The 53,022-nt window shown below is 60.4% G+C and carries 65 protein-coding genes (1 of these 65 only partly in view); 36 read left to right on the top strand and 29 right to left on the bottom strand.

Annotated features, from left to right (window positions below; all coding sequences use genetic code 11):
- Both ACR0FG_RS18155 and ACR0FG_RS18150 read left to right on the top strand, forming a co-directional pair.
- Positions 1–3,331, top strand: the 3' portion of a protein-coding gene (locus tag ACR0FG_RS18155) for a chromosome segregation SMC family protein (RefSeq protein WP_480894505.1). The gene continues 125 nt to the left of window position 1, outside the view; 3,331 of the gene's 3,456 nt are visible here — the last part of the coding sequence; its start codon lies off the left edge, out of view; it ends in the stop codon at positions 3,329–3,331.
- Positions 3,332–3,385: 54 nt separating this feature from the next.
- On the top strand, positions 3,386–3,736 hold the full coding sequence (locus ACR0FG_RS18150) for a hypothetical protein (RefSeq protein WP_480894503.1): 351 nt from the start codon (positions 3,386–3,388) through the stop codon (positions 3,734–3,736).
- Between the two features lie 6 nt (positions 3,737–3,742).
- Here the strand turns inward: ACR0FG_RS18150 and ACR0FG_RS18145 are convergent, their stop codons facing one another.
- Genes ACR0FG_RS18145 through cobD form a run of 4 tightly spaced genes read right to left on the bottom strand, consistent with a single transcriptional unit; the run spans position 3,743 to position 7,472 of the window.
- Positions 3,743–4,390, bottom strand: a complete 648-nt coding sequence (locus ACR0FG_RS18145; protein WP_480894501.1) for a hypothetical protein — start codon at positions 4,388–4,390, stop codon at positions 3,743–3,745.
- A gap of 25 nt (positions 4,391–4,415) precedes the next feature.
- Positions 4,416–5,579 (bottom strand): lytic murein transglycosylase, encoded by a 1,164-nt coding sequence (locus tag ACR0FG_RS18140; protein ID WP_480894499.1) that lies wholly within the window; start codon positions 5,577–5,579, stop codon positions 4,416–4,418.
- A gap of 10 nt (positions 5,580–5,589) precedes the next feature.
- Positions 5,590–6,510 (bottom strand): adenosylcobinamide-phosphate synthase CbiB, encoded by a 921-nt coding sequence (cbiB, locus tag ACR0FG_RS18135; RefSeq protein ID WP_480894497.1) that lies wholly within the window; start codon positions 6,508–6,510, stop codon positions 5,590–5,592.
- Complete coding sequence (gene cobD / locus ACR0FG_RS18130) at positions 6,507–7,472, bottom strand: threonine-phosphate decarboxylase CobD (protein ID WP_480894495.1); 966 nt, start codon at positions 7,470–7,472, stop codon at positions 6,507–6,509. Before cobD ends, cbiB begins: the two co-directional genes overlap by 4 nt.
- Before the next feature lie 183 nt (positions 7,473–7,655).
- Here cobD and ACR0FG_RS18125 point away from each other — a divergent pair, with 183 nt between their 5' ends.
- Positions 7,656–8,018, top strand: coding sequence for a response regulator (locus ACR0FG_RS18125; RefSeq protein WP_170715652.1), 363 nt, complete (start codon positions 7,656–7,658; stop codon positions 8,016–8,018).
- Here the strand turns inward: ACR0FG_RS18125 and ACR0FG_RS18120 are convergent.
- A complete protein-coding gene (locus tag ACR0FG_RS18120) occupies positions 8,000–8,989 on the bottom strand; it encodes a glutathione S-transferase family protein (RefSeq protein ID WP_480894493.1) in 990 nt (329 codons plus the stop codon). The two genes, ACR0FG_RS18125 and ACR0FG_RS18120, sit on opposite strands and share 19 nt — an antisense overlap.
- Before the next feature lie 228 nt (positions 8,990–9,217).
- Between ACR0FG_RS18120 and ACR0FG_RS18115 the strand changes: the two genes are divergently transcribed.
- Positions 9,218–9,571, top strand: a complete 354-nt coding sequence (locus ACR0FG_RS18115) for a hypothetical protein (RefSeq protein ID WP_170715656.1) — start codon at positions 9,218–9,220, stop codon at positions 9,569–9,571.
- A gap of 31 nt (positions 9,572–9,602) precedes the next feature.
- Here the strand turns inward: ACR0FG_RS18115 and ACR0FG_RS18110 are convergent, their stop codons facing one another.
- Positions 9,603–10,130: a L,D-transpeptidase family protein gene (locus ACR0FG_RS18110; RefSeq protein WP_480894491.1), complete on the bottom strand. Its 528-nt coding sequence runs from the start codon at positions 10,128–10,130 to the stop codon at positions 9,603–9,605.
- Positions 10,131–10,133: 3 nt separating this feature from the next.
- On the bottom strand, positions 10,134–11,306 hold the full coding sequence (locus ACR0FG_RS18105) for a MalY/PatB family protein (protein WP_480894489.1): 1,173 nt from the start codon (positions 11,304–11,306) through the stop codon (positions 10,134–10,136).
- 94 nt (positions 11,307–11,400) lie between these two features.
- On the opposite strand from ACR0FG_RS18105, the gene def (ACR0FG_RS18100) reads away from it, so the two are divergent.
- Genes def (ACR0FG_RS18100) through ACR0FG_RS18080 form a run of 5 tightly spaced genes read left to right on the top strand, consistent with a single transcriptional unit; the run spans position 11,401 to position 13,827 of the window.
- Positions 11,401–11,919 carry a peptide deformylase gene (gene def / locus ACR0FG_RS18100; protein ID WP_480894487.1) on the top strand — a complete coding sequence of 173 codons (519 nt, stop codon included), beginning with the start codon at positions 11,401–11,403 and terminating at the stop codon, positions 11,917–11,919.
- Entirely contained in the window at positions 11,916–12,410 is a 495-nt protein-coding gene (gene def, locus ACR0FG_RS18095; protein ID WP_480894485.1) for a peptide deformylase, read from the top strand. Before def (ACR0FG_RS18100) ends, def (ACR0FG_RS18095) begins: the two co-directional genes overlap by 4 nt.
- Positions 12,411–12,433: 23 nt before the next feature.
- Positions 12,434–13,348, top strand: coding sequence for a methionyl-tRNA formyltransferase (gene fmt, locus ACR0FG_RS18090; protein ID WP_480894483.1), 915 nt, complete (start codon positions 12,434–12,436; stop codon positions 13,346–13,348).
- Between the two features lie 4 nt (positions 13,349–13,352).
- Positions 13,353–13,589, top strand: coding sequence for a hypothetical protein (locus ACR0FG_RS18085; protein WP_170715670.1), 237 nt, complete (start codon positions 13,353–13,355; stop codon positions 13,587–13,589).
- A 1-nt stretch (position 13,590) separates the two neighbouring features.
- Entirely contained in the window at positions 13,591–13,827 is a 237-nt protein-coding gene (locus ACR0FG_RS18080) for a GlsB/YeaQ/YmgE family stress response membrane protein (protein ID WP_170715672.1), read from the top strand.
- A 3-nt stretch (positions 13,828–13,830) separates the two neighbouring features.
- Here ACR0FG_RS18080 and ACR0FG_RS18075 read toward each other — a convergent pair whose 3' ends face one another.
- The 6 genes from ACR0FG_RS18075 to ACR0FG_RS18050 all read right to left on the bottom strand — a co-directional run bounded on the left by ACR0FG_RS18075 (position 13,831) and on the right by ACR0FG_RS18050 (position 17,878).
- Complete coding sequence (locus tag ACR0FG_RS18075; RefSeq protein WP_480894480.1) at positions 13,831–14,433, bottom strand: COG3904 family protein; 603 nt, start codon at positions 14,431–14,433, stop codon at positions 13,831–13,833.
- 55 nt (positions 14,434–14,488) lie between these two features.
- Positions 14,489–15,112: a trimeric intracellular cation channel family protein gene (locus ACR0FG_RS18070; RefSeq protein ID WP_480894478.1), complete on the bottom strand. Its 624-nt coding sequence runs from the start codon at positions 15,110–15,112 to the stop codon at positions 14,489–14,491.
- On the bottom strand, positions 15,109–15,576 hold the full coding sequence (rnhA, locus tag ACR0FG_RS18065) for a ribonuclease HI (RefSeq protein WP_480894476.1): 468 nt from the start codon (positions 15,574–15,576) through the stop codon (positions 15,109–15,111). The genes ACR0FG_RS18070 and rnhA overlap by 4 nt, the downstream gene beginning before the upstream one ends.
- Positions 15,569–16,159, bottom strand: a complete 591-nt coding sequence (locus ACR0FG_RS18060) for a class I SAM-dependent methyltransferase (protein WP_170715681.1) — start codon at positions 16,157–16,159, stop codon at positions 15,569–15,571. The genes rnhA and ACR0FG_RS18060 overlap by 8 nt, the downstream gene beginning before the upstream one ends.
- The gene (gene ispH, locus ACR0FG_RS18055) at positions 16,156–17,106 is read right to left on the bottom strand and encodes a 4-hydroxy-3-methylbut-2-enyl diphosphate reductase (protein ID WP_480894474.1); all 951 of its coding nucleotides are present in this window, start codon (positions 17,104–17,106) and stop codon (positions 16,156–16,158) included. The genes ACR0FG_RS18060 and ispH overlap by 4 nt, the downstream gene beginning before the upstream one ends.
- A gap of 199 nt (positions 17,107–17,305) precedes the next feature.
- The gene (locus ACR0FG_RS18050; protein ID WP_170673703.1) at positions 17,306–17,878 is read right to left on the bottom strand and encodes a LabA-like NYN domain-containing protein; all 573 of its coding nucleotides are present in this window, start codon (positions 17,876–17,878) and stop codon (positions 17,306–17,308) included.
- A gap of 125 nt (positions 17,879–18,003) precedes the next feature.
- Here ACR0FG_RS18050 and folK point away from each other — a divergent pair, with 125 nt between their 5' ends.
- From folK to ACR0FG_RS18010, 8 genes are all read left to right on the top strand, one after another.
- Positions 18,004–18,585, top strand: coding sequence for a 2-amino-4-hydroxy-6-hydroxymethyldihydropteridine diphosphokinase (gene folK, locus ACR0FG_RS18045; protein WP_480894472.1), 582 nt, complete (start codon positions 18,004–18,006; stop codon positions 18,583–18,585).
- A 94-nt stretch (positions 18,586–18,679) separates the two neighbouring features.
- Positions 18,680–19,033, top strand: a complete 354-nt coding sequence (rpoZ, locus tag ACR0FG_RS18040; RefSeq protein ID WP_008758344.1) for a DNA-directed RNA polymerase subunit omega — start codon at positions 18,680–18,682, stop codon at positions 19,031–19,033.
- Between the two features lie 26 nt (positions 19,034–19,059).
- Positions 19,060–21,192 (top strand): RelA/SpoT family protein, encoded by a 2,133-nt coding sequence (locus ACR0FG_RS18035; RefSeq protein ID WP_170715687.1) that lies wholly within the window; start codon positions 19,060–19,062, stop codon positions 21,190–21,192.
- A gap of 16 nt (positions 21,193–21,208) precedes the next feature.
- Complete coding sequence (locus ACR0FG_RS18030; protein WP_170715689.1) at positions 21,209–21,907, top strand: DUF2062 domain-containing protein; 699 nt, start codon at positions 21,209–21,211, stop codon at positions 21,905–21,907.
- The gene (locus ACR0FG_RS18025) at positions 21,900–22,646 is read left to right on the top strand and encodes a pyridoxine 5'-phosphate synthase (RefSeq protein WP_480894470.1); all 747 of its coding nucleotides are present in this window, start codon (positions 21,900–21,902) and stop codon (positions 22,644–22,646) included. The genes ACR0FG_RS18030 and ACR0FG_RS18025 overlap by 8 nt, the downstream gene beginning before the upstream one ends.
- A 44-nt stretch (positions 22,647–22,690) precedes the next feature.
- Positions 22,691–23,146 (top strand): ABZJ_00895 family protein, encoded by a 456-nt coding sequence (locus ACR0FG_RS18020; protein WP_480894468.1) that lies wholly within the window; start codon positions 22,691–22,693, stop codon positions 23,144–23,146.
- A gap of 72 nt (positions 23,147–23,218) precedes the next feature.
- Positions 23,219–23,842 carry a LysE family translocator gene (locus tag ACR0FG_RS18015; RefSeq protein ID WP_170715695.1) on the top strand — a complete coding sequence of 208 codons (624 nt, stop codon included), beginning with the start codon at positions 23,219–23,221 and terminating at the stop codon, positions 23,840–23,842.
- Complete coding sequence (locus ACR0FG_RS18010) at positions 23,839–24,816, top strand: NADPH:quinone reductase (RefSeq protein WP_480894466.1); 978 nt, start codon at positions 23,839–23,841, stop codon at positions 24,814–24,816. The genes ACR0FG_RS18015 and ACR0FG_RS18010 overlap by 4 nt, the downstream gene beginning before the upstream one ends.
- 2 nt (positions 24,817–24,818) lie before the next feature.
- Here ACR0FG_RS18010 and ACR0FG_RS18005 read toward each other — a convergent pair whose 3' ends face one another.
- A complete protein-coding gene (locus ACR0FG_RS18005) occupies positions 24,819–25,667 on the bottom strand; it encodes an alpha/beta hydrolase family protein (RefSeq protein ID WP_480894464.1) in 849 nt (282 codons plus the stop codon).
- 114 nt (positions 25,668–25,781) lie between these two features.
- On the opposite strand from ACR0FG_RS18005, the gene acpS reads away from it, so the two are divergent.
- The 4 genes from acpS to ACR0FG_RS17985 are packed head-to-tail and all read left to right on the top strand — an operon-like array spanning position 25,782 to position 28,318.
- Complete coding sequence (gene acpS / locus ACR0FG_RS18000; protein WP_480894462.1) at positions 25,782–26,201, top strand: holo-ACP synthase; 420 nt, start codon at positions 25,782–25,784, stop codon at positions 26,199–26,201.
- Positions 26,202–26,260: 59 nt separating this feature from the next.
- Positions 26,261–27,100, top strand: a complete 840-nt coding sequence (lepB, locus tag ACR0FG_RS17995) for a signal peptidase I (RefSeq protein WP_480894460.1) — start codon at positions 26,261–26,263, stop codon at positions 27,098–27,100.
- Complete coding sequence (gene rnc / locus ACR0FG_RS17990; protein WP_170715706.1) at positions 27,097–27,774, top strand: ribonuclease III; 678 nt, start codon at positions 27,097–27,099, stop codon at positions 27,772–27,774. The genes lepB and rnc overlap by 4 nt, the downstream gene beginning before the upstream one ends.
- Positions 27,775–27,802: 28 nt before the next feature.
- A complete protein-coding gene (locus ACR0FG_RS17985) occupies positions 27,803–28,318 on the top strand; it encodes an N-acetyltransferase family protein (protein WP_480894457.1) in 516 nt (171 codons plus the stop codon).
- Between the two features lie 157 nt (positions 28,319–28,475).
- Here ACR0FG_RS17985 and ACR0FG_RS17980 read toward each other — a convergent pair whose 3' ends face one another.
- Positions 28,476–28,607 carry a multicopper oxidase domain-containing protein gene (locus ACR0FG_RS17980; protein ID WP_480894456.1) on the bottom strand — a complete coding sequence of 44 codons (132 nt, stop codon included), beginning with the start codon at positions 28,605–28,607 and terminating at the stop codon, positions 28,476–28,478.
- 155 nt (positions 28,608–28,762) lie between these two features.
- On the opposite strand from ACR0FG_RS17980, the gene era reads away from it, so the two are divergent.
- Together era and ACR0FG_RS17970 are read left to right on the top strand one after the other, a co-directional pair.
- Positions 28,763–29,671, top strand: a complete 909-nt coding sequence (gene era / locus ACR0FG_RS17975; protein WP_480894453.1) for a GTPase Era — start codon at positions 28,763–28,765, stop codon at positions 29,669–29,671.
- A 55-nt stretch (positions 29,672–29,726) separates the two neighbouring features.
- Positions 29,727–30,056: a DUF1491 family protein gene (locus ACR0FG_RS17970; RefSeq protein WP_480894451.1), complete on the top strand. Its 330-nt coding sequence runs from the start codon at positions 29,727–29,729 to the stop codon at positions 30,054–30,056.
- A gap of 2 nt (positions 30,057–30,058) precedes the next feature.
- Here the strand turns inward: ACR0FG_RS17970 and ACR0FG_RS17965 are convergent, their stop codons facing one another.
- Positions 30,059–30,364, bottom strand: coding sequence for a hypothetical protein (locus ACR0FG_RS17965; protein WP_170715714.1), 306 nt, complete (start codon positions 30,362–30,364; stop codon positions 30,059–30,061).
- A gap of 132 nt (positions 30,365–30,496) precedes the next feature.
- Between ACR0FG_RS17965 and recO the strand changes: the two genes are divergently transcribed.
- Positions 30,497–31,222 carry a DNA repair protein RecO gene (gene recO, locus ACR0FG_RS17960; protein ID WP_480894448.1) on the top strand — a complete coding sequence of 242 codons (726 nt, stop codon included), beginning with the start codon at positions 30,497–30,499 and terminating at the stop codon, positions 31,220–31,222.
- Here the strand turns inward: recO and ACR0FG_RS17955 are convergent.
- From ACR0FG_RS17955 to ACR0FG_RS17930, 6 genes are all read right to left on the bottom strand, one after another.
- Positions 31,206–31,598 carry an META domain-containing protein gene (locus ACR0FG_RS17955; protein ID WP_170715718.1) on the bottom strand — a complete coding sequence of 131 codons (393 nt, stop codon included), beginning with the start codon at positions 31,596–31,598 and terminating at the stop codon, positions 31,206–31,208. The genes recO and ACR0FG_RS17955 overlap by 17 nt on opposite strands.
- 41 nt (positions 31,599–31,639) lie before the next feature.
- On the bottom strand, positions 31,640–32,182 hold the full coding sequence (locus tag ACR0FG_RS17950; protein WP_480894445.1) for a putative periplasmic lipoprotein: 543 nt from the start codon (positions 32,180–32,182) through the stop codon (positions 31,640–31,642).
- 216 nt (positions 32,183–32,398) lie between these two features.
- Positions 32,399–34,090: an acyl-CoA dehydrogenase family protein gene (locus ACR0FG_RS17945; RefSeq protein ID WP_480894443.1), complete on the bottom strand. Its 1,692-nt coding sequence runs from the start codon at positions 34,088–34,090 to the stop codon at positions 32,399–32,401.
- A gap of 157 nt (positions 34,091–34,247) precedes the next feature.
- On the bottom strand, positions 34,248–34,712 hold the full coding sequence (locus tag ACR0FG_RS17940; protein ID WP_480894441.1) for a hypothetical protein: 465 nt from the start codon (positions 34,710–34,712) through the stop codon (positions 34,248–34,250).
- A 106-nt stretch (positions 34,713–34,818) separates the two neighbouring features.
- Positions 34,819–35,109: a hypothetical protein gene (locus ACR0FG_RS17935; RefSeq protein WP_170715724.1), complete on the bottom strand. Its 291-nt coding sequence runs from the start codon at positions 35,107–35,109 to the stop codon at positions 34,819–34,821.
- A 371-nt stretch (positions 35,110–35,480) separates the two neighbouring features.
- The gene (locus ACR0FG_RS17930) at positions 35,481–37,079 is read right to left on the bottom strand and encodes a phosphoenolpyruvate carboxykinase (RefSeq protein ID WP_170715726.1); all 1,599 of its coding nucleotides are present in this window, start codon (positions 37,077–37,079) and stop codon (positions 35,481–35,483) included.
- A 332-nt stretch (positions 37,080–37,411) separates the two neighbouring features.
- On the opposite strand from ACR0FG_RS17930, the gene ACR0FG_RS17925 reads away from it, so the two are divergent.
- From ACR0FG_RS17925 to ACR0FG_RS17895, 7 genes are all read left to right on the top strand, one after another.
- Positions 37,412–38,116 (top strand): response regulator transcription factor, encoded by a 705-nt coding sequence (locus tag ACR0FG_RS17925; RefSeq protein WP_170715728.1) that lies wholly within the window; start codon positions 37,412–37,414, stop codon positions 38,114–38,116.
- Positions 38,117–38,149: 33 nt separating this feature from the next.
- Positions 38,150–39,859 carry an ATP-binding protein gene (locus tag ACR0FG_RS17920; RefSeq protein WP_480894439.1) on the top strand — a complete coding sequence of 570 codons (1,710 nt, stop codon included), beginning with the start codon at positions 38,150–38,152 and terminating at the stop codon, positions 39,857–39,859.
- A gap of 4 nt (positions 39,860–39,863) precedes the next feature.
- Positions 39,864–40,334, top strand: a complete 471-nt coding sequence (locus ACR0FG_RS17915) for an HPr kinase/phosphorylase (protein WP_480894437.1) — start codon at positions 39,864–39,866, stop codon at positions 40,332–40,334.
- On the top strand, positions 40,331–41,212 hold the full coding sequence (rapZ, locus tag ACR0FG_RS17910) for an RNase adapter RapZ (protein WP_480894435.1): 882 nt from the start codon (positions 40,331–40,333) through the stop codon (positions 41,210–41,212). Before ACR0FG_RS17915 ends, rapZ begins: the two co-directional genes overlap by 4 nt.
- Positions 41,209–41,601: a PTS sugar transporter subunit IIA domain-containing protein gene (locus ACR0FG_RS17905; protein ID WP_170715736.1), complete on the top strand. Its 393-nt coding sequence runs from the start codon at positions 41,209–41,211 to the stop codon at positions 41,599–41,601. The genes rapZ and ACR0FG_RS17905 overlap by 4 nt, the downstream gene beginning before the upstream one ends.
- 17 nt (positions 41,602–41,618) lie before the next feature.
- A complete protein-coding gene (locus ACR0FG_RS17900; RefSeq protein ID WP_170715738.1) occupies positions 41,619–41,888 on the top strand; it encodes an HPr family phosphocarrier protein in 270 nt (89 codons plus the stop codon).
- A 79-nt stretch (positions 41,889–41,967) separates the two neighbouring features.
- On the top strand, positions 41,968–42,819 hold the full coding sequence (locus tag ACR0FG_RS17895) for a lysophospholipid acyltransferase family protein (RefSeq protein ID WP_480894432.1): 852 nt from the start codon (positions 41,968–41,970) through the stop codon (positions 42,817–42,819).
- A gap of 92 nt (positions 42,820–42,911) precedes the next feature.
- Here ACR0FG_RS17895 and ACR0FG_RS17890 read toward each other — a convergent pair whose 3' ends face one another.
- On the bottom strand, positions 42,912–43,787 hold the full coding sequence (locus ACR0FG_RS17890; protein WP_480894430.1) for a 3-hydroxybutyryl-CoA dehydrogenase: 876 nt from the start codon (positions 43,785–43,787) through the stop codon (positions 42,912–42,914).
- 162 nt (positions 43,788–43,949) lie between these two features.
- Here ACR0FG_RS17890 and ACR0FG_RS17885 point away from each other — a divergent pair, with 162 nt between their 5' ends.
- A complete protein-coding gene (locus ACR0FG_RS17885) occupies positions 43,950–44,753 on the top strand; it encodes a DUF6473 family protein (protein WP_480894429.1) in 804 nt (267 codons plus the stop codon).
- 60 nt (positions 44,754–44,813) lie between these two features.
- On the opposite strand, the gene ACR0FG_RS17880 is transcribed toward ACR0FG_RS17885, so the two are convergent.
- Together ACR0FG_RS17880 and ACR0FG_RS17875 are read right to left on the bottom strand one after the other, a co-directional pair.
- Complete coding sequence (locus ACR0FG_RS17880) at positions 44,814–45,743, bottom strand: FAD-binding protein (RefSeq protein WP_170715744.1); 930 nt, start codon at positions 45,741–45,743, stop codon at positions 44,814–44,816.
- The gene (locus ACR0FG_RS17875; RefSeq protein WP_480518609.1) at positions 45,743–46,501 is read right to left on the bottom strand and encodes an electron transfer flavoprotein subunit beta/FixA family protein; all 759 of its coding nucleotides are present in this window, start codon (positions 46,499–46,501) and stop codon (positions 45,743–45,745) included. The genes ACR0FG_RS17880 and ACR0FG_RS17875 overlap by 1 nt, the downstream gene beginning before the upstream one ends.
- 206 nt (positions 46,502–46,707) lie before the next feature.
- On the opposite strand from ACR0FG_RS17875, the gene ACR0FG_RS17870 reads away from it, so the two are divergent.
- A complete protein-coding gene (locus ACR0FG_RS17870) occupies positions 46,708–47,073 on the top strand; it encodes a VOC family protein (RefSeq protein WP_480894426.1) in 366 nt (121 codons plus the stop codon).
- 90 nt (positions 47,074–47,163) lie between these two features.
- Here the strand turns inward: ACR0FG_RS17870 and ACR0FG_RS17865 are convergent, their stop codons facing one another.
- The 4 genes from ACR0FG_RS17865 to ACR0FG_RS17850 form a co-directional block, all read right to left on the bottom strand.
- Positions 47,164–47,736, bottom strand: coding sequence for a cob(I)yrinic acid a,c-diamide adenosyltransferase (locus tag ACR0FG_RS17865; protein WP_170715750.1), 573 nt, complete (start codon positions 47,734–47,736; stop codon positions 47,164–47,166).
- 2 nt (positions 47,737–47,738) lie between these two features.
- Positions 47,739–47,939, bottom strand: coding sequence for a twin transmembrane helix small protein (locus ACR0FG_RS17860; protein ID WP_170715766.1), 201 nt, complete (start codon positions 47,937–47,939; stop codon positions 47,739–47,741).
- A 76-nt stretch (positions 47,940–48,015) separates the two neighbouring features.
- Complete coding sequence (locus ACR0FG_RS17855; RefSeq protein WP_480894424.1) at positions 48,016–48,843, bottom strand: SDR family NAD(P)-dependent oxidoreductase; 828 nt, start codon at positions 48,841–48,843, stop codon at positions 48,016–48,018.
- Positions 48,844–48,913: 70 nt separating this feature from the next.
- Positions 48,914–49,534, bottom strand: a complete 621-nt coding sequence (locus ACR0FG_RS17850) for an SH3 domain-containing protein (RefSeq protein ID WP_480894422.1) — start codon at positions 49,532–49,534, stop codon at positions 48,914–48,916.
- A 203-nt stretch (positions 49,535–49,737) separates the two neighbouring features.
- On the opposite strand from ACR0FG_RS17850, the gene parC reads away from it, so the two are divergent.
- The 3 genes from parC to ACR0FG_RS17835 all read left to right on the top strand — a co-directional run.
- Positions 49,738–52,086, top strand: a complete 2,349-nt coding sequence (gene parC / locus ACR0FG_RS17845; RefSeq protein WP_480894420.1) for a DNA topoisomerase IV subunit A — start codon at positions 49,738–49,740, stop codon at positions 52,084–52,086.
- A gap of 98 nt (positions 52,087–52,184) precedes the next feature.
- Positions 52,185–52,778, top strand: coding sequence for a hypothetical protein (locus ACR0FG_RS17840; protein ID WP_170715756.1), 594 nt, complete (start codon positions 52,185–52,187; stop codon positions 52,776–52,778).
- 114 nt (positions 52,779–52,892) lie between these two features.
- Positions 52,893–53,022, top strand: a 130-nt coding sequence (locus ACR0FG_RS17835; protein ID WP_480893869.1) for a GTP-binding protein, incomplete at its 3' end; no start/stop codon positions are given.

Below are 53,022 nucleotides of genomic sequence, written 5' to 3'. Positions count from 1 at the left end.
GGCTCTGCGCTGGGTGATGGGCGAAAACCGCCCCAAATCCATGCGCGGCGGCGCGATGGAGGATGTTATCTTCGCCGGTGCTGCCACAAGGCCTGCCCGCAACTTTGCCGAGGTGGTCCTGACCATGGACAACTCGGAACGTCTGGCGCCTTCCGGTTTCAACGACAACGATCAGCTTGAAATCGTGCGCCGCATCACCCGCGACGTGGGCAGCGCCTACAAGACCAACGGTAAGGACGTCCGCGCCCGTGACGTGCAGATGCTGTTCGCCGACGCCTCGACCGGCGCGCATTCGCCCGCGCTGGTGGGGCAGAACCGCATCGCCGAGCTGATCAACGCCAAACCCCGCGCCCGCCGCCGTATTCTGGAAGAGGCGGCTGGTATTTCCGGCCTCTATCAACGGCGGCACGAGGCCGAGTTGAAGCTGAAAGGCACCGAGTCCAACCTGACCCGCGTCGATGACGTGCTGGAACAGTTGGGCGGTCAGCTTGCGCAACTCGCTCGTCAGGCCCGTCAGGCCGCGCGATACCGCGAGATTGGCGAGCAGTTGCGGCAGGCCGAAGGGATGCTGCTGTATCGTCGTTGGAAAGAGGCCGACATGGCCCGCCAACAGGCCGAGGAAAAGCTGCGCGAGCGCCTCACCGAAGCGTCACGTGCCGAAGCTGCCGCCCGCGAAGCCGCCGCCAAACGCGCCCAGATCGAAGAAACCCTGCCGCCCCTGCGCGAAGAAGAGGCCATCGCCGCCGCCGTCCTGCAACGCCAGCAGGTACAGCGCGACCAGCTTTCGGATCAGGAAACCCGCGCCCGGCAGACCATCGAAACCCTGACCAACCGCATCCAGCAGCTTGGTAAGGATATCGAACGCGAATCCGGCCTGAACCGCGATGCGGGCGAAATGATCGAACGGTTGGAGTGGGAGGCCCGCGAGCTTGCCAAAGCCGCCGAGGGTTATGACGAAAAGGTCGCTGAGGCTGCCGAGATCGCCCGCGAGGCCGCGTCGGTCCTGCAGGACCGCGAAGATCACCTCTCGCAGCAGACCGAAGACATGGCCCGCCTGGTCGCCCGTCACCAATCGGCGCAGCGGCTGGTTGAAGACAGCCGCAAGACTCTGGCCCGGTCCGAGGGCGAAGAGGAAAAAGCCCGCGCTGCCGTGGATGACGCCAAAACCGCCCTGATCCGCGCCAATGAGGCGTTCGAGGCCGCGCAAGAGGGCGAAGAGGAAGCCCGCGAAGCCGCCGAGGCTGCCGAAGAAGCGCTCGCCGCCGCTGACGAGTTGCGCAATGATACGCAGGCGCGTGAGGCCGAGGCCCGTGCCAAGCGGTCAGAGGCCGAAGGTGAGTTGGGCGCGATCCGGGCCGAAACCACCGCGCTGGCCAAACTGGTTGAACGCGACACCGCCGAAGGCGGGCAAGTGCTGGATCTGCTGCGGGTGGCACCGGGATACGAAAAGGCGTTGGGGGCGGCTTTGGCCGATGACCTGCGAGCGCCTTTGGTCGAAGGCGACGGGCCATCCGGTTGGGTGCAGGTTGCAGGCTATGACGCCGATCAACCGCTGCCCGATGGGGCCGAACCGCTGGCCCTGCACATCTCCGGCCCCGATCGCCTGAGCCGCCGCATTGCGCAGATTGGTCTGGTCGATGCGGATCAGGGCGCACGCCTGCAAGCCTCGCTGAAGCCGGGTCAACGTCTGGTCTCGCGCTCGGGCGACCTGTGGCGCTGGGACGGGTTCCGCGCCTGGGCTGAGGATGCCCCAAGCGCCGCTGCCCTGCGTCTGGAACAGCTAAACAAGCTTGAGGCGCTGAAACAGGAATTGACCCGGACCGAGGCGCAGGCCGATGGCGCGCGCGCCGCGCATGAGGCGCTGTCGCAACAACTGGCCGACGTAACCGAGGCCGACCGCCGCGCCCGCGACGCCCGCCGCGCTGCCGATCAGCGCATGGCTGAAACCGCACGGATGCTCAGCCGGGCCGAGGCGGATCGCAATCTGGCCGAGGGCAAGCTGGAGACCCTGACGTTGGCCGTGGACCGCCACAAAGAAGACGCCATGTCTGCCCGCGCCCAACTGCGCGAGGCCGAAGGCGCGTTGACCGGCTTAGGCGATCTCGACAGCGCCCGCGCGCAGGTCGAAGACATCAAGCAGACGGTCGAGGCCGCGCGGATCACCATGTTGACCCACCGCTCGACCCATGACGAGCTGCGGCGTGAGGGCGAGGCCCGCACCCGGCGTAGCCAAGAAGTCACCAAAGACCTCAGCGGCTGGAAGCACCGTCTTGAAACCGCCGAAAAACGCATCGCGGAACTGGCCGAACGCAAGGAAAGCTCGGAAGAGGAATTGCAAGAGGCCATGGCCGCCCCCGGCGAAATTGCCGAGGCCCGCGAAGAACTGAATGAGCTGATCGAAACCGCCGAAGCCCGCCGCGCCGAGGCTGCCGACAAGCTGGCCGAGGCCGAAACCGCGCAGCGCGAGGTTGTGCTGGCCGAACGCGAAGCGGAACGTCAGGCGTCGGAAGCCCGCGAAACCCGCGCCGCCGCCGAGGCGCGTTGTGACGCGGCCAAAGAGGCCGTGACCGCCGCCGCCGAACGCATCGCCGAGGATCAGCAACTGACGCCCAACCAGTTGCTCAACCAACTGGACGTGAACCCCGACCAGATGCCCGCCGCCGACGCGCTTGAGGCCGAGGTCAATCGCCACAAGCGCCAGCGCGACGCGATGGGCGCGGTGAACCTGCGCGCCGAAGAAGACAGCAAAGAGGTTCAGGAAGAATTCGATACGCTGAACGGCGAAAAAGGTGATCTGGAAGAGGCGATCAAAGCCCTGCGCAGCGGCATCGCCAGCCTCAACCGTGAGGGCCGTGAACGTCTGCTGACCGCGTTTGAGCAAGTGAACTCGAACTTCGCCATGCTGTTCAAGCACCTCTTTGGCGGCGGTGAGGCCAATCTGGTCATGGTCGAAAGCGACGATCCGCTGGATGCAGGTCTGGAAATCATGTGCCAGCCGCCGGGCAAGAAACTTTCGACTCTCAGCCTGTTGTCGGGCGGCGAACAGACCCTGACCGCCACCGCGCTGATCTTCGGCGTCTTCCTCGCCAACCCGGCCCCGATCTGCGTGCTGGACGAGGTCGACGCCCCGCTGGACGATGCCAACGTCACCCGCTTCTGCGACCTGTTGGACGAGATGTGCCGCCAGACCGACACGCGTTTCCTGATCATCACCCACCACGCGGTGACCATGGCGCGGATGGACCGGCTGTTTGGTGTGACCATGCAGGAACAGGGTGTCAGCCAGCTTGTCTCGGTTGATCTCAAGAAAGCCGAACAGATGGTCGCCTGACCGCTCACTGCAAGTTTATGCCTGTTTCACACCCGCCCGGGGTAGGGTGAGGCCATGACCCGTTTCCTGATCCTCGGCCTTCTGGCTTCCGGTCCCGCATGGTGCGCCGAATGGCCGACCAAACCCGGCGACGTGCCCCTGAGCGCTCAGGAACTCGAGGCGCTGGCAGGCCGCACGCTGACCTTCTACGACGACGGCAAGGCTGCATTCTCAGCCGGAGGGGCTTATTCCTACACCTACGCCAGCGGAGACGCGGCCTTTGGCACCTATTCCATCGCCGAGGACGGCAGCATCTGCATCGCCTACCGCAACGGCTTCAGCCGCTGCGACCTGTATGTGCATAGTGGGGGGAGGTTGGTTCTAATCGATGAGAAAGGGGATCGGTATCCGGTGCGGCCGGAGTGATGGTCGTCATTCGGGCGTCGAAAGCTTGCACTCACCTTGATCGAAACACGCCAGTAGGTCTCTTAACTGTTCGCTCTCTACGCTGAAATATGTCGGGCAAATGGAAGCTGTTATCTGGAAAGCTTTTCCGTTCCGAGAGGTCTTTAGTATTCCTATGACGTCACTGTCGGTACTTGGAAGTTGATCTATGACACCGCTATAATCTGATGATATAGTAATGTGCACATCGATCTCTTCTGCCGAAAATGGGACTAACTCGCGGCCTAACATTTGCACTCCTTCAAACCGGAACGCACCCCGATAGCTGTATTCGATGTGTTCAGGCATTTGCGTGTCCTCCGAAGGAGGCCAATACGCAGATTGAATGCTCGTATACTGCCTTTCGTGCAGGAATTCCTTGTCTGAATTCCGAGAGAAGCGTCCAAAAACGATTTTGCCTTCGCCATCCCGCATTTGCCAAGCGAGCCGTTCGGCCAGATCAGTCGAATGCAGACGGAGCTTTTCGCCTTGACTGAATGTTCGTTCAGTCTCGGACATTAAGTGGATTCCGGGCGGCTCACAGGTGAAGGCAATCGCGCCTTGCGATCCCAAAACCAGCAGCGAAATCGCAGAAACAAGTCTCGCGCTGTAGTTGAACTTCTGTTTCTTGTTCATTTCTTAAGCCTATCCCAGCGGCTCTCTATAGCCGCCCCAACAACTCCGCCGTCGGCCATGCATCCGCAGGCAGCCCCAGCCGCTGTTGCTCGGCCTGCACCGCAGCCCGCGTACCCGCGCCCAGAATCCCGTCGATCTTGCCCACGTCATGCCCACGCGCTTGCAGCTTGCTCTGCAATTGCTTCATCTGCGCGCCGGACAGGCCAGCAGCCGGATTGCCCGCATCATAAATCTGCCCGCCCTCAAGACGTGTGCCGAAATAGGCCGCCGTCAGGACATAGACAAAGCTCTGGTTCCATTCGAAATAGACATCGAAATTCGGATAGGCCAGAAACGCGGGCCCCTTGTGCCCCTGTGGCAGGATCAATGAGGCCGGTAGATTGGTCAGCGACCCGCTGCGGGCCTGGACCCCCATTGCCTGCCAGTCTGCCACCGAACGCGGCTTGCCCGGCCCGGATAGGGACCAGTCCATAGTGTCGGGCACCGTCACCTCTTGCAGCCACGGCTGGCCCGGTTGCCAGCCCAGATGCGACAGCATCTTGCCCCCCGACAGCAGCGCATCCGGGGCTGAGGTTTTGAGCGAGACCTGACCGTCCCCATCCCCGTCCACGCCATTGTCCAGAATGTCCTGCGGCAGCATCTGCACCATGCCAATCTCTCCCGCCCAGGCGCCGGTGGTGCGGTTAGGGTCGAAATCGCCCTGACGGTGCAGCTCAAGCGCGGCAAAGATCTGCGGCCGGAACAATTCGGGGCGGCGGCAATCATGGGCCAGCGTCACCAGCGCGTTGCGGGTGTTGAAATCACCCTGCACCGCGCCGTAGTCGGTCTCGAACGCCCAAAAGGCCAGCAACACGCCGCGCGACACTCCGTATTCGCGCTCGATCCGGTCAAAGACCGCGTCGTATTTCTGCGACATCGCCTTGCCCCGGTCGATCCGGTTTTGCGAGATCAGGCGGCGTGAAAACTCGATGAACGGTTTCTGAAACACCCCCTGCGCCCGGTCGGCTTTCAAAACGGCTCCGTCCTGCCTGACGCCATCGAAGAACCCGTTCACGGTGGCTTGGTCGAACCCGCGCTGGGCGGCTTCGGATTTCAATCCTTTGACAAAGGCGTTGAATCCGCCCCCGCATTGGGCAAACGCGGGTGAGGCGAACAGGGCGGCGGCCACAAGGGCAGAGAGCAAACGCATAGGGCGTCCTTCAGAAAATAAAGCTGACCCCAACCCACACCGACACGAGGCCAAGCGCAAGCCCCCAGACGCGCCAAAGCATGTCACATGCGCGGAAAATCTCTGCCGCGCCGATGTCACGCGGGGCATCGCCGTTCACCCAGGCCAGATCGCGCATCTGCCCGTCATAGCTGCGCGGCCCCGCCAGAGCCACGTTCAGCGCCCGCGCCATCGCCGCCTCGGGCCAGCCCGCATTGGGTGAGACATGGCGGCGCGCATCGGCGATCATCTCGGACCTTTCCGCCCAGCCGCCTGACAGCGCCACGATCATCAGGAATGTCAGCCTTGCCGGGATCAGGTTCAGCAGATCGTCAAACCGGGCCGAGGCCCAGCCGAAATCTGCGTATGTGCCATTGCGATAGCCGATCATACTGTCGGCGGTGTTGACCGCCTTGTAGATCAGCAGCCCCGGCAACCCGGCGACCAGATACCAGAACGCAGGCGCAATCACCCCGTCGCTGAGGTTTTCCGCCGCGCTCTCGATGGCGGATCGTGCAATCTGCGCCTCGGTCATGTCGCGTGTATCGCGCGAAACAATCATCGCAACCCGCGCGCGGCCCTCGGGCAGTGACGCGCGTAGCCCGTCGCCCACGGCGCGCACATGGCTCACCAGTGATTTCTGTGCCAGCAGGATGGCGCAGATCATGATCTCGGCCACCGGACCCAGCAGCGCCAGACCCCGCCCCAGCAGATACGCGCCCAGCACCAGCAGGATCAGGACAACGACCCCTTTGACCCGCCGCAGCGCGCCATGGTTCAAACGCTTGTCCAGCCAGCCGATCCCATTGCCGATCATCACCGCCGGGTGACGGATGCGCGACCACAGCCAGTCGGGCTCGCCCAAGGCGGCGTCCAGACACATGGCACAGACCAGCAGGAACGGGGTGCTCACAGGGCGGCCTCCAGCCGGTTCCAGCCGTCAGCAGGCGGCAGGCCCAGACGCAGATAGGTCGCGGAATAGGGGAACACGCGGCTCCAGATATGGGCCTGTGCCAGTCGGTCCTGCCACGCGGCGGCGTCATCAACTTCATAAAGGCGGAACAGGCTGGTCCCGCCCAGCAGCCGCGCGCCTTTGGCCGTGACCAACTGATCAAGTCGCGCTGCATCATTGGCCAGACGCTCCCGTGTCGCCTGGGCCCAGGCCAGATCCCGCAACGCCTGTTCACCGATCCGCAATGCTGGCCCTGACACCGACCACGGGCCGGTCAGGTCGTTCAACCGACCGATCAGGTCCGGCTGCCCGATGGCGAACCCCAGCCGAAGCCCAGCGAGGCCCCAGAACTTGCCAAAGCTTTTCAGGACAATCACGCCCGGACGCTCTGCCAGATGGATCAGGCTTTGGTCCGGGGTGACATCGCAAAAGCTTTCGTCAATCACGGTCAGGGGGGCGTTGGCATCCTCGGCTTGCCAGAGGCGACCGTCGGGATTGTTGGGATGCACGATCACCCGCGCCTCGGCAGGGCCGTCCGGTTGCACCGCCCATCCCTGCGCCGAAAACGCCGCGGCATGTTCGTTATAGGTTGGCGCTGTGATCTGAACCCGCCCCGTCGCGGCCAGCGCAGGGATACGCGCGATCACCGCCGAGGCGCCCGGCGCAGGCAGGATCGCCGCGCCGTCGGGCGCGGACCAGAACAACCGCGCCGCATCGCTCAAGCGTTCGAAGGCGCCGTGATCCGGCAGTTCTGCCCAGTCTGACGGCAGCAGCCCCGAAATGGGATAGGGTTCGGGGTTGATCCCCGTCGACAGGTCGATCCAATCCGCGCGCGCTCCGCCATAGCGCTGGATGGCCCCGTCCAGCCCGCCGCCATGGTCCCGCTGCGCGCGCGGGTTCAAAGTTTCGCTTGGATCAGCCATTGGTCCCTCAGCCGGAATCGCCTGTTCAGGCCCGCTTCAAGCGGATTTATGCCGGTTATACAAGCAAATCCGCGTGAGCGCGGCGCTGGACCGGCGGCGTTAACACTTTGTTAAGGAAATCACGGGATCACGGGCTACGGGGGTCGGCACCACTCACTCTACCAAGTGCCGAGGTTGTTGCAAATGAAAGTTCTGATTGTTGAGAGTAACCCCGACCTTGGTCGGGTCTGGCAAAGGCATCTACAGCGGCAAGGGGCCGAGGTCACTCTTGTTGCCGGGCAAGAGGCTGCGATCCTCGCGCTTTACGGAACCGCCTTTGATATCATCGTGCTGGATCTGGTGCTGGAAACCGGCAGCGCATTGGCCGTGGCTGATTTCGCCAGCTATCGCAGGCCACAGGCGCGGGTGATCTTTGTGACCAACACCACGTTCTTCTCGGACGGGTCGATCTTTGCCCACAGTCCCAATGCCTGCGCCTATGTGCAAAGTGGAACGCCGCCAGAGGATCTGGCGGCGATGGTGGAACATTACGCGGCGGGTCGCTGACCGCGCCCGTGCGGTTCCATGTAATCCAGCACCGGGTTTGTCGGAATGATCCGGTGCGGATTGATGCTTTCGTGGCTGTAATGATAGTGCCGCACGATATGATCCATGTTCACCGTCGCAGCGACGCCCGGCCATTGATACAGCTCGCGTGTATAGGCCCATAGGTTCGGATAATCGACCAGCCGCCGCCGGTTGCATTTGAAATGCAGGTGATAGACCGGATCGAACCGGATCAGCGTTGTGAACAGACGCCAATCGGCCTCGGTGATGCGGTCGCCCATCAGGTAACGGTTCGCAGACAAACGCTCTTCCAGCCAGTCCAGCGTATCGAACAGCGGGCCAACAGCGGCATCATACGCCGCTTGCGAGGTGGCAAAGCCGGACTTGTAAACGCCATTGTTGACGTCCGAATAGATGCGCGCGTTCACCTCTTCGATTTCGTCCCGCATTGCTTCGGGCCAGTAATCGTCAGTGTTGCCGGTGATCCCGTCAAAGGCCGAGTTGAACATGCGGATAATCTCGGAACTTTCGTTCGACACGATGGTCTTTTCCACCTTGTCCCACAGGATCGGCACCGTGACGCGGCCCGAATATTTCGGATCGGCGCGGGTATAAAGCTGATGGGCAAAGTCGTGTCCGAACAGCTTGTCGCCAGTAGCGCCACGAGTGTCCGTTTCAAACGTCCAGCCCTTGTCCAGCATGTCCGGGTGCACGACCGAGACGGCGATATGGTCGCTCAGCCCCTTCAGTTCCCGAAAGATCAGCGTGCGATGCGCCCAGGGGCAGGCGTGGCTGACATACAGGTGATAGCGTCCGCTTTCCGCCTGAAATCCGCCGCGCCCCGACGGGCCGGGGGCCCCATCGGCGGTGATCCAGTTGCGAAACTGCGCGGCCGAGCGCTTGAAGGCCCCGCCGGTGGATTTGGTATCGTACCAGGTGTCATGCCATTTGCCGTCAACAAGCAGGCCCATCGTCAGTCCTCCGTAAATGTTTGCAGCAAAGATAGGTCGTTGCGCCCCCGGTTCCTATTTCACCGCGCGCGCATCTGCCCTGCGCCCATGCACAATCAGGGGCACAATCGGGGTACAATCCGGCGCACAGGCGCAACAGATCGCCCATCACCCGGCCCGCGTGAAGCGCTTCACTGGATTTTTACACAATCCGGTCCACAATAGAGGGTGTTAAGGGGGAAGTTTATTATGAGTACCTATGTTTCAAAGGAAATCCGCGCCGAATTGGACGCGGCTCGAATCGCGACATTGAAGAAATCCAGCCGTTTGCGGGTGGAAATGGGCGACAATACCTTCAAAATCCTGACATTGTGGAAAGATGGTTTCACTGTCGAGGCCGATACCACGCCGCGTCTGCGCGGGCTGGTCGATATCTATGATGGTGCCAACCACATGTACCAATGCCTGATCATCGCTGATGAGGAAGCGGCGGGCGAAATGCGTTATGAATTCAAGCGCAACACTGTTGCCGCCGACCGCGCTCCGCTGGATTTCTACCGCGCGCCGGACGCCCCGATCGCCCTGCTGGGGTTCGAGGATTAGGGCGATCTAAACCAGAACACCAAAAGGGGCTTTAGGGCCGGATTTCGACCGTCGTTCCGGTTGCGGTCAAACGCCAAAGCTGCGCCATCTCTGCGTTCGAGATCGCGATGCAGCCAAGGGTCCAGTCCCCCGGCAGGGTAAATCCGGTCATGCCGTTGGGCTGCCCATGGATAAAGATGTCCCCGCCGGGGCTGTAATTCCCCTGCCGTGCCCTTTCCCGGTCATCAGGCTGCGGATAGTCGATCCCCAGAGACAGGTGAAAGGCGCTTTGCGGGTTGCGACGATCGATGCGGAACATCCCCTCGGGCGTCTTGCCGTCACATTCGCGCGTCTTGTCACCCTCGGGCGCAAAGCCCAGTGCGATATCGGCCTGCATCACGACCGCGCCATCCAGCGTGGCGGTCAGACGCCGGGCGGTTTTCTCGATCAGGATATGGTCGATGCGGCTGGCCTCGGGGGCCAGCGGCGGGGCTGCGACGCGCGGGCCATAGCGGTGCCATCCGACCCAGCCCGCCAAAGCGACCGCCAGAACCAGAGCGAGCAGCGCAACCCGGCGCATGGCTTACTGCAGATCGCCAAAGGCCCGTTTCAACCGGGCGCAGGCCTCTTCGACCCGTGCGCGTTGGGTGGCCAGATTGAACCGTTCAAACGTCTCGCCCCCCGACCCGAATCCGGGCCCGGACGAGGTCGCAATCCGCGCATCCTCGCGCAGGCGGCGCACAAACTCGTCGTGGTTCATCCCGGTGCCGGAAAAATCGACCCACGCCAGATAAGTCGCCTGCAACGGCATCGACCACAGGCCCGGTATCTCGGCGATTGTCGCGTCGAACAGTTCCCGGTTGGCATCCAGATGCCCAATCTGAGCATCGACCCAAGCGGCCCCATCGGGCGAGTAGGCGGCGGTGATCATCGCCACGCCCAATGCGCTGGGGTCATAGTCCAGCGTGGTGATCCGGTGCCGCATCTCACCGCGCAGCTTGGCGTCCGGGATGATCATGTTACCAGTGCGCTGCCCCGCGATGTTGAACGTTTTCGACGCCGCCGTCAGCGTCACGGTCCAGGCCCGGGCATCCGGGGCGGCCACATCCATCGGCACAAATGTACTGCCCGGATAGACCAGATCATGGTGAATCTCGTCCGAAACCAGAATCAGCCCGTTGCGTTCAGCAAACGCTGCCACGGCGCGCAGCTCATCCGGCGTCCAGACCCGGCCCGACGGGTTCTGTGGCGAGCACCACAACAACAATTTTTCCGACCCGTCCAGCCGCGACTGCGCATCGTCCAGATCCAGCGCATAGCTCTCACCCTGTCGCACCAGCGGGCATTCAATCACGCGGCGGCCTGATTTGTTCACCTTGTGGGCAAACTCATGATAAACGGGCGAAAAGATGACCACCCCGTCCCCCGGTTCGCTCCAGACATCCAGACATAGGGCAATCGCATTGCCCAACCCTTGCGAGGTCAGAATCCAGTCGGTGTCGATCTCCCATCCATGCCGGGTCTTCATCCACCACTGGATGGCGTCAAGATAGGCGGGGTGCATCCAGGAATAGCCAAACGCCCCGTGATCGGCCGCCTTGCGCACCGCCTCGATCACGCAAGGCGCGGTGGCATAGTCGGAATCGGCGGTCCACATCGCCAGCCCATCCTCGGGCGACACACCATAAAGCCGCTCCATCTTGTCCCATTTGGTTGCGTTGGTGCCCCGGCGGTCGATCAGGTCGTTGAAAGTCATGTCATCTCCATCTGTCGAGGCGAAAGCTAACCTCAAATCCGCCATGTGCAAGGGGGCCGTTGCAGCGGCGGGCGGGATGGCCTAAATCAGCCTCATGAAACGCAATATCCTGCTCCATCCCGACCCCCGCCTGAAAAAGCTCTGCGCGCCGGTGGCTGACATCACCGATGACCTGCGTAAACTGGCCGATGACATGCTGGAGACCATGTATGACGCGCCCGGTATCGGGCTGGCCGCGCCCCAGATCGGCGTGCTGGACCGGCTGATCGTGATCGATTGCGTCAAGGAAGAAGGCGCCGCCCCGCGGCCTTTGGTGATGTTCAACCCCGAAATCGTGGCCTTTTCGGACGAAACCAATGTTTACGAAGAAGGCTGCCTGTCGATCCCCGAACACTATGCCGAAGTAACCCGGCCCAAAGTGGTGGATGTGACATGGATGGACCGCGACGGCAATTTGCAACAGGAAACCTTTGACGATCTCTGGGCCACCTGCGTGCAGCATGAGATCGACCATCTGAACGGAAAGCTGTTCATCGACTATCTCAAACCGTTGAAACGCCAGATGATCACGCGCAAGATGCAAAAGCTGAAACGCGAAAAGGCCCGCGCATGACCGTGCGCACCTGCCTGCCCTGGCCTGACAAACGCCTGCGGACCAAGGCCGAGGACGTCTCCGAGATCACCGACGAGATCCGCACCATCTGGAACGACATGATCGACACAATGGAGGCGATGCCGGGCGTTGGCCTTGCTGCGACGCAGATCGGCGTCATGCTGCGGCTGGCCGTGGTCGATGGCTCGACCAAGCGCGGCAAAGCGGTGCGTCTGGCCAACCCCGAAATCCTGCACAGCTCTGTCGAGCTGCGCGAACATGATGAAGCCAGCCCGAACCTGCCCGGCGTCTCGGCCAAGGTGAAACGCCCCCGTGCGGTGACGGTGAAATTCCTTAATGAACACGGCCAGATCGACCGCCGTGATTTTGTGGGGATCGAGGCCACCAGCGTGCAGCACCAGATCGACCACCTGAACGGCCGGATGTATTTCGACCGCCTCAGCAAGGTCAAACGCGACATGCTGCTGCGCAAGGCAAAGAAGATGGGGTGAAACCCCATCCTACGGAGGCACGGATGCGTATAATTTTCATGGGCACCCCCGATTTCTCGGTCCCCGTTCTGGACGCTCTGGCCCGCGCAGGCCACGAGATTGCCGCCGTCTACTGCCAGCCCCCGCGCCCCGCCGGTCGCGGCAAGAAAGACCGCCCCACACCGGTGCACGCAAGGGCGCAGGCGTTGGGCCTAGAGGTGCGCCATCCTACCTCGCTGAAATCCCCCGATGAACAAACCGCATTTGCCGCGCTGGACGCTGATGTGGCGGTGGTCGTCGCCTATGGGCTGATCCTGCCGCAGCCCATCCTCGATGCTCCAACCCATGGCTGCCTGAACATCCACGCCAGCCTGCTGCCGCGCTGGCGCGGGGCGGCTCCGATCCACCGCGCGATCATGGCGGGCGACGCGCAGACCGGCATCTGCATCATGCAGATGGAGGCCGGGCTGGACACCGGCCCTGTCCTGCTGCGCGAGGCCACCGATATTGGACCGGAAGAAACCACCGCCCAGCTCCACGACCGCTTGTCGGACATGGGCGCGGCGCTGATTACTCAGGCGCTGACCAAGCTGCCCGACCTGACGCCAGACCCTCAACCCGAGGCCGGCGTCACCTACGCCGCCAAGATCGACAAATCCGAGGCGCGCATCGACTGGTCGGCCCCCGCCACCGAAGTCGACCGCCAGATCCGGGGTCTGTCCCCATTCCCCGGCGCATGGACCGAGGCCGAAGGCGACCGGATCAAACTGCTGGCCTCACGTCTGGCCCAGGGGCAGGGCGCTCCGGGTCAGGTGCTGGACGATGCGCTTACCGTGGCCTGCGGCGAAGGCGCGGTTGAACTGCTGCGCTTGCAACGGGCGGGCAAAGGCGCGCAGGATAGGGAAACCTTCCTGCGGGGTTGGCCGATCCCGGTCGGCACTCGCCTGTCATCGGAGTAAAGCCATGTTCATGATCCTGATGGGCACCGTCGTGATTGCCGGGATCGTCGGTTATCTATCGGAAAAAACCGGCTTTACCCATAACGGCTATCTGCCATCGATCATCATCTGCGTCGGCGGGGCATTCCTGTTCTATTTCGCCCGCATCATGTTCGGCATCAGCTTTGGCCCGCCGGGGCTGGACGCGGTTTTGTCCTCGATCGGCGCGCTGATCATCGTGCCCACGCATTGGAGGAAATGACATGCCCATCGTCGTGCTTATCATCATCGGTGCCGCCGCGGGGTTCCTCGCCACCCGCCTGATGCGGATCGAGGCGGACATTCCCACCACCATGCTGATCGGCATCGTCGGCGCGCTGGTGGGCGGGTTGATCCTGCGTACACTGCTGGCCGTGATGGGCTGGCTGTCGGGCTTTGTCGGCGCGGTGCTGGGCGCGCTGCTGGTGATCTGGATCTGGCAGACTTACGTGCGGCGCTAGAGGTTATCGCGCGTCACACTCAGCCATTGACCCCAACGCAGGCACCGCGCCCGTGGTCATGTCATACCGATCCGCCTCGGCTGATGTCATCCAGTGCATCTCGTCCTCGGATGCCGCATCCAGCGTGAACCAATAGAAATCGGGATCAACGCCGATATCCTCGAAATAGGCAAGATAGCGGTCATGTTCGGGATGGTCTTCGGGCAAGTCTGCGGCGACAAACCCGCCGCCGCCCCAACTGTGGACACCGACACAGGCTCCGGGCTCAAGCACCCGCTGGTTACCCGCCAGAAACAGGTCGGTCCCGCCCGATGCGACCAGCCCGTCCGAGGGCACAACCGTGTCGAAACCCTTGCTGCGCACAACGCGGCTGAAGACCACATTTGCCTCATCGTCGACCGAGCCCTCGATAGTCTGCAAAACCAGCGTTTTGGCCTCGGGGTTTTCGGCCGCGACGACCAGAAAGGACCGCAGCGTCGTGTCATCAATCGTGCCCTTGGCGATGATCTGATCCCCATCCGCCTCAAAGGCGACAGGCGTGTATTGCCCCGCGCAGGCGGTCAGGAACGAGAGGCCTAAAAGGACGAAGGGAACACGACAGGGCATCTGTAATCTCACAATCTGTTGAAAACACGGTGATACCAGTCAAGGCCGCTTGCGTCTAGCGGCGCGGCGGACGGGCCTTGTAGACCGGCAATTGCCAACCAAAAACCAGCGACCCCGCCCGCAGCACCCAGCAGGTTATCGCGCAGGCCCCCAGCGCGGGCAATGCCTCGACCCCCAGCCGGTCCAGCCCAACTGCGACCAGCGCCCCGGCAAAGGTGCAAGACACATACAGCTCGCCCTGTTTCAGAACCAGCGGCACCTCGTTGCAGACCACATCCCGCATCAAACCGCCCAGACAGCCGGTGGTCACGCCCATCAGCACGATGATAACACCCGTTTGCCCAAGCGACAGGGCCGCCCCCGTACCTGCGGCGGCCGCGATGGACAAGGCAAAACTGTCCAGCCAGATCAGCCAGTTATACCGGCTTTCCATAAGATGCGCGGTAAAGAACACCAGCACCGCCGCGCCGCAGGCGATCAGGATATAGGTCGGCTGGTCGATCCAGAACACCGGATGCCGGTCCAGCAGCAGATCGCGCACCGTGCCGCCGCCCACTGCCGTCAGACAGGCGATAAAGGCAAAGCCCACCAGATCCAGCTGCGCCCGGCTGGCCACCAGCGCGCCCGTCAGTGCAAAGACCAGAACCGAGGCATAGTCCAGCAGGGCAAGCCCGCTCACGCCTGTGCCTTTTTCGGCTTGAACGGGGCCATACCAGCGCGCGCCAGCTCGTCGGCGCGTTCGTTTTCGGGGTGGCCTGCATGGCCCTTGACCCATTCCCAGGTTACATCATGCCGCTGCGCCGCCTCATCCAGCCGCTGCCACAGATCAACATTCTTGACCGGCTTCTTGTTCGAGGTCTTCCAGCCGTTCCGCTTCCACCCGAAAATCCAGCCGGTCACGCCGTTTTTCACATAGGCGCTGTCAGTGACGATGGTGATGGCTGAGGGGCGGTCCAAAGCCTCCAGCGCGCTGATTGCAGCCAGCAACTCCATCCGGTTGTTGGTGGTCTCGGCCTCGCCCCCGTTCAGCTCACGCTCTTTCAACACGGCCTCACCGTCCATCGCGCGCAGCAGCACGCCCCAACCGCCGGGGCCGGGGTTGCCGGAACAGGCGCCGTCGGTATAGGCAAACAGATCAGGCATGGGCAAACACCAGAATGAACCCGTCATAAGACCCCGCCAGACCCTTGCCAAAGCCTTTCACCGAACGGTCGATGACAAACCCTGCCTGCGTCAAAGCCTCTGCAATCTCATCCTCGGAGTAATAGGTGTAATACCGATCCAGATCGTCGCGATGTTCACCCGTACCCAGTTTCATCCCCAAAAACAGATGGCCGCCGGGTTTCAGCGCCCGGTGAATGGCGCTCAGATGGCGCGGGAAATCGGCGCGGGGGGCGTGCAGCAGGGAAAAGCTGGCAAAGACCGCGTCATATTCCGCCACCTCGGTGACATCATCAAACGTGCCCAGATGCGCATCCACGCCATTGCCGCGCGCGTGTTCAACAAAGGCAGGCGTCGCATCCAGCGCCCGCACGCGCAGCCCCTGACGCATCAGAAACGTGCTGTCCGACCCGGGGCCCGAGCCCAGATCCAGCACATAGCCGCCCTTGCCCACAACATCGACAAAGTCCTGACGCGCGGCAAGCTGCTCGGCGGGCAGGGGCATCTCAAGATACTGCGCGACGCGCGCGGTATAGGCGTCGATCGTGCGTTGGTCCTGTGTCATGCAGGCTCTCTCAACACACGCGGCACCTTGAATTCCACGTTTTCGACGGCGGTCTCAACCATCTCGACCGTCACGTCATAGTGGTCGCGAAAGGCGTCGATCACCTCGTTCACCAGCACTTCGGGGGCCGAGGCGCCTGCTGTGATGGCGATGCTGGAAATCCCGTCCAACGCCCGCCAGTCAATCTCGGTGGCACGTTGCACCAGCTGCGCATAGCCGCACCCGGCGCGCGAGGCGACCTCGACCAATCGCCGCGAATTGGACGAATTGGGCGCGCCGACCACCAGCAGGGCGTCGGATTTCGGGGCGACGGCCTTCACCGCCTCCTGACGGTTTGTGGTGGCGTAACAGATATCTTCCTTATGCGGCCCGACAATGGCGGGGAACCGCGCCTCAAGCGCCGCGATGATGTCCTTGGTGTCATCCACCGACAGCGTGGTCTGGGTGACAAAGGCCAGCTTGTCGGGATCGCGCACCTCGACATGGGCCACATCCTCGACCGTTTCCACCAGCAGCACCTCGCCATCCGGCAATTGCCCCATGGTGCCGACGGTCTCGGGATGGCCCTTGTGGCCGATCATGATCATCTGCAGGCCCGCATCCGAATGCCGCTGCGCCTCGACATGCACCTTGGACACCAGCGGGCAGGTGGCATCGACATAGATCATCTCGCGCTGTGCCGCAGTCGCAGGCACCGATTTCGGCACGCCGTGGGCTGAAAAGATCACCGGCCGGTCATCGGGGCATTCGTCCAACTCCTCGACAAACACCGCCCCTTTGGCCCGCAGCCCGTCGACGACGAATTTGTTATGCACGATCTCATGACGCACATAGACCGGCGCGCCCCATTTCTGCAGCGCCATTTCAACGATTTTGATGGCCCGGTCCACGCCGGCGCAGAATCCGCGCGGGGCGGCCAGATATAATGTCAGCGGCGGCTTTGTCATTCGGCGTTCTCCTGAACCGAACACCTAGGTCTTTTCATCGCCATGGTCCAGACAGCAACCTGTCATTTAGCTGACATGAATCACTGTTAGCAGGGGGATATTTTCAGGACCTATCCCTTTAAACTAACGCGGCCAGGGCTCTCGGGCCCTGGCCGTGCACACTCTTGCCGATCCCCATGCGCTCGGGGATGGGGCGATATCAGTGTCCGGCTGCCGCAACGCTGCGCGGCTCGCTCGGCATCTCACGCGGAGGGCGGCCGATCACGTCACGCAGATCCTCCAGTTCGATGAAATTGTCGGCCTGACGGCGCAGCTCGTCCGAGATCATCGGCGGCTGGCTGCGGATGGTCGAGACAACCGAAACCCGCACGCCCTGCCGTTGCAGGCTGGCAATCAGCGGGCGGAAATCCCCATCACCCGAGAACAGGACGATATGATCAACACGCGGTGCCAGTTCCATCGCATCCACGGTCAATTCGATATCCATGTTTCCTTTGACTTTCCGACGCCCCATGCTGTCGGTATATTCCTTGGCCGGTTTCGTCACCATGGTGAAGCCGTTGTAATGCAGCCAGTCCACCAAAGGCCGGATCGGGGAATATTCGTCATTTTCCAGTAGCGCTGTGTAATAGAACGCTCTAAGCAGCTTGCCTCTGCGCATGAATTCCTGACGCAGCAACTTGTAGTCGATGTCAAACCCCAGAGCTTTGGCGGCGGCATAAAGATTCGAGCCGTCGATGAACAGCGCTAGCCGTTCGTCCTTGTAAAACATAAAATGGTCCTTCCGGTATAAGCCATTGCACCGTGAACTCCGTGAGTGAAAAGCAATTGGTCAGTGCAATGATGTGCCTAAAATAGGTCTTTTTGCTTATATCGCAAGCATTCTCTGGTTGGAATATGGGGATAATAGTGGACAAATCCTTGTCAAAAGCGGTCATTGCGCTGGGTGCGAATCTCAGTCTGAGAGAAAATGGACCCAAGCTGACACTTGAGCAGTCGCTGACCGCCCTGCATGACGCAGGGTTAATGATTCGCGCGCAAAGCCGGTTTTTTGCCACTCCGTGCTTTCCGGCCGGGGCCGGGCCCGACTATGTCAACGCCGCCGTTCTGGTCGAAACCGATCTGACACCGCAGCAGGTTCTGGCGCTGCTGCACGGCATCGAACATGACTTTGGTCGCGCCCGCGCGCAGCGTTGGGGGATGCGCACGCTGGATCTGGATCTGGTTTGCTGGGACGATCTGGTGCTGCCCGACCGCACCGAATATGACCGCTGGCGGACCCTGCCGCCCGAAGATCAGGTCAAATCCGCGCCTGAACAGCTGATCCTGCCCCATCCGCGCCTGCAGGACCGCGCCTTTGTTCTGGTGCCGATGGCGGATGTGGCCCCCGATTGGTGCCATCCGGTGCTGGGCCGGACGGTGGCGCAGATGGTCGCCGCTTTGCCGCCCGGTGATGTGGCGGCGGTCAAACCCCTGTGATCCTCGCATTTGCGGCATTTCCCGCTTGTCAAGGCGGGGATTCGCGCTTAGATAAACCCCTTCCTGCCACGGATTCATTTACGGAGAGCGCCCCATGGCCCGCGTTACGGTCGAAGATTGTGTAGACAAGGTCCCGAACCGGTTCGAACTGGTGATGCTTGCCGCCCATCGGGCGCGCGAGATTTCCGCCGGTGCGTCGATCACCGTTGACCGCGATAACGACAAGAACCCCGTTGTCTCGCTGCGCGAAATCGCCGACGAAACCCAGGGTGCCGACGACCTGCGCGAACGCCTGATCGAGGCCAACCAGACCCAGATCGAGGTTGATGAGCCCGAAGAAGATCAGATGGCTCTGCTGATGGGTGCGGAATCCGACAAGCCTGCGGATGACGATATGTCCGAAGAAAAGCTCCTGCGCGCGCTGATGGAGGCTCAGGGCCAGGGGTAAGCCCCAACGACAAAGGTGCGGACCGGATGATTTCAGCTGAAGACCTGATTGCGCTGGTCCGCAATTACAACCCCAAGACAAACGCTGAACGCATTGCCCGGGCCTATGAATTCGGCCAGCAGATGCACGAGGGCCAGTTCCGCCATTCCGGCGAGCCCTATTTCTCGCACCCCGTTGCCGTTGCCGCCATCCTGACCGAGCAGCGTCTGGATGATGCGACCATCATCACCGCCCTGTTGCACGACACGATCGAGGATACCAAAGCCAGCTATGGCAAAGTGTCCGAACTGTTCGGGGAAGAGGTCGCCAAGCTGGTCGACGGTGTCACCAAGCTGACCAACCTGCAACTGTCCAGCCGCGAGACCAAACAGGCCGAAAACTTCCGCAAACTGTTCATGGCCATGTCCAAGGACTTGCGGGTTATTCTGGTGAAACTCGCCGACCGTCTGCACAACATGCGCACCATCAAGGCAATGCGCCCTGAAAAGCAGGTGCAAAAGGCGCGCGAGACGATGGATATCTATGCGCCGCTTGCGGGCCGCATGGGGATGCAGTGGATGCGCGAGGAACTCGAAGACCTCGCCTTCCGCGTCCTGAACCCCGAAGGCCGCCAGTCAATCATCCGCCGCTTTATCACCCTGCAACGTGAAACCGGCGACGTGATCCACCGCATCACCGGCGACATGCGGCACGAACTGGAAAAAGCAGGGATCGTGGCCGAGGTCTTTGGCCGCGCCAAGAAACCCTATTCGATCTGGCGCAAGATGCAGGAGAAAGATCAGGGCTTCTCGCGCCTGTCTGATATTTACGGGTTCCGCATCATCACCCGCACCGAAGAGGATTGTTACCGGACGCTGGGCGCGATTCACCAGCGCTGGCGCGCGGTGCCGGGGCGGTTCAAGGATTATATCAGCCAGCCGAAATCAAACGGCTACCGTTCGATCCACACCACGGTGTCGGGGCGCGACGGCAAACGGGTCGAGGTTCAGATCCGCACCCGTCAGATGCATGATGTGGCGGAAACCGGCGTTGCCGCGCATTGGTCCTACCGCGACGGCGTGCGCTCGGAAAACCCCTTTGCGGTGGACCCGGCCAAATGGATCGCCAACCTGACCGAACAGTTCGACAGCGAGGATGATCACGAAGATTTCCTCGAAGCCGTCAAGCTTGAGATGTATTCGGACCAGGTGTTCTGCTTCACCCCCAAGGGTGATGTGGTAAAACTGCCGCGCGGGGCGACGCCGATTGATTTTGCGTATGCCATCCACACCCGCATCGGCCATGCCTGCGTCGGGGCCAAGGTCGATACGATCCGCGTGCCGCTCTGGACCCGGCTCAAGAACGGGCAGTCGGTGGACATCATCACCGCAGACGGACAGACGCCGCAGGTCACATGGCTGGAAATCGCCGTCACCGGCAAGGCCCGCACCGCCATCCGCCGCGCCCTGCGCGAGGTGGACCGCAAACGGTTCATCAAACTGGGCCGCGAACTGGCCCGCGCCGGGTTCGAAAATGTCGGGCGCAAGGCCACCGACAAGGCGCTGGACACCGCCGCCAAACACCTGCGCCTCAAGGACAGTATGGAATTGCTGGCCCGGCTCGGCAGTGCCGAACTGACCGCGCATGAAGTGGTGAACGCGGTCTACCCGGAACTCGCCAAGGACGAAGGCGACGCCATCCCCCTGCGCCGCGCCGTGATTGGTCTGGAACCGGGCCAAAGCTTTGACCGCGCGCCCTGTTGCCAGCCGCTGCCTGGCGAACGCATCGTCGGCATCACCTATCGCGGCAAGGGCGTGGTGGTACATGCCATCGACTGTGACCGCCTCTCGGAATTCGAGGATGAACCCGAACGCTGGGTCGATCTACACTGGCATACGGGCACCCATCCGGCGGTCTATGGCGCAACGCTTGATCTGACCATCGGCAACGACGCCGGGGTTCTGGGCCGCATTTGCACATTGATCGGAGAGAAAAAGGCCAATATCTCGAACCTTGAATTTATCGACCGTAAACCGGATTTTTACCGCTTGAAGATCAGCGTCGAACTGCGCGATCTCGAACAGTTGCACTCGCTGATGCTGATGCTTGAGGCCGAAAGCGACGTCGCCGCGGTGGAACGATACCGGGACCGGGCGAAAGCGGCTGTCGCGGCAAGCTGAGAAGGGGTGATCAGGAGTGGTTTTTAAGCGCCGAGACCGACGCTCAGCCGTTCAGATCGCGTCCGAATTCGTCTATCCGCGCGGCGGATGGACCCGCGCTTTCCACTATGTCAAACACCGCGTCCGCCGCCTGCCTGACAGCCCCGAACGCATCGCGCGTGGCATCGGGGCCGGGGTGTTTGCCGCCTTCACCCCGTTCTACGGCCTGCATTTTCTGGTCGCCGCCGTCCTTGCGCGGCTGATCAACGGCAACATTCTGGCCGCTCTGTCGGGCACGTTCTTCGGCAACCCGCTGACCTATGTGCCCATCGGCGTGGTCAGCCTGCAGACCGGGCATTTCCTGCTGGGCACCCGGTTTCGCAAGGGCGACACCCACGGGCTGATGGGCAAATTCGCCGACGCGATGGACGATCTGAAGGACAATTGCATCGCCATCTTTACGGATCGCAAGGCCGACTGGCATGGGCTCAGCCGGTTTTATGACGATGTGTTCTTTCCCTATATGATCGGCGGCATCATTCCGGGCCTCGTGGCCGGGGCGGTCTGCGGCTATCTCAGCCTGCCGCTGATCCGCACCTATCAGCAACGCCGCCGCGCCAAGATCAAGGCGAAGTTTGAACAAATCAAACGTCTTGCACAGGCAGAGGCTGACGTTCCGGCCACAAAACCACTAGGCTCGGCCCAAGGGACAATGAAGGATTCGAACGATGTCTGACAACCACCTGCGTCTGGGCGTGAATATCGACCACGTGGCCACCATCCGCAACGCACGCGGCGGGGCCTACCCCGACCCGATCCGCGCCGCCAAACTGGCCGAGCAGGCCGGGGCTGACGGCATCACCGCCCACCTGCGCGAAGACCGCCGCCATATCCTTGACGCCGATATCGAAGGCCTGATGGAGGCGCTGACGGTGCCGCTCAACTTCGAGATGGCCGCCACGCCCGAGATGCAGCAGATCGCGCTGCGCCACAAGCCGCACGCCGTCTGCATCGTCCCCGAAAAGCGCGAGGAACGCACCACCGAAGGCGGGCTTGAAGTCGCGCGCGAGGAAAACAAGCTGGCCCACTACATCGCGCCCCTGCGCGAGGCAGGCTGCCGCGTATCCATCTTCATCGCCGCCGACCAACGCCAGATCGAAGCTGCCCACCGCATCGGGGCCGAGGTGATCGAACTGCACACCGGCGCCTATTGCGATTTCCACGCCGAAGGCAAACCGGACGAGGCCGCCCGCGAACTGGACGCCCTGCGCGAAATGTCCGCCTATGCCCATTCGCTGGGGTTGGAGGTTCACGCAGGCCACGGCCTGACCTACGACACCGTCAAACCCGTCGCCGCCTTCCCCGAAGTGCGCGAGCTCAACATCGGCCACTTCCTGATTGGCGAGGCCATCTTTCTGGGCCTCACCCCCGCAATCACCGAAATGCGCCGCCTGATGGACGAGGCGCGGGAATGATCGACAGGTCAATATGATCACGGTTTTGCATTTGGGTTAAGAAAATGAACAAAGTTAGCCTTCTAAGGTATTCCGTCTGGCTGTTTGCAATTCGAATGGCATATCCGATTGTTGCAATCCTCATAGAACTGTCGCTGAGCTTTGATCTGGGCTCATCGGGCATATCTATTGGTGCGCCCATGGCCGCAGCGATGATCGCTGGTCAGCGCTACGGAAATCAATATCGTGAACTTATTCCGACACACGAAGTGAGGAGATTTTCCCGCTACGCACTGCTAATTGCGATTCTGGTCGAAATCCTCACCACAGTCATTTGGGGTTATATTTTCATGGGAAACGCGTTTTTTGAGTTTATCGCGCCTATGGCAAGTGCCGACGGAAGAATCCTAATGCTCGCGGTATTCCTTGTTGTGCTCGCGATCGTCTACTTCGCAATCGGATGGGCTGCTGCGTTCGGCGCTAAGCACGCTTTGAAGGCAATGTTCAAACAACGACTATAGGACGGTTGTCTTAGAAACGATTGCCCCTTCGTTTGCTTCGAAAAGCAATGCGCTGATGAAAGGTCTGCAAACATGATCACCTCGGGCTTCATTGCAATCTGGATCGCGTGGCTCATGGCCGGGGGCTCTCCGGGTCCAGCCACCATGGGCATCGCAGGCACCGCCATGAACGAAGGGCGCGTGGCCGGTCTGGCCTTCGCGCTGGGCATCTGCGCAGGGTCCGCCGCGTGGGGCATTGCCGCAGCACTTGGTCTGTCGGCGATCATGCTGGCCAATGTCTGGGTGTTCGAGGTGATCCGCTATATCGGCGTCGCCTATCTGGGCTGGCTGGCCCTCAAGGCCCTGCGCCGCGCGCTCACGTCCGATGAGGTCGCGCTGGGCAATCCCGTCACCGGTTCGCTGCCCACAATCTTTGCCAAAGGCGCGGCGATCCACCTGACCAACCCCAAGGCGATCCTCAGCTGGGGCTCGATCTATGCCATCGTCGCGCCAAACGACGCCAGCCTTGCCATGTTGCTGGGCTATTTCGCCATGCTCTACGCAGGTTCACTGTTGATCTTCATCGGCTATGCCTTCCTGTTCTCCTCCGAACGCATGGTCAACGCCTACCGCCGCGCCCGCCGCTGGTTCGACTTCGCCTTTGCGGGGTTTTTCGGCCTCGCCAGCTATAAGATCCTCACCGTGAGGCTGTCATGAAAGCCATTACCTATCGCCGCTTCGGCCCCGCATCGGATGTCCTCGAACTCACCGACATGCCCACGCCCGATCCCGCGCCGGGCGAGGTGCTGGTGCGCATCCACGCCAGCGGCATCAATCCGTCCGACGTCAAACTGCGCGGCGGCGCGCGTCCCGGTGCGGTGATGCAATACCCGGTGATCACCCCCCATTCCGACGGGGCAGGCGTGATCGAGGCCGTGGGCGAGGGAGTTGATCCCGCCCGCATCGGTCAGCGCGTCTGGATCTGGAACGGCCAATGGCAACGCGCCTTTGGCACGGGCGCGGAATACATCGCGCTGCCCGCCGATCAGGCTGTGTACCTGCCCGAGACCACCAGCTTTGCCGAAGGCGCCTGTTTCGGCATCCCCGCGATGACCGCCTGGGCTGCGCTGTATAACGATGGCCCGATCACCGACCAGACCATCCTTGTCACCGGCGGCGCAGGCACGGTCGGGCGTTATGCCTGCCAGATGGCAGCTTTGGGTGGCGCGCGGGTGATCACCACCGTCAGCTCGGAGGAAAAAGCCGCCCATTCCGGCGCGCCCGACTGCATCAACTACCGCACCCAGGACGTAACGCAGGCGGTGATGGACCTCACGGGTGGCGCAGGCGTCGATCGCATCGTCGAGGTCGACTTCGCCGCCAACCAAAACACCTCACTGGCCCTGATCAAACCTGGCGGCACCATCGCCAGCTACGCCTCGGCCTCGCAAATGACGCCCGAACTGGATTTCTACGGCTTCATGTTCAAGAACATCCGCCTGCACATGCTGATCGTCTACCAACTCACCCCCGCCACCCGCCGCCGCGGCGAGGCGCAACTGGGCGAATGGCTGACCCAAGGCGCGCTGAGCCACGCCGTCGTCCCGGGCGGAGCGCTAAAGGACACCGCCACCGCCCATGAGATGGTCGAAGCGGGGCAGAAGCTGGGCACGGTTGTGCTCAGCGTCTGACGCTATTGCACGTCCGGCAGGGACAGGAACCAGTCCGCAACCCGGTCTGGCCAGTCGCTCTGGCGTCCGTGGCCATGCGGCCCAAGCGCCAGAACAATCGACCCGGCTTCGCAATTGGACCAATGTTTCTCCCACGCCGTGCCTTCGGTGTTGACAGCATTCGCCATCTGACCGCAGCCATTTGTACGGGTCAGAATGCCCACCGATTTCATCACGCTGCCTTGTTCAAACTGTAGACCGCCAAAGACGGCCTCACGCCCTTCGAACGGAACGGTGCGGTCGGCGTACCCGTGGCTGTGGTGCATATGAACCGGACCGCTACAGCGTCGCCACATCGGCTCCCAGAACGCGCCAGACGCCGAGGCATAGGCAGCCGCAAAGCCGTGATCGGTGCAGGCCTTGTCCCAGACCAGCGACCCGCCACGTGAATACCCGGCCAGCAAAATCCGATCTGGGTCAAGTTTGAACCGCGTGACAGCATCCTCTTTGATCTTCTGCAATGCGATCAGATCGTCGCGCGGCCAGCGGTGCCCGTCATGCACCCCCCAGTCCAGAACGTTTGGGTTACCGACATCGACCTGTCCGTCGGGGGCGATGAACACCACGCCGCGACTGGTAAAGGCGTCAACCAGCCGGCTGCGATTGGCCGCAGCATTGGCCGTGGCCGCATAACCGTGCAGGAAAATGATACTTGGTGCATTTTCAGGCTCATCGGGCAATACGACGCGATAGGTCAAATCCTCAACCTGGCAGGGGTCCGCCTCTGACCCACAAATCTGCGGTTCAGACAGCGCCGGGCCAACCGGGGCCAGTGAAATTCCCAAAATGGAAATGAGGACCTTTTGCAACATGAGCAACTCCATCCACGTGTTCGAACCAATCTGAGTGTAGCACATGGCCTTTGACCTGCTTGCCATTCGCTATCAATTGAAGTTGATTGATCTCAGCTTAGACTTGAGACAGCTATGATCCTCGGCATCGGCACCGACCTCGCCAACATAGACCGCATTCAGGGTACGCTCGACCGGTTCGGCGACCGGTTCCGCAACCGCGTCTTCACCGATATCGAACAGCGCAAGGCCGAACGCCGTCACGACACCGCAGGCACCTATGCCAAGCGTTGGGCCGCGAAAGAGGCGTGTTCCAAGGCGCTGGGCACCGGCCTGCGCATGGGCATCGCGTGGAAAGACATGGCCGTCAGCAACCTGCGCACAGGCCAACCCGTCATGCATGTCACCGGCTGGGCCGCCGAACGCCTCAGGGAAATGACGCCCCCCGGGCACGAGGCGATTATCCACGTCACTCTGACCGACGATCACCCCTGGGCGCAGGCCTTTGTGGTGATCGAGGCGCGCCCGCTTCAAGAACCGCCTGCACAGCCTTGACTTGCCCCCACCCGCCCCGCATGTAGCACCTCAAAGAGGCAAGGACCGGAGAGAGCAGCATGGCCGAGGAAGCCAAATCAGGAAACGGCGTCTGGGAGACGATCAAAACCATCGTCTACGCCCTGCTGATCGCGGGCGTTTTCCGCACCCTGTTCTTTCAGCCGTTCTGGATTCCCTCCGGCTCGATGAAGCCGACACTGCTGATCGGCGATTTCCTTTTCGTCAACAAAATGGCCTATGGCTATTCCTACGCTTCCTGCCCCAGCCTGATCATCCCCAGCGTCGGCCTGAATATCGATGCCGAGGATATCTGCGGCTGGATGCAGGGCGACGGCGACACCCGCATCTGGGGCGGTGATCCCGAACGCGGCGACGTCATCGTGTTCCGCCATCCGGTCACAGGCCGCGACTATATCAAACGCCTGATCGGCCTGCCCGGCGACCGCATTCAGGTGCGCGAAGGCCAGATCATCCTCAACGGCACCGCCCTGCCGCAACAACCCGATGGCAACTTTACCGAGATTGCCGAACCGCAAGGGCCGCAAGGTTTGCGTCCGCGCTGCGAAAACGGCCCTGTTGGCATCGGTGGCACCTGCGAGAAATCCCGCTATATCGAAACCATGCCCAATGGCGTGTCTTACGAAGTGCTCAATATCGGCAATCAGGGCTCGGACAACACCGGCGTCTATGTCGTCCCTGAAGGCCATTATTTCTTCATGGGCGACAACCGCGACAATTCCGCAGACAGCCGCCTGCCACAGGCTGTTGGCGGCGTCGGCTATGTGCCTTACGAAAACCTGATCGGTCGCGCCGACCGGATCATGTTCTCCTCCGCCGGCCGGTCGATGCTGTTCTTCTGGACATGGCGGGGTGATCGCTTCTTCAAGGCGGTCAATTGAAGCTTTCGGCCGAGATAAAAGCGTTTCAGCAGCGGTTGGGCTACGCATTCTCCAACCCCGAACTGCTGCTGCGCGCGCTGACCCACGGCTCGGTCTCGTCCCCTACGCGGCCCGACAACCAGCGACTGGAATTTCTGGGCGACCGGGTGCTGGGCCTCGTGATGGCCACAGCTCTGCTAGAAGCCGACAAAAAAGCCTCCGAAGGTCAGCTGGCCCCCCGTTTCAACGCGCTGGTCCGCAAAGAGGCCTGCGCCGATGTCGCCCGCCAGATCGATCTGGGCGCGGTTCTGAAACTGGGCCGCTCGGAAATGCTCTCGGGCGGTCGCCGTAAACAGGCCCTGCTGGGCGACGCGATGGAGGCGGTGATCGCCGCCATCTACCGCGACGCCGGGTTCGAGGCCGCCCGCGACGTCATCCTCGCCCTCTGGGGCGACCGCATCCACACGGTCGAGGCCGATGCCCGCGACGCCAAAACCGCCCTTCAGGAATGGGCCCAGGCGCGCGGTCAGAAACCCCCGTCTTATGTCGAGGTCAAACGCTCCGGCCCCGACCACGCCCCCATCTTCACCATCGCCGCCCGCCTTCAGGACGGCACCGAGGCACAGGCCACAGCAGGCTCCAAACGCCAAGCCGAACAGGCCGCCGCTAAGGCGCTGCTCGACCGCCTGGCATGAACGCCGGACCAACCCCGGCACGCGGTTGATGACGATCAGACCCGCAACTGCATCGGATGCCGCCAGCCTCGCCGCCCTGTCAACCGAGGTCTGGCTCGGCACCTATCTGCGCAACGGGATCAACACATTCTTTGCCGACTATGTGCTTGGCACGTTTACAAAGCCTAAACTCGCGGCACGAATTACCAGCCCGGATGAATTCATAGCCGTTGCCGAAGACAAAGATGGTATCCTCGGGTTCATAGGCGTGACGAATACCGGCGCTTCACCCATACAGGGCATTTCCGGCCCCGAGATTTCAACCCTCTATGTCCGCCCCACCCATCACGGCGGGGGTCACGGGACCAGATTGCTTGAAACAGGCCTGCACCATTGCCGCACACTCGGTGCGCATACGGTCTGGCTCACCACAAATTCCGAAAACACCCCGGCAATCGCGTTTTACCAATCGCATGGGTTTGGACATGTCGGGACAACCCATTTCCGCATTCAGGATCAGGCCTACCCAAACCACGTTCTCGCGCGAAACTTGGCCACGATCTAGCGAACCCGGCGGCCCGTCCCCCAAAACCGATCCGCCCTTCATCTGTCCAGAAATATCCCGGGGGTGAGCCCGGATAACATCCGGGCGAGGGGGCTGGCCCCTTCCCGGTCGGATTGGCACAGCCAATTCGACCTTCACTCCACACACAAAAACCCCGTCAGCCCGGTCTTCGATACTCGATCACATGGCAATGAAACGCCCAATCCCCCGGATTATCCGCGTCCAGAGCGATCTCAACCGCCTCATCCCGTTGTCCCAATGGAACTGGTGCCGCCCAGAAGAAACGCACGCCGATATATATCGGAGCTCATGCACCGGATAAGACCGCCGGACTGGCTTCGACTGGGCATGTGGCGCGTCATTGGGGTAATGCGACAAATCCCTCTGGCCCGTCCGCCCATTCTGCTATAGGGGTGCGCACTTGCAAACAGGATCGCAACACACATGACCACACGCGCCGGATTTATCGCCCTGATCGGAGAGCCCAACGCAGGCAAATCCACCCTTCTGAACCGCATGGTCGGGGCCAAGGTCTCGATCGTGACGCACAAGGTGCAAACCACCCGCGCCCGCATCCGTGGCGTGGCGATGGAAGGCGACGCGCAACTGGTCTTTGTGGACACACCGGGCCTGTTCAAACCCCGCCGCCGTCTGGACCGTGCCATGGTCGCCGCGGCCTGGGGCGGGGCGGCAGATGCTGACGTGGTTGTCCTGATGGTCGAGGCGCATCGCGGCATCACCGAAGGGGTCGAACGCATCCTCGAAGGTCTCGAAGAGATCGGGCAGGGCCGCACCATCGCGCTGGCGATCAACAAGATCGACAAGGTACCGTCCGAGAAACTGCTGGCCCTCACCAGCGACCTGAACACCCGCTATCCCTTTGCCGAGACCTTCATGATCTCAGCCGAAAAAGGCCACGGCGTCGACGACCTGCGCGCGTGGCTGGCGGGCGAACTGCCCGAAGGCCCGTGGCTCTACCCCGAAGATCAGATCGCCGATCTGCCCCTGCGCATGATCGCAGCCGAGATGACGCGTGAGAAACTGACCCTGCGCCTGCATCAGGAACTGCCCTATCAACTGACCGTCGAGACCGAGAATTGGGAGGAACGCAAAGACGGTTCCGCCAAGATCGATCAGGTCATCTATGTCATGCGCGACGGTCACAAAGGCATCGTGCTGGGCAAAAAGGGTGAGACCATCAAGGCCGTAAGCCAGGCGGCGCGGGCGGAACTGGAAGAATTCCTCGACCGCAAGATCCACCTGTTCCTGCAGGTCAAAGTCCGGCCCAACTGGCTGGAGGAATCCGAGCGCTATTCAGAAATGGGCCTCGATTTCAAAGACGGCAACGCATGACCGGGACCAAGAATTTTCGACGAAAATTCTCGGGCGCAGCAGACAGGGCAGCACAATGACCCGGCTGACGGCAGAGTTCTGGGTGCACGCCTATCTCGCCCGCCTGCGGTTGCACGAAATCCCGGCCTTTGTCGTCACCCATGGCGATGACACCGCCGGGGCCGTTCTGGTCAAACTCAACACGCTGAACGGGCAGGCCACAGCCTTTCAGCGCAGTTTCGACCTGCTCAGCGGCGACCGCAAATGGGTTGAACTCTCCAGCGGCGCGGAATCAAAGGTCGACGCCGCCATCACCCGCCAGCGCAGCTTTGACCCCGACCTCTGGGTGATCGAGGTCGAGGACCGCCAAGGGCGGCATCTTCTGGGTGAGGACGGGTTGGACTAACCCTACCAGCCGTCCGTTTTGCCTTTGACATCATGCCCGACTGCATTGGGCGCCCCGCCTGCAAAACCCCGCACCTTTTCAGCGAACGCCTTGAAATAAGGCTGCGCCTGAACATGGGCCAGCGTTTCGGCACTGTCCCAGCGGCCCCAGTGAAACCGGGAAACCCCGTCATCGGCAACTGCCACCTGATAGGTGAACCTGCCCGCAGCATCCGGGTCGGCATCGATAGCTGCGATAAAGGTGCTGGTGGCGGCTTCCCATTCGGCCTCGTCGCCATCGAAATTGTAGCTGATGGTAATGCCCCGCATCGCACTCTCCTATTTAACTTATGCGTTAATTAGGGGGCGGCAACCGGCTTTTGTCAAGACCCGTCGTCTTGCGATCCGCCGTCAGTTGCGCTCTTGTGGTCCGGCACATCCCATCACCAACCGAGGCCCCCATTGGACTGGCGCGATCACGGCATACTTCTGACCTCGCGCCGTCACGGCGAAACCTCGGCGATTGTCGAGGTGTTTACCGAGGCCCATGGCCGCCACGCAGGGGTCGTGCGCGGTGGCACCAGCCGCAAGATCGCGCCCATCCTGCAGCCGGGGGCGCAACTCGATCTGCTCTGGCGGGCGCGGCTCGAAGAACATCTGGGCACCTTTCAGGTCGAGCCGCTGCGGTCCCGCGCGGCGGCGGCGTTCTCCGGACGGTTGGCTTTGGCGGGACTGAACACGGTGGTTGCGCTTTTGTCCTTTTGCCTGCCCGAGCGTGAGCCCCATCCCGCGATTTACAAACAGACCGAACAACTGATGGACCTGCTGGGCCAAGACGAAATCTGGCCGCTGGCTTACCTGCGCTGGGAACTGGCGCTGCTGGATGAACTGGGCTTTGGCCTTGACCTGTCGGCCTGTGCGGTGACAGGCGCGACCACGGGTCTGGTCTATGTCTCGCCCAAAACGGGCCGCGCCGTCAGTGCTGCGGGTGCCGGGGACTGGGCGGACAAGCTACTGCCCCTGCCGCCCTGTCTGCGCGGCGAAGGCAGCGCACCGGACCCCGAGGTTGCAGAGGGCCTGCACACCACGGGTTACTTTCTACAGCACAGGGTCGCCCCGTCTTTGGGTCATACACCCTTGCCCGAAGCCCGCGCGCGGTTCATCGAACGTTTCACTCGTCGGATTTGAAAACCATTTCGTGACCCGCCTCATTGCGCAGGATCAGCACGTCGCCGGACACCTCGGATTGGGTCATCGCCATCAACGCGGCGAAGTAAACCCCCTCCGCCTCAAGCCCCGCGCAGGCGGCACGGGTGGCGGTCAGGTCTTGTATCTCGAACCACGGATAGGGGGCGTTCAAGGTACCGTTGTACCTGTTGCAAGGCGCGTTGCCTGCAATCCTGCCTTCCTCGGGAAATTGCAACCGGGCGCTGGCATCGAAGGGCTGACCGTCAATCTCTTGCAAAACCCAGACCCGATCTGCCGCACCATAGGCGGCAACGGTTTCGTCGGTGTTACATTGCAGCAGAGCCACAAAAGGCAGGGTTAGGATCAAGCGCATCATGCGGCAGTCTTATCTTTTCGCCGGGATCAGAGATAGCCGTTTCAATAGGGGTTCTCGCCGCTCAGCAACGCCTCGCGCACTTCCAGCCGGGGTTTCCAGTCATATCTCGGGTCTTGGTCGACCGGGCCCCAATACAGGGCACCGCTATACCGCCAGGGATCAAGGATAATGCTGTCATAGATCGAATCGCCCTTGGCGCTGATCAGGGCCGAGTGGTGGATGATCCGAAACGGCGTCGGCGGCGATGTGCCCCAGTGCAGGTCCAGCGTGCGGAAATTCTCCTGCCGCAGACGCGTGGTCATCGCCTGCGCCCAGTCGTTGCACAGGCCCTTTTCGCGAAACCCGTTGATGACCTTTGCGTTGTGAATGATCGCAGGGTCAGTGATGTTCCAGTCCTGTTTCAACCGCTGGGGATAGGCATAGGAAATTTCTGCGGCGCGGCGTGCCTCGGCCGGATCAACATTAGGGCCAAGCGCCTCGATCGCCTGCGCCAGCGCGTCGACATCACTAGGCCCTTGCGCGGGGGGTGTGCTGCATCCGGCGAGGGTCAGGCACAGGGCCAGAATTGCGATGATGATTTTCACGCGTCACTCTCCTTGGACGGACTTCGAGGCCGGTGCGGTTGATGCGCTTTACACGATTTCCTGACCCGATCCGAGGGGGAAGTTTCGCTCCATCGATCACAAAATCAGTTTGTACAAAACGGAAGATCGGGGGTCTGAGACATGTACAAAACGGAAGAAAAAGAAAACCCGGCGCGCGGGCCGGGTTCAGTCGGGGAAACCGCGACGGTCCGGGTTTTACCCCAGCAACCGCCGCGCGATGACCTGAGCCTGAATCTCGGCGGCCCCTTCAAAGATGTTCAGAATGCGTGCATCACACAGCACACGGCTGATCTTGTATTCCAGTGCAAAGCCATTGCCGCCATGGATCTGCAACCCATTATCCGCCGCCGCCCAAGCGACCCGCGCGCCCAGCAACTTGGCCATCCCGGCCTCAAGGTCGCAGCGCTGACCGTGGTCTTTTTCCCATGCAGAATAATAGGTTAGCTGACGCGCGATCATGATTTCGACCGCCATCATCGCCAGTTTTCCGGATACGCGCGGGAAGTTGATCAGCGCCTTGCCGAACTGCTTGCGGTCCTGCGCGTATTGCATCGCAATATCCAACGCGCATTGCGCCACACCGATGGCGCGGGCTGCAGTTTGGATGCGCGCAGACTCGAAGGTTTCCATTAACTGCTTGAAACCTTTACCTTCTTCGCCGCCCAGCAGGTTTTCACCCTTGACCTCAAAGCCGTCAAACCCCAGCTCATATTCCTTCATTCCACGGTATCCCAGCACCTCAATTTCCCCCCCGGTCATGCCCGGAGTGGGAAAGGGGTTTTCGTCAGTACCGGGTGTCTTTTCGGCCAGAAACATGGACAGCCCCCGATGGTCGATGCTGTCAGGATTTGTGCGTGCCAGCAAGGTCATCACATGGGTGCGCGCGGCATGGGTGATCCAAGTTTTATTGCCTGTTATCTTATAGTTACCATCCTCACCCTTCACGGCTCGGGTGCGCAGGCTGCCAAGATCAGACCCGGTGTTGGGTTCCGTGAAAACCGCTGTTGGCAGGATTTCCGCACTCGCCAGTTTCGGTAACCAATGCGCCTTTTGCGCGTCCGTGCCACCCGCAAGGATCAACTCAGCCGCGATCTCGGACCTTGTGCCCAGCGAACCAACGCCGATATAGCCGCGCGACAGTTCTTCGGACACCACGCACATCGATGCTTTGGACAGTCCAAAGCCGCCGAATTCCTCGGGGATGGTCAGGCCGAAAACGCCCATTTCCGCAAGGTCTTCAATGACTTCCATCGGGATCAGCTGATCCTTCAGGTGCCAGTCATGGGCGTTGGGTTCGACCTTTTCCTGCGCATAGCGGCGGAACTGGTCGCGGATCATCTCAAGCTCTTCGTCCAGACCCGAGGCCCCAAACATCGTGGCACCAGCTTGATCCTGCATCAGCTCAACCAGTCGCGTCCGCGCGGCCTGAGAATTGGCCTGCGCCATAATCGTTTGAACCTCAGCGCACTGGAACCCGGACAGAGCGTCCCAACCAAGGCCAAGATCCTGCAAACGCAAGATTTCCCCTTGGTTCATGGGGATGCCACCCGCCACCTGATGCAGGTATTCGCCAAAGGCAATCTGATGCAGCAACTGCTCCATTTCGCCGAATTTGCCATCGGCCTGCAACGCCTCGGCCCACCGCTGCATCTGCTGCAACGACTGGTGATAAGTGGCCAGCCACGCCAGACCATGGGCCGCCGTCTGGTTCGCCTCGATCAACGCGCCCGAGATCCGATCATCGCTTGTTACCATTTCACGAACCGATGTGCGTGCGCGGTCAAGAACAGCCTCGACCGCAGGTAGGGCTTTGGACGTCAGAGTCAGGAGGTCGGGCAGAACCGCGGATTGTGGCATGTCGATCGCATCTTGTCCGTCATGGGCCATGAATCATGTCCTTCTGTGGGTCGATTGGTCATACCATGCTGCACATGCAGCGCAACAAAAATGCGTGCATTGAGGTCAAAAAGTTCTAAAATTGCGCTTTGACTTTGGCGATGCAGCGAAATTTAAGCACCCATGCAACGGGGCAGACCCGAGCCGATCAGCTGCGGCTGTCGATATATCTGAAGGTGAAATATAGGCCCAGCATCAGGAAAAACAGGCCCGAAATATCCCCGATCAGAAACGCGATATACTCTGCCGTAGTGCTGCCAAAGGCCATATTTGTAAGGGCGGATACCAGAAAGGACGTCACAACCCCTACACCCATGATGCACAGCCAGCAGGGTTTGCGATCCGGCCTGGGGAACAGGTCCCATCCAAGCCATTTGCAGGCATAGAACACCGCCGGAACCGTTGTAACCGCAATGCCAATCGCAAGCAGACGGTTGGGCAGGAAAACGTCCCAGCCTCCGACCATGGCGAAGACCAGGAAAACACCGGGCAGCAATGCGATAATCGCACGCCAGCCCAAAAGCCATGCGGCCAGAACCCGAACGCCATGGGGCAGGAACAACAGGCTGGCATGGCTTGGGTATTCAGGAAAGAACACGTTCTGCAGGGGCATCAGCACCTCGAACGTGAGGATGGATGCAGCTACATAGGCTGACGACGCCAACACCGTGTCAAAGACCCACCCTCGCACCTGCACGTGTCTCTAGGCCTGCCAGTTCTTACCGGGGTGCATGTACGATATACCGCCCCCGGTTGGCGCTGCCGCTTTGCGACAGATAGCCTTTTTGTACCAGCGATTTCAGCGCGCGGAAGAATGTGGGGCGCGACACGCTTTCCACCAGCGTATGCTCAATTAGGCCGAAAGTGCGCACTTCCTGATCGGATTTGGACAGCTCTTCTGCGGCATAGTAAATGTCGCGTTCGACCGGAGACAATTCCTCCAGTCCCAAGGTCCGCTCCATGCTCTGCATCAGCTTGCGCAATTCGGTCAGTTTTGAAATTTCAGTCATTAGAACCCCATTCTAACTGGTGTCTGTATCAGCCGAGTTGTTGCTGGATGCGCGGGCACTTAATAAGCTTGCCTCTACGTATCATATTGACACCTGATCCCCGTTTAGTACTCTTCCTCTACCGATTAGGTAGCCCTTGAACCGCGTGTGAGTGTGTTCGCAAAAGCTGCCCAAAAGTCTTTTTAGCAAAAGCCCGGTGCATTCGCGCCGGGCGTTTTTGTGCCATAAAGACACTTTGGAGATACCGTATGTCACCCGCCCGGGCAATGAATTTGTCTGCAGGGATGGGGTCCGAACGGCAGTTTACGTGGCGTCGGATGCGAAAAAGGGGCGCGAAAGCGCCCCTTTTTGTCAGTTGACTGGACCGGCACTTAGCCGATGGCAACGGCCTTGATGTCTTCGTCGATGAAGGGCAGGTATTGCTCGAAGTTTTCCGAGAACATCTGCACCAGCTTTTCAGCCTGCTTGTCAAAGGCCGCCTGATCGTCCCATGTTCGGCGCGGGTCCAGCAGAACCTCGGGTACGCCCGGCGCGGAAACCGGGACGTCAAAGCCGAAATTCGCGTCCTTGCGGTATTCGGCATTGGCCAGCGATCCTTCCAGTGCCGCCGTCAGCAGCGCGCGGGTGGCCTTGATCGGCATCCGGCTGCCGACGCCATAAGCGCCACCGGTCCAGCCGGTATTGACCAACCAACAGGTCGCGCCGTGCTGGGCGATCTTGTCGCGCAACAGGTTGCCATAAGCCTCGGGGCGGCGTGGCATAAACGGAGCGCCGAAACAGGTCGAGAAGGTCGGCTGCGGCTCGGTCACACCCCGCTCGGTCCCGGCGACCTTCGAGGTGAAGCCCGACAGGAAGTGATACATCGCCTGCGCTGGGGTCAGCCGCGCAATGGGGGGCAGCACGCCAAACGCATCGCACGTCAGCATGATGATGTTCTTGGGGTGGCCGCCCAATGCGGTTTTTGACGCGTTCGAGATATATTCCAGAGGATAGGCGCAGCGCATATTCGCAGTCAGGGAATCGTCGTCGAAATCCAGCTTCTTGGTTTCGGGATCAAAGATCATGTTCTCGATCACCGTGCCGAACTTGGTGGTGGTCGCATAAATCTCGGGCTCGGCCTCGGCGTTCAGGTTGATCGTCTTTGCATAGCAGCCGCCTTCAAAGTTGAAGGTGCCGCGATCCGACCAGCCATGTTCGTCATCCCCGATCAGCACCCGTGACGGGTCAGCTGACAGAGTGGTCTTGCCGGTGCCGGACAGGCCAAAGAACACAGCCGTATCCACCGGGTTGCCAACCGCATGATTGGCCGAGCAATGCATCGGCATCACACCTTTTTCAGGCAGCATGTAGTTCAGCAGGGTAAAGACGGACTTCTTGTTCTCACCCGCGTATTCCGTGCCGCCGATCAGGATCAGCTTGCGGTCGAAGTTCAGCGCAATCACTGTTTCGCTGCGGCAATTGTGCTTGGCCGGGTCGGCCTTGAAGCTGGGGCAGTTGATCACGGTGAAATCTGCGGTGAATTCATCCAGATCCTCGCGGTCGGGACGGCGCAGCAGGTGGCGGATGAACAGATTGTGCCAGGCCAGTTCGGTGACCATGCGCACATTGATCGAATAGGTCGGATCGGCCCCGCCAACCAGGTCCTGCACAAAATAGTCGCGGCCTTTCATATGGGCCAGCATATCCTCATATAACGCATCAAATCCTTGCGCGCTCATCGCGGCGTTGTTTTCCCACCAGATGCTGTCGGCGACGCTGTCGGTTTTGACGACGTGCTTGTCCTTGGGGGAACGACCGGTGAACTTGCCGGTTGTCACCAGAAATGCGCCACCATTGCCCAGCGTACCTTCGCCGCGCTTCAGCGCCTCTTCGATCAGCGCCGGTTCCATGAAGTTGTAATAGACATTGCCCAGACCCTCGATGCCCTGATCCTCGAGGCGGAATTGCGGGTTAACCCGTCCAGATGTCATGCGTTTCTTCTCCTGTGGCGGCGCGACCTGCGCCATTGGGGCAGATTGCCGGGGAAAACCGGCGGATAGGCGGGTCTTATCATGGTCATTTGGGGCATGAACAGGACGGTTTGGCGCAGTTAGCGCAACCAAGGTAAAGTTTAGCGCCACCAGAAAATCCCTGCCGGAAAACCGGGCAGCATTTTGCGAGTGCCAAGGCATTTTTGCCGCATAGCTGCCGCAAGAATGGCACGATTCAGGGTTACGGATTGATTCGGCGCCTTAAAACCGCCAACAATACCTCATAAAAATGCGTATTATTGCGTAAGTGAGCAGGAATAGGGGTGAACCCGATGTCAAAGATTGCACTGGTGGATGACGATAGAAACATTCTGACGTCTGTATCCATGACACTCGAAGCCGAAGGTTTCGAGGTTGAAACTTATAATGACGGACAGGCCGCGTTGGACGCGTTCAACAAAAAGCTGCCGGACATGGCCGTTCTGGATATCAAGATGCCGCGAATGGATGGCATGGATCTGTTGCAGCGTCTGCGGCAGAAAACCCAGATGCCGGTCATTTTCCTGACCTCGAAGGATGATGAGATCGACGAGGTTCTGGGCCTGCGGATGGGCGCGGATGACTACGTCAAGAAACCTTTCTCGCAACGTCTGCTGGTCGAACGTATCCGTGCGCTGCTGCGCCGTCAGGAAGCGACCGAAGGCGATGCGGCCAGCGTCAATACTGGCGACGCCAAAGTGATGGAGCGCGGAGAACTGCGCATGGACCCTCTGCGGCACTCGGTCAGCTGGAAAGGCAATGATGTCTCGCTGACAGTGACCGAGTTCCTGTTGCTGCAGGCACTGGCCCAGCGTCCCGGTTTCGTCAAAAGCCGCGATCAGTTGATGGATGTGGCTTATGACGATCAGGTCTATGTGGATGACCGCACGATTGACAGCCACATCAAGCGCCTGCGCAAGAAGATGCGGGCGGCTGACCCCGAGTTTTCTGCCATCGAAACGCTCTATGGCATCGGATACCGGTACAACGAAGAATAGGCGCGACCGTCTGTGAAGTGTTAAAGAGGTCTCGTGCGCGATACCGAGCAAGATACCGCATTGCGCGACGGCGACGTCGTACTGGGAGACGATTGGGTCATCCCACAGGATCCCGAGTCTGCCGAGTTGCAGGCCACGCGATCCCGGCGCAACCTGTTTTCCCTGCGCCACTCGCCATTGGCCCGCCGGATCATCACCTTCAACGTGATCGCTCTGGTGCTGTTGGTGGCCGGGCTTCTGTATCTGGATGACACGCGCAAACAGCGGGTGCAGCAGACTGCGCAGAACCTGATCGGGGATGCGCAACTGGTCAGCAACGTCTTTGAAACGCAGCTACGCCAGCCAGGCCTGGGCGCAACTGTCGGGCTGGACGTACGCGATACGCTTTCAGGTCTGACCTTGCCCGAAGGCGGCGAGGTGTTCATCTATGACGGGTCGGGTACCTTGATCGGTTGGACACGCGGTGCATCTCCGGCATCAGAGCTCCCAAGCCTGCTGCGCGCTGACAGCGACGCACAAGCTGGCGGAACGCTGATCAGCGACGCGCTGACTGCAGTCTGGAATGGCGTCTCGTCTGTTTTCACCAGCACCACCGTCGATACGGCCCCAACTTTGGCGCAGCGCGTACAGGAAATGGTTCCAAACACGCTGGGCGGAGGGTTGCAGGTCAAGGCTGTTAAGGATGATGCGGGTGACACAGTGATCGTCGCTGTCGCTCCGATCGTGCTTGACGGTGAAACGGTCGGCGCGGTTGCAATGGCCGGTCCGGCGGGTGAAGTCGACGCGCTGGCCCGGCAGGAACAGGAGCGAATCCTGCAGATGTTTGTCGTGGCCCTGCTGGTGTCTATCGGTCTCAGCCTTGTTCTGGCCTCGACCATCGCTAACCCGTTGGCAGACCTGGCTTCGGCCGCCGAGATGGGCAAGGACCGCGGGGCGGGTGTGAACCCCGGCCGCATCCGTATTCCTGACCTCAGCGCGCGTCCGGACGAAATCGGACGCCTGAGCAGTGCGCTGCGCGGGATGGTGACAGCTTTGTACAACCGGATCGATGCGAACGAGCAGTTTGCCGCAGATGTGGCGCATGAAATCAAGAATCCGCTGGCCAGCCTTCAGTCTGCCGTCGGCACCCTGCGCATGGTCAAGCGCGACGATCAGCGTGAAAAGCTGCTGGGCGTGATCGAACACGATGTTCGGCGGCTTGATCGTCTGGTCAGCGATATCTCGAACGCCTCACGGCTGGATGCGGAACTGGTCAAAGAACAGGAACAGCCGTTCGATCTGTTGAACCTGCTGAGCAATATCGGCCAGTTCCTGGGCGAGGACGCGCGGTCAAAGGGGATCGACTATATCACCGATCTGCCCAAAGGCCCCATTGTGGTCAACGGGCTTGAGGCCCGGCTGGCGCAGGTTTTTGTCAACCTCATTACAAATGCAATTTCCTTCTGCGAGGAAAGCGATGCGATCCGTGTCTGGGTCCGTCAACGCGACAACCGGGTGCTGATCGTGGTTGAGGATACTGGCCCGGGCATTCCCGATCAGGCCCTGACCAAAGTATTCAAGCGGTTCTATTCTCAACGCCCCGAAGAGCATTTCGGCAACAATTCCGGCCTTGGTTTGGCGATTTCAAAGCAAATCGTCGAAGCCCACGGTGGTGTCATCTGGGCCGAGAACATTCGCCCGACCGAGGCCGACGTAACATCGGACCCGCTGGGCGCGCGGTTTGTTGTAGGGCTTCCGGTTTAGAGGCATGGAAACGACCACTCTGGCACAGGCAGAAGGCCAGAACACGGCCTGGATTCACGCAACCTGTGTCGCCGTGGAAGATCGCGGCATTTTGATCCTTGGGCCTTCGGGGGTCGGCAAATCCGCCTTAGCCCTGCAATTGATGGCTTTGGGCGCACAACTGGTATCCGATGACCGCGTCGCTCTGGACATGAAAGATGATCAGGTTCTCGCAGATACGGTTCCACCGATCTACGGTCTGATCGAGGCACGGGGCGTCGGATTGCTGCGTGCGGCACCAGCAGGCGCCACTGCGGTGCACTTTGTCGTGGACCTGGAACAAAAAGAAACGGCCCGTCTTCCGGAACACCATTTTATTCGCGTGCTGAGACGAACTGTTCCCTTGCTAAGAGGCGCAGGCGTGCCCAATTTGGCGGCAGCTTTGATCCAGATAGCGAAAATGGGGCGCGTAGACCCGGAATGGCCCAGCAAATGACATCGCAACAGCGTATCGTTCTGGTGACCGGACCGTCGGGCGCTGGACGGTCCACCGCAATTCATGTCCTCGAAGATCTGGGGTTCGAAGCCATCGACAACCTGCCTATGGGGCTGCTGACGCGACTGTTGGATGGGCAAGAGCCCAACAAGCCGATGGCCTTGGGCATCGATGCCCGCAATCGTGATTTCTCGACGATAGGATTCCTTGAACTGGCTGCAAAACTGGGTCGGATGGAGCAGGTCGATCTAACTGTTCTGTATCTTGATTGCACCAACGACGTTCTGCTGCGTCGTTTCTCTGAAACCCGCCGCCGGCATCCGGTGGCTACCGACGCCAGCCCCGAGACCGGTATCTTGCAGGAAAAGGAAGAGCTGCAACCGATCCGCGAATTTGCAGATACTCTGATCGACACCAGCACCCTGAACGTACACCAGCTGCGCGAAGAGGTTGAGCGTTGGTTCGCCCCGCCCGAGGGGCGGCACCTGGCTGTTTCCGTGGAATCCTTTTCTTACAAACGTGGTCTTCCCCGCGGGCTGGATATGGTGTTCGATTGCCGCTTTCTTGCCAATCCCTACTGGCGACCCGAGCTGCGCGATGCCGATGGTCGAAACCCGGACGTTGCGTCCTATGTTCAGTCCGACATGAACTATGCCGCTTTCTTTGACCGGGTCGTAGACCTGCTGATCGAGCTTTTGCCCGCCTTCAGCGCCGAAGGCAAAGCGCATCTGTCGGTGGCCTTTGGCTGCACCGGTGGTCAGCATCGATCGGTCGCCGTGGCGGAAGCGGTTGCAAAGGCCCTTGCAGAAGGGGGGCAGCAGGTGGCAATTAGGCACCGCGAGATGGAACGACGCGCGTTGAATGTGAGGCCGGATTGATCGGGATCGTAATCGTTGCACATGGGGGACTGGCGCAGGAATACCTGGCGGCCACGCAGCATGTGGTTGGCAAACAGCCCGGACTGGTCGCTGTCCCGATCGAGGCCGACCACAATCGCGAGGAAAAACAGTCTGAGATTTGCCGCGCCGCCGATAGCGTCGATGTCGGAGACGGCGTCGTTGTCGTCACTGACCTGTTTGGCGGTAGCCCGTCTAACCTGAGCTTGCGCGCCTGCGCGCCGCAGGACCGGCGAATCCTTTACGGTGCCAATCTTCCGCTGCTGATCAAACTGGCCAAAAGCCGCCACCTTCCCGTGCCCGAGGCGGTGCGCCTCGCGCTTGAGGCCGGGCGAAAATATATCAATGCGCAAAACGTGACGTTGGACTGAGACTGGAATATTTGAATATGGTCAATAGAAGCTTGAAAATAATAAACGAAAAGGGCCTGCACGCCCGCGCTTCGGCCAAGCTGGTCGAAGTTGTCGAAGGCTTTGATGCACGCGCCGAGGTCTCGCGCGAGGGGCTTTCTGCATCAGGCGACAGTATTATGGGCCTTTTGATGTTGGCAGCGTCGCGCGGAACCACTATTGACGTCGAGACGTCCGGCCCGGATGCTGAGGCGTTGGCAGAAGCTTTGGAAACCCTCGTAAACGACAAATTCGGCGAGGGCTATTAACCAGACGCTGTCGCGACACGAAGGACGGGAAAACCAGCAATTGGCGGAAACCACCCACGATAGCAAGACAAGCCCTGTTATGGGCGACAGCCAAGATCAGGGCGAGATCTATGACCGCAGAACCCTGACTTACGCGAACTCGTTCGACGATGTCTGGACCGCGACCGCAATCCGCGCCATCGAATGGATGACCGGCAAGCTGACCATCCTGCGCATGGTGAACAAGTTCGAAAAACAGAACGAACATTACCGGGGTCAGAAATTTTGGGGCGGTGCGCTCAAGACGATGGGTATCGATCTGACGACACCGGCTGAACAGATCGCCCGAATCCCCAAAACCGGTCCCGTGGTCGTTGTCGCAAACCATCCTCACGGCATGGTCGATGGCATGATCTTTGCTGAACTCATTGGTCGCGTCCGCAGCGACTATCGCATTTTGACCCGCTCGGTCCTGACCGGTCTGGACGAGGCCGCAACCTCGTTCATGATCCCGGTGCCGTTTCCGCACGACCCCGAAGCGCAGGCCAAGATGCTGGAAATGCGCAGCAAGTCGATGAAGCATCTGGCAGATGGCGGCGTCGTGGCCCTGTTCCCATCGGGCGTGGTGATGTCCTCGGACGACTGGTTCGGCCCGGCGATCGAGCGGGAGTGGAACGTATTCACCGCCAAAATGATCCGTCGCTCGGGCGCGCAGGTTGTGCCGATTTTCTTCCCCGGCAGCAACTCGCGCTGGTACCAGATCGCCAATCGGCTGTCTCCGATCCTGCGTCAGGGCCTGCTGCTGCACGAGATCGTCCGGTCCTGCAACAAACCGCAGTCTCCGGTCATCGGAGATCCGATATCGGACGAAGATATGGCACTGCTGGAACGCGACCCGCGCGGGTTCATGGCCTGGCTTCGCGAGCACACCCTCGCGCTCGGCAAGCGCTGATCCGCCCCTTCATCTGTCCATAAATATCCCGGGGGTGAGCCCGGATTCAATCCGGGCGAGGGGGCTGGCCCCCTCCTGCGCAACGCGCTTAATCAGCGAGTCGGCACTGGAACGTCACCGCGGTAATCATAAAATCCGCGCTGGGTTTTTCGGCCCAGCCAGCCGGCTTCGACATATTTCGTCAGCAAGGGGCAGGGGCGGTACTTGGTATCGGCCAAACCGTCATGCAGTACGTTCATGATCGCCAGACAGGTATCCAGCCCAATGAAATCCGCCAGTTCCAGCGGCCCCATCGGGTGGTTTGCGCCCAGTTTCATCGACTGATCGATGGACTGCACGTTGCCGATGCCTTCATAAAGCGTATAGACTGCCTCGTTGATCATCGGCATCAGAATCCGGTTCACGATAAAGGCGGGAAAATCCTCGGCGCTGGCGGCGGTCTTTCCCAGCCGATCCACAACGGTTTTGCAGGATTTGAAGGTTTCTTCATCTGTTGCGATGCCACGAATCAACTCAACAAGTTGCATCACCGGAACCGGGTTCATGAAGTGAAACCCCATGAACCGCTCAGGTCGGTCCGTCCGGCTGGCAAGCCGCGTGATCGAAATGGACGACGTGTTCGACGTCAGGATCGTATGCGGCTGCAAATGCGGCTGCAGGTCTTCGAATATGGCCTGCTTTACCGTTTCCCGTTCTGTCGCGGCTTCGATCACCAGATCGGTCTGGCCCAAATCCGGCAGGCGCAAGGTTGTGGTGATCCGGGACAAAGCGGCCCCTACCGCATCCTCTGCGATTATCCCGCGGGCGGCCTGACGGGACAGATTTGCCTCGATCATCGCCATGGCACCATCCAGCGCGTCCTGACTGACATCGGTCAGCAGAACATCATATTCCGCCACGGCCATGACATGGGCAATCCCATTGCCCATCTGTCCTGCCCCGATAACTCCGACAGATTTCACATCCATGCTCTGGTGCCTTCGTTGATTTATGCGGCGACATTATCGGCAGTTCCGGGCCGTCGGCAAGGGGATCAGACGGCTCAAATTCGCTTCAAATGCGCGCATTATCTATTTCGTAAGACCTGAGGCATCAAGATGGCAACTGGGTGATATATGTGAGTGTGAGTGATGAGCTATCAAACGATGGCAGCGCGCAGCGTTGCCGACCCTTTGTGCCGCTATGGCCGATCGAAACGGTGGTTTCGTGGTCCGAAACAAGCGTTGGACACGCCATATGTAGCGTGTATCGGCGGTGAAGAAACCTTTGGTCGATTCGTCGAAACACCATTTGCCGCAGGGCTTGAGCGTTACCTGAATCGCCGATGCCTGAACCTTGGCAGCCTGTTTTGCGGGATCGAAGCACTGCAAAGGGATCAGGGCCTTATGCAGTTGGCGAACGCGGCGGATATCTGCGTGCTGCAACTGCCCGGTGTTGCAGGGCAAAACAACCGGTTTTATCGCGTCCACCCGCAGCGCAATGATCGGTTTGTCGGGCCGACACAAGACCTGACCGACCTGTTTCCCGAAGTAGATTTCACCGATATTCACTTCGTGCGGCACCTGTTGGGATGTCTGCAAAGAACCTCTGACACGCGGTTTGCCATTGTCGCAGATGACCTGCGTCAGGGCTGGTTCCAGAAACTTGAGGATCTGCTGCGGGCCATCACTTCGCCTGTGATCCTGCTCTGGCTGGATCGGCAAGAGGATGCTGGTTTTGAGCCTGTGCCCATCACGCCCGCCATGTTCGAGGCGTTGACGCCCAGTTGCGCCAAATCGATCCGGCTGAGTGTTCGGGCTTCGGGCGTATCGGATGATCTTGAGGATGTGTTGTTCGGAACCCTGCAGCAGCCGATGGCCGAGCATGTGATCGGCCCGGCAACGCATCGTCGAATCGCAGAATCGCTGTCTTGGGCAATTCAGGGCATTGAATGAAAAAGGCCCGCCTGCGGCGGGCCTTGTCGAGATTTTTCGTTGAAAAATCTTGTCGCGGGATCAGCCGAGTTTCTCGGTCAGTTCCGGCACCGCGTCGAACAGGTCGGCAACCAGACCGAAATCGGCAACCTGGAAGATCGGTGCTTCTTCGTCCTTGTTGATCGCCACGATGACCTTCGAGTCCTTCATACCGGCCAGGTGCTGGATCGCGCCCGAGATACCAACGGCGACGTACAGGTCCGGGGCAACAACCTTACCGGTCTGACCCACCTGCCAGTCGTTCGGCGCATAGCCCGAATCGACGGCCGCACGCGACGCGCCTACTGCAGCACCCAGCTTGTCAGCCAGGGTTTCGATCAGTTTGAAGTCCTCTTCCGAGCCGACACCACGGCCGCCCGAAACAACAACGCCAGCCGAGGTCAGTTCCGGACGGTCGCTCTCGGCCACCTTGTCCTCGACCCATGACGACAGACCGGGGTTGTCGCCGACCGAAATGGTTTCGACTGGGGCCGAACCACCTTCGCCCGCTGCGTCAAAGCTGGCGGTCCGCAGGGTGACGACCTTTTTAGCGTCGTTGGATTTTACGGTCTGGATCGCGTTGCCCGCATAGATCGGACGCTCGAAGGTCGAACCGTCAACCACGCCGGACGCATCCGAGATGACCATGACGTCCAGCAGTGCTGCCACGCGCGGCATCACGTTTTTGGCGTCGGTGGTGGCAGGGGCAACGATGTGCTCGTAACCATCCGCCAGACCAACGATGAGCGCTGCGGTCGATTCCGCCAGACGATGACCGAGCGATTCATCTTCGGCCACCAGAACCTTGGACACACCGTCGATCTTTGCGGCCGCTTCACCAGCGGCAGCGGCAGACCCGCCAGCGGCCAGAACGGTGATGTCACCCAGGGCCTTCGCGGCGTTGACAGCCTTGGCGGTGGCGTCCATCGCCAGTTCGCCGTTGTTGACTTCGGCAAGCAGAAGTACAGCCATTACACAGCCCCCGCTTCTTTGAGTTTCCCGACCAGCTCATCAACCGAGCCTACGATGATACCGGCAGCGCGTGCCGGCGGCTCATCGGTCTTGACGATTTCCAGACGCGGAGTGACGTCGACGCCGTAGTCTGCGGCGGTTTTCTCATCCAGCGGCTTTTTCTTCGCCTTCATGATGTTGGGCAGCGAGGCATAGCGCGGCTCGTTCAGGCGCAGGTCAACTGTCACGATGGTTGGCATCTTGACGCTGATGGTTTGCAGGCCGCCATCCACTTCGCGAGTGATCTTGGCGCTGTCGCCTTCGATGTCCAGTTCGGACGCGAAGGTGCCTTGCGACCAGCCCAACAGGGCCGAGAGCATCTGGCCGGTGGCGTTCATGTCGTTGTCGATCGCCTGCTTGCCTGCCAGAACGATGCCGGGCTGTTCTTCTTCGACCACTTTGGCCAGGATCTTGGCAACGGCCAGCGGTTCGATATCGGTATGCACGTCGTCGGCGGCTACAACCAGGATGGCGCGGTCAGCACCCATGGCAAGCGCGGTCCGCAGGGTTTCCTGCGCCTGCTTCACACCAATCGAAACGGCAACGACTTCGTCAGCCTTGCCCGCTTCTTTCAGACGGATCGCTTCTTCCACTGCGATCTCGTCGAACGGGTTCATCGACATTTTGACATTGGCGAGATCGACACCGCTACCATCCGCTTTGACGCGAACCTTCACATTGTAGTCAATCACGCGTTTGACAGGCACGAGTACCTTCATTTTAGCGCTTTCTCCTCAAAAAACGGTAAGTCGCGGCGCGACTCCACCAATGCTTTCGCGGGATTAAATAGCGGCTTGTGACGCCCTGTGACAGGGCAAAATCGTCACGTCAGGTCAATGGAACGTCGCGTTTTACCCATTTGCGGCAGATTGCGGAAAGGAATGTTAGGCTGGTTGACAGGGATTCTCGAAAAACGGGTATTGCGATGGAAAAGGTTTTGGGATTTGGCGGCTTCTTCTTTCGGGCCGCAGATAAGGGCGCATTGGCCGATTGGTATCACCAGCATCTGGGGATTGATCCTGTGCCCGGCGACTATGAAACGCTTTGTTGGCGACAAGAGGCGGGCGAGACGGTTTTTGCGCCGTTCGACAAAGTGACCGACTATTTCGGGAACGCCGAAAAGCAGTTCATGCTGAATTTCAGAGTGCGCGATCTTGAGGCGATGATTGCCCAGCTTGAGGCTGCCGGGATCGAGGTAAGGCGAGATCCGGATTCGCCTTATCCTAACGGCAGTTTTGCCTGGCTCAACGACCCCGAGGGGAACCCCATCGAGTTGTGGCAACCGGCCTGAGATACGCCGCTTTCAACGTTTGTGCCGCGTTTTGGCCCCGGTGCTCCGCCCTTCCGGTCGCCGCGACGCCCACTGGACGTCACGCCGCTTTCAGCGGTTCGCGCCCGGAACCCACAAGACGTCGTCGCGGCCATTATCATTGGCGCAGCGAGCGGCCACAAAAAACCAGTCGCTGAGACGGTTAAGGTATTTTACCGCGACCTCGTTCACCGGCTCCATATTGGTCAGTTCCACGGCCAAACGCTCGGTCCGGCGCGAGACGGTACGGCAGACATGCAGATGCGCCGCCAGTCGCGAGCCACCGGGCAGGATGAAACTGCGCAGTGGCTCCAGTGTTTCATTCATCGCATCGATCTCGGCCTCAAGCCTGTCGATCTGAGCGGGAACGATGCGCAGCGGGGTGTATTCAGCTTCGGCATCCTTATCCATATCAGGGCGGCAGAAATCAGCCCCCAGATCAAACAGGTCGTTTTGGATGCGCGACAGGGCTGCCTCGACCTCGCCTTCTGCCTCGGTGCGCGCGACGCCAACAAACGAATTCAACTCGTCCACGGTGCCATAGGCGGCCACACGGCCTGCGTATTTCGCGACCCGTTCGCCATTTCCCAGCGCCGTTTTGCCGTCATCGCCCGTGCGTGTGTAAATCTTGTTGAGAACGACCATGTTCAGCCTCCTTGCCCACGAAGCCAGACGTAGATCACGATCAGCACAACGGCAATGAACTGAAACAGAATCCGCAGCCGCATCATCTTGTTGCTTTTCATTGCGGCTTGGGTGCCGCTTTTGCCGAAATTACCGATGCCAATCGCCAGAACGACAACAACTGCCGCCATGGCCAAAAGCAAGACGACCATCAACAGGTCCATGACTGCACCGTCCGTGTTTGTTTCGTTGGCTCTCATCTAGCCTTGTAGGCGCAAAAAGCGAACGGGTAATTTCGCCTCAGATATCCGAAAGAATGCGATCGATCGCGCGCGTCGGCAGAATCCGGCGCAGATACCCGGCGATATAGGTGGGCGTTGTCACGTAATACCGCGCCCGCGGGCGTTTGGATTCAACTGCATGGGCCAGTTTCTCGGTAACGGCTGAGGCAGGAAGCTCGAACGTGTCTGTTCCGGACGATTCGTAGAGCCGTTTCAGCAGCGAGGTCTCATATTTTTCACGCAGTGCCGAATTTTTCCAGTCGATGAAGCGTTCGAACATCGGGATTGAGTTCACTCGGATCTTTGAGGTGATGGGGCCGGGTTCAATGAGGATGACTTTGATATCCGTTCCGCGCAATTCAAGCCGCATTGTGTCGGTCAGCCCCTCGATGGCGTATTTCGTCGCCACATAGGCCCCGCGCCACGGAAAGGCGACCAGACCAAGCACCGAGGAATTCTGGACAATCCGCCCGTGACCTTGCTCTCGCATAACGGGAATGACTTGTCGCGTCAGTTCGTGCCAGCCAAAGACGTTGGCCTCGAAAATCAGGCGCAATCCTTCGGTTGGAACATCTTCGATCGCACCGGGCAGGCCGTGGGCACCATTGTTGAACAGGGCATCCAGTGTCCCGCCGGTCGCCTCGAGAACCTGCGTCAAACCAGAAGTGATCGTGCTTGCGTCAGTATAGTCGATCAGCGGGCTTTCGAATCCTTGGGCCCGCAACCTGTCGCAATCGCGCTGTTTGCGGCATGAGGCAAAAACACGCCAGCCGCGCGCACGCATACCGTGTGCTGCGTCCAAGCCGATGCCAGACGAGCAGCCGGTGATAAGAATGGATTTTTGCATTGCGCTTCCGTACCTGTGCCTGCCCCATTAGCTACGGTCAGCTTTGCGGCAGGGCAATGTCACCGAAGCGTCAATTCGCGAATTTGCGGACCAATGAGGCTGAAACCCATCCGATCTGTTGCGCGGGCAACACGCGAAGCCGCAGCCAGCCGGTGCCCGATTCGCCCAAAACCTCGACCTGTTGGCCGATGGTGGCCTTGCCGATGACAGGGTAGATGGTGCCGGGACCGTCGCGCATATTTACGCGCGTACCTGAGATTTCCCGGATATCTTTTTCAGGCTCGGGGATGACCGGCTCTGGCGTCGCGTCTGTCTGGGTGGCAATAGAAATCTGTTGCAGCCCTGCTGCGCCGTCTTCTAGAGACGCGAGCGTTAGGCTGGCACCTTGATCGGAAAATGTCGAAAAGCCGGACAAAACCGGTGTTGCCGGCTCGGCCACAAGGGCTGCGACATCTTCCTGTATAACCACCGGTTCAGGTGTGGCCCTTACTGAAACCGCGCGGGTCGCGACGTTGGTCACAAGCTCTTGCGCGCGGTCCTCAGATTTTGGCTTTGAAACAGGCTCGGACACGGATGCAACACGGGCTGGCTGTTGCACGCGCTCACCGCGCGGCTCAAAGTCCGGTCCGCCACTTACGACATAAAATGTCCATCCAAGTGCAGCGAAAGTAATAACAATAAGGCGCGTCATGGCGCATCCCCCAAGGTCAATCGTAACAACAAAATCAAGCAGCGGTTCAATTGCAGAAATTTTAGCATATTTCGTTTGCCGAGTCGAAAACATGGGGGAAAACCGGTACTTGCCTCCCCCTGTTGCAAAAAGCGCGACTTGTCCTCAGCAATTTTCGGGCTGTTTGCTTTACCCGGACGCCATGGCGTTGTACCACATCATCTATGAACGATACGATCGACGACCCCAACATGGAGGCTCCCGAAGGTGGGGGCGAGGTGGCCGAACCGCTGCGCCGCGCGATTGGTGAGCGCTATCTGACCTATGCGCTGTCCACCATCATGCACCGCGCTTTGCCGGATGCGCGCGACGGGTTGAAGCCGGTCCACCGGCGAATCCTCTATGCAATGCGCGAGCTGCGACTCAGTGCAACCGGCGGGTTTCGCAAGTCCGCGAAAATCTCCGGCGACGTGATGGGCAACTATCACCCGCACGGTGATGCTGCGATTTACGACGCGATGGCGCGTCTGGCGCAGGACTTTAACGTCCGCTACCCGCTGGTCGACGGGCAGGGGAATTTCGGCAATATCGACGGTGATAACCCGGCGGCCTCGCGTTACACCGAGGCGCGGATGACCATCGTGGCCGAGGCGCTGCTTGAGGGTCTGAACGAGGACGCCGTTGATTTCCGCGACAATTATGATGGCACGCTGACCGAACCGGTCGTGCTGCCCGCGCAGTTCCCGAACCTTCTGGCCAACGGGGCCAGTGGTATCGCGGTGGGGATGGCGACGAACATTCCGCCGCACAACATTGCGGAGCTATGTGATGCCTGTCTGCATCTGATCAAAACGCCGGATGCGCGCGACGATACGTTGTTGAACTACGTGCCCGGCCCGGATTTCCCGACCGGCGGCGTGATCGTGGAGCCGCCGGAGAACATCTCACAAGCCTATCGCACCGGGCGCGGCTCGTTCCGCCTGCGCTGCAAGTACGAGGTCGAAGATCTGGGCCGCGGCCAGTGGCAGATCATCGTCACAGAGATTCCCTATCAGGTCCAGAAATCCAAGCTGATCGAAAAGATCGCCGAGCTGATCCAGACCAAGAAGATACCGATCCTCGCCGATGTCCGCGATGAATCCGCCGATGACATTCGCCTGATCCTCGAGCCACGTTCCAAGAATGTGGACCCCGAAGTGCTGATGGGCATGCTCTATCGCAACTCGGACCTAGAGGTGCGGTTCAGCCTGAACATGAACGTGCTGATCGACGGTGTGACACCCAAGGTCTGTTCGATGAAGGAAGTGCTGCGCGCCTTTCTCGATCACCGGCAAGAGGTGCTGCTGCGCCGTTCGCGCCACCGGATGGCCAAGATCGACCATCGTTTGGAGGTTTTGGAGGGCTTTATCGTCGCCTTCCTCAACCTCGACCGGGTGATCGACATCATCCGCTATGACGACGACCCCAAAGCCGCGCTGATGCGTGAGGATTGGGGAATCGACCACGTTCGGGCAACGGACGAATCCGACTATGTCTCGCCCAAACCGGGCGAGGGCGAGCTGTCCGAGGTGCAGGTCGACGCGATTCTCAACATGCGTCTGCGGTCCTTGCGTCGTCTGGAAGAGATGGAACTGGTCCGTGAACGCGATGAGTTGATGCTGGAACGCGCTAACCTCGAAGATTTGCTGGCCGATCCCGCCCTGCAATGGGCCAAAATCGCTGAACAACTCAAAGAGACTAAAAAGACCTTCGGCAAAGACTACGAAGGCGGCGCGCGGCGCACGCAGTTTGCCGAGGCCGGTCAAGTCGAGGACGTGCCGCTTGAGGCGATGATCGACAAGGAGCCAATCACTGTCGTTTGCTCTCAGATGGGCTGGATACGCGCTATGACAGGCCATATCGACCTAAAGCGAGAGTTGAAGTTCAAGGACGGTGACGGCCCGCGTTTTATCTTCCACGCGGAAACGACCGACCGGTTGCTGGTATTTGCCTCAAACGGGCGTTTCTATACGGTCAGCGCCGCCAACCTGCCCGGGGGGCGCGGTATGGGTGAGCCGCTGCGCCTGATGGTCGATCTACCGAACGAAGCACAGATTATCGACATCCTGATTCACAAGCCGGGGCGCAAGCTGTTGGTAGCCTCGGATGCGGGCAATGGATTTATGGTGCCCGAGGATGAGGTGCTGGCCCAGACCCGCAACGGCAAACAGGTGCTGAACGTCAAAGGCGACGAGACTGCGATGATCTGCAAGCCAGTGGAAGGCGATCACGTGGCCGTGGTTTCCCAGAACGGCAAGTTCCTGGTCTTCCCCGCTGACGAGCTACCCGAGATGACCCGTGGCAAGGGCGTGCGCCTGCAGAAATACAACATGGCGCGGGGTCGTCAGGGGACGCTGGAACTGGATGGTGGTCTGTCCGACATCACCACCTTCAACTGGGAAGAGGGCCTGAAATGGTCCATGGGCGGAGAAAAAACCCGGCACGAGGCGGATATGTCCCAATGGCTGTCAAAACGTGCAAGTGTCGGAAAGAAGCCACCTTATGGCTTCCCGCGCGACTATAAATTCTCGTGATTGCGTGCGCGGATCGGTGAAATAACGCCGATACGGCTTGGCACAGGCTGTATCGGTGCGCTACATCCAAGAAAAACAGGCCTATCGAGACGAGAGACATGTTGCGCATTCTGACCCTGATCACCGGACTGGCCCTGATGGGCGCGTGTACGCAAACGCAAGTTTATGAAGAACCTGAGTCGCTGGGCGAATTCAAGCTGCGGGTAAACTACGCCTTTGCAGAAAAAGCCAAACAAGGACCGGTTTCCCGGGATGCGACGCCCAAGGAATGGGAAGACGCAATTCAGAATGCGGTCGATATTCGTCTGGGCCGTTACGAGGGTGCGCAGGAATACGACATCGGTATCAGCCTCGAAGGGTACATGCTGGCCCCTCCGGGCATTCCGGTGATCTATAACCCGAAAAGTACCGCGATCGTTCTGGTTAACGTCTATGACGTGGGCAAAAAGGAATTTGTCGCCAAGAAGAAACAGTTTCAGGTTCTCGAGGACACAACGGGTGAAAGCGCCTTGGCCGGATCGGGCCATTCGCGCACCAGAGAAGAGCAGATGAACGGCCTTGCGTTGAAAGTAGCCGACCGAGTCGAAGAGTGGTTGGCCGAAGAACACAAGGACAATGGCTGGTTTGACCGCCGCCCGGACCTGATCCAGCCGCTTGAATCCGGTGTCGTGACGCAAAATCCGGCGTCGTAACTACCTTTTACCGCAGGATGTGCTTGATTTTCCCGCCTGAACCAAATATCTCGCGCGCGCAGATGTAACCACGGGACCAAGGGTCCCCCAAATTGCAAAAAGGGCGCCTGAGGAATGGCAAAGGAAAAGTTTGAGCGTAATAAGCCGCACGTTAACATTGGTACAGTTGGCCACGTTGACCACGGCAAGACCACGCTGACCGCAGCGATCACCAAGTATTTTGGTGACTTCAAAGCGTATGACC

This window comes from Ruegeria sp. E1, assembly GCF_056534225.1.
Note: the sequence above shows the minus strand (reverse complement) of the source record. Positions and strands in the feature narration are given on the sequence as shown.

Coding starts and splice junctions, on each gene's coding strand:
- ACR0FG_RS18150 (WP_480894503.1), top strand. CDS start 3,386: ATGACCCGTTTCCTGATCCTCGGCCTTCTGGCTTCCGGTCCCGCATGG.
- ACR0FG_RS18145 (WP_480894501.1), bottom strand. CDS start 4,390: ATGAACAAGAAACAGAAGTTCAACTACAGCGCGAGACTTGTTTCTGCG.
- ACR0FG_RS18140 (WP_480894499.1), bottom strand. CDS start 5,579: ATGCGTTTGCTCTCTGCCCTTGTGGCCGCCGCCCTGTTCGCCTCACCC.
- cobD (WP_480894495.1), bottom strand. CDS start 7,472: ATGGCTGATCCAAGCGAAACTTTGAACCCGCGCGCGCAGCGGGACCAT.
- ACR0FG_RS18125 (WP_170715652.1), top strand. CDS start 7,656: ATGAAAGTTCTGATTGTTGAGAGTAACCCCGACCTTGGTCGGGTCTGG.
- ACR0FG_RS18120 (WP_480894493.1), bottom strand. CDS start 8,989: ATGGGCCTGCTTGTTGACGGCAAATGGCATGACACCTGGTACGATACC.
- ACR0FG_RS18115 (WP_170715656.1), top strand. CDS start 9,218: ATGAGTACCTATGTTTCAAAGGAAATCCGCGCCGAATTGGACGCGGCT.
- ACR0FG_RS18110 (WP_480894491.1), bottom strand. CDS start 10,130: ATGCGCCGGGTTGCGCTGCTCGCTCTGGTTCTGGCGGTCGCTTTGGCG.
- ACR0FG_RS18105 (WP_480894489.1), bottom strand. CDS start 11,306: ATGACTTTCAACGACCTGATCGACCGCCGGGGCACCAACGCAACCAAA.
- def (WP_480894487.1), top strand. CDS start 11,401: ATGAAACGCAATATCCTGCTCCATCCCGACCCCCGCCTGAAAAAGCTC.
- def (WP_480894485.1), top strand. CDS start 11,916: ATGACCGTGCGCACCTGCCTGCCCTGGCCTGACAAACGCCTGCGGACC.
- fmt (WP_480894483.1), top strand. CDS start 12,434: ATGCGTATAATTTTCATGGGCACCCCCGATTTCTCGGTCCCCGTTCTG.
- ACR0FG_RS18085 (WP_170715670.1), top strand. CDS start 13,353: ATGTTCATGATCCTGATGGGCACCGTCGTGATTGCCGGGATCGTCGGT.
- ACR0FG_RS18080 (WP_170715672.1), top strand. CDS start 13,591: ATGCCCATCGTCGTGCTTATCATCATCGGTGCCGCCGCGGGGTTCCTC.
- ACR0FG_RS18075 (WP_480894480.1), bottom strand. CDS start 14,433: ATGCCCTGTCGTGTTCCCTTCGTCCTTTTAGGCCTCTCGTTCCTGACC.
- rnhA (WP_480894476.1), bottom strand. CDS start 15,576: ATGCCTGATCTGTTTGCCTATACCGACGGCGCCTGTTCCGGCAACCCC.
- ACR0FG_RS18060 (WP_170715681.1), bottom strand. CDS start 16,159: ATGACACAGGACCAACGCACGATCGACGCCTATACCGCGCGCGTCGCG.
- ispH (WP_480894474.1), bottom strand. CDS start 17,106: ATGACAAAGCCGCCGCTGACATTATATCTGGCCGCCCCGCGCGGATTC.
- ACR0FG_RS18050 (WP_170673703.1), bottom strand. CDS start 17,878: ATGTTTTACAAGGACGAACGGCTAGCGCTGTTCATCGACGGCTCGAAT.
- folK (WP_480894472.1), top strand. CDS start 18,004: ATGGGGATAATAGTGGACAAATCCTTGTCAAAAGCGGTCATTGCGCTG.
- rpoZ (WP_008758344.1), top strand. CDS start 18,680: ATGGCCCGCGTTACGGTCGAAGATTGTGTAGACAAGGTCCCGAACCGG.
- ACR0FG_RS18035 (WP_170715687.1), top strand. CDS start 19,060: ATGATTTCAGCTGAAGACCTGATTGCGCTGGTCCGCAATTACAACCCC.
- ACR0FG_RS18025 (WP_480894470.1), top strand. CDS start 21,900: ATGTCTGACAACCACCTGCGTCTGGGCGTGAATATCGACCACGTGGCC.
- ACR0FG_RS18020 (WP_480894468.1), top strand. CDS start 22,691: ATGAACAAAGTTAGCCTTCTAAGGTATTCCGTCTGGCTGTTTGCAATT.
- ACR0FG_RS18015 (WP_170715695.1), top strand. CDS start 23,219: ATGATCACCTCGGGCTTCATTGCAATCTGGATCGCGTGGCTCATGGCC.
- ACR0FG_RS18010 (WP_480894466.1), top strand. CDS start 23,839: ATGAAAGCCATTACCTATCGCCGCTTCGGCCCCGCATCGGATGTCCTC.
- ACR0FG_RS18005 (WP_480894464.1), bottom strand. CDS start 25,667: ATGTTGCAAAAGGTCCTCATTTCCATTTTGGGAATTTCACTGGCCCCG.
- acpS (WP_480894462.1), top strand. CDS start 25,782: ATGATCCTCGGCATCGGCACCGACCTCGCCAACATAGACCGCATTCAG.
- lepB (WP_480894460.1), top strand. CDS start 26,261: ATGGCCGAGGAAGCCAAATCAGGAAACGGCGTCTGGGAGACGATCAAA.
- ACR0FG_RS17985 (WP_480894457.1), top strand. CDS start 27,803: ATGACGATCAGACCCGCAACTGCATCGGATGCCGCCAGCCTCGCCGCC.
- era (WP_480894453.1), top strand. CDS start 28,763: ATGACCACACGCGCCGGATTTATCGCCCTGATCGGAGAGCCCAACGCA.
- ACR0FG_RS17970 (WP_480894451.1), top strand. CDS start 29,727: ATGACCCGGCTGACGGCAGAGTTCTGGGTGCACGCCTATCTCGCCCGC.
- ACR0FG_RS17965 (WP_170715714.1), bottom strand. CDS start 30,364: ATGCGGGGCATTACCATCAGCTACAATTTCGATGGCGACGAGGCCGAA.
- ACR0FG_RS17955 (WP_170715718.1), bottom strand. CDS start 31,598: ATGATGCGCTTGATCCTAACCCTGCCTTTTGTGGCTCTGCTGCAATGT.
- ACR0FG_RS17945 (WP_480894443.1), bottom strand. CDS start 34,090: ATGGCCCATGACGGACAAGATGCGATCGACATGCCACAATCCGCGGTT.
- ACR0FG_RS17940 (WP_480894441.1), bottom strand. CDS start 34,712: ATGCCCCTGCAGAACGTGTTCTTTCCTGAATACCCAAGCCATGCCAGC.
- ACR0FG_RS17935 (WP_170715724.1), bottom strand. CDS start 35,109: ATGACTGAAATTTCAAAACTGACCGAATTGCGCAAGCTGATGCAGAGC.
- ACR0FG_RS17930 (WP_170715726.1), bottom strand. CDS start 37,079: ATGACATCTGGACGGGTTAACCCGCAATTCCGCCTCGAGGATCAGGGC.
- ACR0FG_RS17925 (WP_170715728.1), top strand. CDS start 37,412: ATGTCAAAGATTGCACTGGTGGATGACGATAGAAACATTCTGACGTCT.
- ACR0FG_RS17915 (WP_480894437.1), top strand. CDS start 39,864: ATGGAAACGACCACTCTGGCACAGGCAGAAGGCCAGAACACGGCCTGG.
- rapZ (WP_480894435.1), top strand. CDS start 40,331: ATGACATCGCAACAGCGTATCGTTCTGGTGACCGGACCGTCGGGCGCT.
- ACR0FG_RS17900 (WP_170715738.1), top strand. CDS start 41,619: ATGGTCAATAGAAGCTTGAAAATAATAAACGAAAAGGGCCTGCACGCC.
- ACR0FG_RS17895 (WP_480894432.1), top strand. CDS start 41,968: ATGGGCGACAGCCAAGATCAGGGCGAGATCTATGACCGCAGAACCCTG.
- ACR0FG_RS17890 (WP_480894430.1), bottom strand. CDS start 43,787: ATGGATGTGAAATCTGTCGGAGTTATCGGGGCAGGACAGATGGGCAAT.
- ACR0FG_RS17885 (WP_480894429.1), top strand. CDS start 43,950: ATGAGCTATCAAACGATGGCAGCGCGCAGCGTTGCCGACCCTTTGTGC.
- ACR0FG_RS17880 (WP_170715744.1), bottom strand. CDS start 45,743: ATGGCTGTACTTCTGCTTGCCGAAGTCAACAACGGCGAACTGGCGATG.
- ACR0FG_RS17875 (WP_480518609.1), bottom strand. CDS start 46,501: ATGAAGGTACTCGTGCCTGTCAAACGCGTGATTGACTACAATGTGAAG.
- ACR0FG_RS17870 (WP_480894426.1), top strand. CDS start 46,708: ATGGAAAAGGTTTTGGGATTTGGCGGCTTCTTCTTTCGGGCCGCAGAT.
- ACR0FG_RS17865 (WP_170715750.1), bottom strand. CDS start 47,736: ATGGTCGTTCTCAACAAGATTTACACACGCACGGGCGATGACGGCAAA.
- ACR0FG_RS17860 (WP_170715766.1), bottom strand. CDS start 47,939: ATGGACCTGTTGATGGTCGTCTTGCTTTTGGCCATGGCGGCAGTTGTT.
- ACR0FG_RS17855 (WP_480894424.1), bottom strand. CDS start 48,843: ATGCAAAAATCCATTCTTATCACCGGCTGCTCGTCTGGCATCGGCTTG.
- ACR0FG_RS17850 (WP_480894422.1), bottom strand. CDS start 49,534: ATGACGCGCCTTATTGTTATTACTTTCGCTGCACTTGGATGGACATTT.
- parC (WP_480894420.1), top strand. CDS start 49,738: ATGAACGATACGATCGACGACCCCAACATGGAGGCTCCCGAAGGTGGG.
- ACR0FG_RS17840 (WP_170715756.1), top strand. CDS start 52,185: ATGTTGCGCATTCTGACCCTGATCACCGGACTGGCCCTGATGGGCGCG.